This window comes from Rhizobium sp. CBN3, assembly GCF_030518245.1.
In the GTDB taxonomy this organism is placed as follows: Bacteria; Pseudomonadota; Alphaproteobacteria; order Rhizobiales; family Rhizobiaceae; genus Rhizobium; species Rhizobium aethiopicum_A.
The window spans coordinates 1-54,012 of sequence record NZ_JAULSE010000029.1 but is presented as its reverse complement, the minus strand read 5'-3'; the positions used below and the strand labels follow the sequence as shown (position 1 = coordinate 54,012).

Annotated in this window: 53 protein-coding genes and 3 pseudogenes; 22 read left to right on the top strand and 34 right to left on the bottom strand. The window is 62.1% G+C overall.

Translation table 11 applies throughout. The features are described 5' to 3' along the window. Positions 1-789 precede the first annotated feature (789 nt). Entirely contained in the window at positions 790-1,560 is a 771-nt protein-coding gene (locus QWJ46_RS27730; RefSeq protein ID WP_302755429.1) for a hypothetical protein, read from the bottom strand. Positions 1,561-2,063: 503 nt separating this feature from the next. Here QWJ46_RS27730 and QWJ46_RS27725 point away from each other — a divergent pair. The 3 genes from QWJ46_RS27725 to QWJ46_RS27715 all read left to right on the top strand — a co-directional run bounded on the left by QWJ46_RS27725 (position 2,064) and on the right by QWJ46_RS27715 (position 5,574). Continuing rightward, positions 2,064-2,429 carry a hypothetical protein gene (locus QWJ46_RS27725; protein ID WP_302755426.1) on the top strand — a complete coding sequence of 122 codons (366 nt, stop codon included), beginning with the start codon at positions 2,064-2,066 and terminating at the stop codon, positions 2,427-2,429. A 644-nt stretch (positions 2,430-3,073) separates the two neighbouring features. Beyond that, the gene (locus tag QWJ46_RS27720) at positions 3,074-4,153 is read left to right on the top strand and encodes a YihY/virulence factor BrkB family protein (RefSeq protein WP_302755424.1); all 1,080 of its coding nucleotides are present in this window, start codon (positions 3,074-3,076) and stop codon (positions 4,151-4,153) included. A 137-nt stretch (positions 4,154-4,290) separates the two neighbouring features. Next, positions 4,291-5,574: a cystathionine gamma-synthase family protein gene (locus QWJ46_RS27715; RefSeq protein WP_302755421.1), complete on the top strand. Its 1,284-nt coding sequence runs from the start codon at positions 4,291-4,293 to the stop codon at positions 5,572-5,574. A gap of 49 nt (positions 5,575-5,623) precedes the next feature. On the opposite strand, the gene QWJ46_RS27710 is transcribed toward QWJ46_RS27715, so the two are convergent. From QWJ46_RS27710 to QWJ46_RS27700, 3 genes are all read right to left on the bottom strand, one after another. Then, the gene (locus QWJ46_RS27710; protein ID WP_184459883.1) at positions 5,624-6,037 is read right to left on the bottom strand and encodes a cupin domain-containing protein; all 414 of its coding nucleotides are present in this window, start codon (positions 6,035-6,037) and stop codon (positions 5,624-5,626) included. Positions 6,038-6,087: 50 nt separating this feature from the next. Next, the gene (locus QWJ46_RS27705) at positions 6,088-6,852 is read right to left on the bottom strand and encodes an SDR family oxidoreductase (protein ID WP_302755415.1); all 765 of its coding nucleotides are present in this window, start codon (positions 6,850-6,852) and stop codon (positions 6,088-6,090) included. A gap of 383 nt (positions 6,853-7,235) precedes the next feature. Beyond that, positions 7,236-7,697 (bottom strand): cupin domain-containing protein, encoded by a 462-nt coding sequence (locus QWJ46_RS27700; RefSeq protein ID WP_302755413.1) that lies wholly within the window; start codon positions 7,695-7,697, stop codon positions 7,236-7,238. Positions 7,698-7,753: 56 nt separating this feature from the next. Here QWJ46_RS27700 and QWJ46_RS27695 point away from each other — a divergent pair, with 56 nt between their 5' ends. Then, positions 7,754-8,743 carry a LysR family transcriptional regulator gene (locus QWJ46_RS27695; protein WP_302755411.1) on the top strand — a complete coding sequence of 330 codons (990 nt, stop codon included), beginning with the start codon at positions 7,754-7,756 and terminating at the stop codon, positions 8,741-8,743. Positions 8,744-8,813: 70 nt separating this feature from the next. Here the strand turns inward: QWJ46_RS27695 and QWJ46_RS27690 are convergent, their stop codons facing one another. Genes QWJ46_RS27690 through QWJ46_RS27680 form a run of 3 tightly spaced genes read right to left on the bottom strand, consistent with a single transcriptional unit; the run spans position 8,814 to position 11,928 of the window. Beyond that, positions 8,814-10,013, bottom strand: a complete 1,200-nt coding sequence (locus tag QWJ46_RS27690; protein ID WP_302755410.1) for a thiolase family protein — start codon at positions 10,011-10,013, stop codon at positions 8,814-8,816. Continuing rightward, positions 9,991-11,508, bottom strand: a complete 1,518-nt coding sequence (locus tag QWJ46_RS27685) for a class I adenylate-forming enzyme family protein (protein WP_302755408.1) — start codon at positions 11,506-11,508, stop codon at positions 9,991-9,993. The genes QWJ46_RS27690 and QWJ46_RS27685 overlap by 23 nt, the downstream gene beginning before the upstream one ends. A gap of 3 nt (positions 11,509-11,511) precedes the next feature. Next, positions 11,512-11,928 (bottom strand): thioesterase family protein, encoded by a 417-nt coding sequence (locus QWJ46_RS27680; RefSeq protein WP_302755405.1) that lies wholly within the window; start codon positions 11,926-11,928, stop codon positions 11,512-11,514. Between the two features lie 53 nt (positions 11,929-11,981). Between QWJ46_RS27680 and QWJ46_RS27675 the strand changes: the two genes are divergently transcribed. Further along, positions 11,982-12,950, top strand: a complete 969-nt coding sequence (locus QWJ46_RS27675) for a zinc-dependent alcohol dehydrogenase family protein (RefSeq protein ID WP_302755402.1) — start codon at positions 11,982-11,984, stop codon at positions 12,948-12,950. Positions 12,951-13,288: 338 nt separating this feature from the next. On the opposite strand, the pseudogene QWJ46_RS27670 reads toward QWJ46_RS27675, so the two are convergent. Further along, a pseudogene (locus tag QWJ46_RS27670) lies at positions 13,289-13,628 on the bottom strand (winged helix-turn-helix transcriptional regulator). A 134-nt stretch (positions 13,629-13,762) separates the two neighbouring features. Between QWJ46_RS27670 and rpiB the strand changes: the two are divergent. Next, positions 13,763-14,213 (top strand): annotated as a pseudogene (rpiB, locus tag QWJ46_RS31325) (ribose 5-phosphate isomerase B). A gap of 24 nt (positions 14,214-14,237) precedes the next feature. Here the strand turns inward: rpiB and QWJ46_RS27655 are convergent. Then, a complete protein-coding gene (locus tag QWJ46_RS27655) occupies positions 14,238-15,113 on the bottom strand; it encodes a LysR substrate-binding domain-containing protein (protein WP_302755398.1) in 876 nt (291 codons plus the stop codon). Between the two features lie 106 nt (positions 15,114-15,219). Between QWJ46_RS27655 and QWJ46_RS27650 the strand changes: the two genes are divergently transcribed. From QWJ46_RS27650 to QWJ46_RS27630, 5 genes are all read left to right on the top strand, one after another. After that, positions 15,220-15,924: an SDR family oxidoreductase gene (locus tag QWJ46_RS27650; protein ID WP_302755395.1), complete on the top strand. Its 705-nt coding sequence runs from the start codon at positions 15,220-15,222 to the stop codon at positions 15,922-15,924. 10 nt (positions 15,925-15,934) lie between these two features. Next, positions 15,935-16,510: a pyridoxamine 5'-phosphate oxidase family protein gene (locus QWJ46_RS27645; protein ID WP_302755393.1), complete on the top strand. Its 576-nt coding sequence runs from the start codon at positions 15,935-15,937 to the stop codon at positions 16,508-16,510. Positions 16,511-16,943: 433 nt separating this feature from the next. Further along, positions 16,944-17,501 (top strand): DUF3299 domain-containing protein, encoded by a 558-nt coding sequence (locus QWJ46_RS27640; protein WP_302755390.1) that lies wholly within the window; start codon positions 16,944-16,946, stop codon positions 17,499-17,501. Between the two features lie 75 nt (positions 17,502-17,576). Next, on the top strand, positions 17,577-17,837 hold the full coding sequence (locus tag QWJ46_RS27635) for an antitoxin (protein WP_302755389.1): 261 nt from the start codon (positions 17,577-17,579) through the stop codon (positions 17,835-17,837). Next, positions 17,834-18,244: a type II toxin-antitoxin system VapC family toxin gene (locus tag QWJ46_RS27630; protein WP_302755386.1), complete on the top strand. Its 411-nt coding sequence runs from the start codon at positions 17,834-17,836 to the stop codon at positions 18,242-18,244. Before QWJ46_RS27635 ends, QWJ46_RS27630 begins: the two co-directional genes overlap by 4 nt. 156 nt (positions 18,245-18,400) lie before the next feature. On the opposite strand, the gene QWJ46_RS27625 is transcribed toward QWJ46_RS27630, so the two are convergent. After that, complete coding sequence (locus QWJ46_RS27625; RefSeq protein ID WP_302755384.1) at positions 18,401-19,126, bottom strand: SDR family oxidoreductase; 726 nt, start codon at positions 19,124-19,126, stop codon at positions 18,401-18,403. A gap of 352 nt (positions 19,127-19,478) precedes the next feature. Continuing rightward, on the bottom strand, positions 19,479-21,662 hold the full coding sequence (gene katG, locus QWJ46_RS27620; protein ID WP_302755380.1) for a catalase/peroxidase HPI: 2,184 nt from the start codon (positions 21,660-21,662) through the stop codon (positions 19,479-19,481). Positions 21,663-21,806: 144 nt separating this feature from the next. Here katG and QWJ46_RS27615 point away from each other — a divergent pair, with 144 nt between their 5' ends. Beyond that, entirely contained in the window at positions 21,807-22,721 is a 915-nt protein-coding gene (locus tag QWJ46_RS27615; RefSeq protein ID WP_302755377.1) for a hydrogen peroxide-inducible genes activator, read from the top strand. A 45-nt stretch (positions 22,722-22,766) separates the two neighbouring features. On the opposite strand, the gene panB is transcribed toward QWJ46_RS27615, so the two are convergent. Next, positions 22,767-23,588: a 3-methyl-2-oxobutanoate hydroxymethyltransferase gene (gene panB / locus QWJ46_RS27610; RefSeq protein WP_302755374.1), complete on the bottom strand. Its 822-nt coding sequence runs from the start codon at positions 23,586-23,588 to the stop codon at positions 22,767-22,769. After that, on the bottom strand, positions 23,585-24,502 hold the full coding sequence (gene panC, locus QWJ46_RS27605; protein ID WP_302755372.1) for a pantoate--beta-alanine ligase: 918 nt from the start codon (positions 24,500-24,502) through the stop codon (positions 23,585-23,587). The genes panB and panC overlap by 4 nt, the downstream gene beginning before the upstream one ends. Before the next feature lie 242 nt (positions 24,503-24,744). Between panC and QWJ46_RS27600 the strand changes: the two genes are divergently transcribed. Further along, positions 24,745-25,224, top strand: coding sequence for a ProQ/FINO family protein (locus tag QWJ46_RS27600; protein ID WP_302755371.1), 480 nt, complete (start codon positions 24,745-24,747; stop codon positions 25,222-25,224). Here QWJ46_RS27600 and repC read toward each other — a convergent pair. From repC to QWJ46_RS27555, 9 genes are all read right to left on the bottom strand, one after another. Continuing rightward, positions 25,217-26,518, bottom strand: coding sequence for a plasmid replication protein RepC (gene repC, locus QWJ46_RS27595; protein ID WP_302755370.1), 1,302 nt, complete (start codon positions 26,516-26,518; stop codon positions 25,217-25,219). The genes QWJ46_RS27600 and repC overlap by 8 nt on opposite strands. 213 nt (positions 26,519-26,731) lie before the next feature. Continuing rightward, the gene (repB, locus tag QWJ46_RS27590) at positions 26,732-27,703 is read right to left on the bottom strand and encodes a plasmid partitioning protein RepB (protein ID WP_302755369.1); all 972 of its coding nucleotides are present in this window, start codon (positions 27,701-27,703) and stop codon (positions 26,732-26,734) included. Positions 27,704-27,773: 70 nt separating this feature from the next. Then, positions 27,774-28,982, bottom strand: a complete 1,209-nt coding sequence (repA, locus tag QWJ46_RS27585; RefSeq protein WP_302755367.1) for a plasmid partitioning protein RepA — start codon at positions 28,980-28,982, stop codon at positions 27,774-27,776. A gap of 241 nt (positions 28,983-29,223) precedes the next feature. Continuing rightward, positions 29,224-30,285 carry an ABC transporter ATP-binding protein gene (locus QWJ46_RS27580; RefSeq protein ID WP_302755364.1) on the bottom strand — a complete coding sequence of 354 codons (1,062 nt, stop codon included), beginning with the start codon at positions 30,283-30,285 and terminating at the stop codon, positions 29,224-29,226. Positions 30,286-30,307: 22 nt separating this feature from the next. Then, entirely contained in the window at positions 30,308-31,162 is an 855-nt protein-coding gene (locus QWJ46_RS27575) for a sugar phosphate isomerase/epimerase (RefSeq protein WP_302755431.1), read from the bottom strand. 45 nt (positions 31,163-31,207) lie between these two features. Then, positions 31,208-32,446 carry an ROK family transcriptional regulator gene (locus QWJ46_RS27570; RefSeq protein WP_302755362.1) on the bottom strand — a complete coding sequence of 413 codons (1,239 nt, stop codon included), beginning with the start codon at positions 32,444-32,446 and terminating at the stop codon, positions 31,208-31,210. Positions 32,447-32,489: 43 nt separating this feature from the next. After that, positions 32,490-33,332 carry a carbohydrate ABC transporter permease gene (locus QWJ46_RS27565; protein WP_184459855.1) on the bottom strand — a complete coding sequence of 281 codons (843 nt, stop codon included), beginning with the start codon at positions 33,330-33,332 and terminating at the stop codon, positions 32,490-32,492. Continuing rightward, complete coding sequence (locus QWJ46_RS27560; RefSeq protein WP_302755360.1) at positions 33,329-34,258, bottom strand: carbohydrate ABC transporter permease; 930 nt, start codon at positions 34,256-34,258, stop codon at positions 33,329-33,331. Before QWJ46_RS27560 ends, QWJ46_RS27565 begins: the two co-directional genes overlap by 4 nt. Positions 34,259-34,481: 223 nt before the next feature. Beyond that, a complete protein-coding gene (locus QWJ46_RS27555; RefSeq protein WP_302755358.1) occupies positions 34,482-35,780 on the bottom strand; it encodes an ABC transporter substrate-binding protein in 1,299 nt (432 codons plus the stop codon). Between the two features lie 342 nt (positions 35,781-36,122). Here QWJ46_RS27555 and QWJ46_RS27550 point away from each other — a divergent pair, with 342 nt between their 5' ends. Then, on the top strand, positions 36,123-37,169 hold the full coding sequence (locus QWJ46_RS27550; RefSeq protein ID WP_302755356.1) for a Gfo/Idh/MocA family protein: 1,047 nt from the start codon (positions 36,123-36,125) through the stop codon (positions 37,167-37,169). A gap of 29 nt (positions 37,170-37,198) precedes the next feature. Here QWJ46_RS27550 and QWJ46_RS27545 read toward each other — a convergent pair whose 3' ends face one another. After that, positions 37,199-38,338: an ROK family transcriptional regulator gene (locus QWJ46_RS27545; protein WP_184459851.1), complete on the bottom strand. Its 1,140-nt coding sequence runs from the start codon at positions 38,336-38,338 to the stop codon at positions 37,199-37,201. Between the two features lie 114 nt (positions 38,339-38,452). Here QWJ46_RS27545 and QWJ46_RS27540 point away from each other — a divergent pair, with 114 nt between their 5' ends. Next, the gene (locus QWJ46_RS27540; protein ID WP_302755353.1) at positions 38,453-38,665 is read left to right on the top strand and encodes a hypothetical protein; all 213 of its coding nucleotides are present in this window, start codon (positions 38,453-38,455) and stop codon (positions 38,663-38,665) included. Between the two features lie 85 nt (positions 38,666-38,750). Here the strand turns inward: QWJ46_RS27540 and QWJ46_RS27535 are convergent, their stop codons facing one another. After that, positions 38,751-38,939: a hypothetical protein gene (locus tag QWJ46_RS27535; protein ID WP_246717895.1), complete on the bottom strand. Its 189-nt coding sequence runs from the start codon at positions 38,937-38,939 to the stop codon at positions 38,751-38,753. Positions 38,940-39,471: 532 nt separating this feature from the next. Between QWJ46_RS27535 and QWJ46_RS27530 the strand changes: the two genes are divergently transcribed. Further along, a complete protein-coding gene (locus QWJ46_RS27530) occupies positions 39,472-40,155 on the top strand; it encodes a peroxiredoxin-like family protein (RefSeq protein WP_302755350.1) in 684 nt (227 codons plus the stop codon). Between the two features lie 91 nt (positions 40,156-40,246). Here QWJ46_RS27530 and QWJ46_RS27525 read toward each other — a convergent pair whose 3' ends face one another. Together QWJ46_RS27525 and QWJ46_RS27520 are read right to left on the bottom strand one after the other, a co-directional pair. Then, the gene (locus QWJ46_RS27525; RefSeq protein ID WP_302755348.1) at positions 40,247-40,669 is read right to left on the bottom strand and encodes a hypothetical protein; all 423 of its coding nucleotides are present in this window, start codon (positions 40,667-40,669) and stop codon (positions 40,247-40,249) included. 1 nt (position 40,670) lies between these two features. Continuing rightward, the gene (locus QWJ46_RS27520; RefSeq protein WP_302755345.1) at positions 40,671-41,120 is read right to left on the bottom strand and encodes a cupin domain-containing protein; all 450 of its coding nucleotides are present in this window, start codon (positions 41,118-41,120) and stop codon (positions 40,671-40,673) included. A gap of 100 nt (positions 41,121-41,220) precedes the next feature. Between QWJ46_RS27520 and QWJ46_RS31320 the strand changes: the two genes are divergently transcribed. Then, positions 41,221-41,439: a LysR family transcriptional regulator gene (locus QWJ46_RS31320; RefSeq protein WP_368046103.1), complete on the top strand. Its 219-nt coding sequence runs from the start codon at positions 41,221-41,223 to the stop codon at positions 41,437-41,439. Then, on the top strand, positions 41,349-42,203 hold the full coding sequence (locus QWJ46_RS27515) for a LysR substrate-binding domain-containing protein (RefSeq protein WP_302755344.1): 855 nt from the start codon (positions 41,349-41,351) through the stop codon (positions 42,201-42,203). Before QWJ46_RS31320 ends, QWJ46_RS27515 begins: the two co-directional genes overlap by 91 nt. 188 nt (positions 42,204-42,391) lie before the next feature. Here the strand turns inward: QWJ46_RS27515 and QWJ46_RS27510 are convergent, their stop codons facing one another. The 7 genes from QWJ46_RS27510 to QWJ46_RS27480 all read right to left on the bottom strand — a co-directional run bounded on the left by QWJ46_RS27510 (position 42,392) and on the right by QWJ46_RS27480 (position 49,971). Then, positions 42,392-43,687, bottom strand: coding sequence for a trehalase family glycosidase (locus QWJ46_RS27510; RefSeq protein WP_302755343.1), 1,296 nt, complete (start codon positions 43,685-43,687; stop codon positions 42,392-42,394). Between the two features lie 19 nt (positions 43,688-43,706). Further along, positions 43,707-44,765: an ABC transporter ATP-binding protein gene (locus QWJ46_RS27505; protein ID WP_302755341.1), complete on the bottom strand. Its 1,059-nt coding sequence runs from the start codon at positions 44,763-44,765 to the stop codon at positions 43,707-43,709. A 13-nt stretch (positions 44,766-44,778) separates the two neighbouring features. Further along, a complete protein-coding gene (locus tag QWJ46_RS27500) occupies positions 44,779-45,636 on the bottom strand; it encodes a carbohydrate ABC transporter permease (RefSeq protein ID WP_302755340.1) in 858 nt (285 codons plus the stop codon). Next, positions 45,633-46,484: a carbohydrate ABC transporter permease gene (locus QWJ46_RS27495; RefSeq protein ID WP_302755338.1), complete on the bottom strand. Its 852-nt coding sequence runs from the start codon at positions 46,482-46,484 to the stop codon at positions 45,633-45,635. The genes QWJ46_RS27500 and QWJ46_RS27495 overlap by 4 nt, the downstream gene beginning before the upstream one ends. 72 nt (positions 46,485-46,556) lie before the next feature. Beyond that, positions 46,557-47,831, bottom strand: a complete 1,275-nt coding sequence (locus QWJ46_RS27490; protein ID WP_184459842.1) for an ABC transporter substrate-binding protein — start codon at positions 47,829-47,831, stop codon at positions 46,557-46,559. 42 nt (positions 47,832-47,873) lie between these two features. After that, positions 47,874-48,884, bottom strand: a complete 1,011-nt coding sequence (locus QWJ46_RS27485; protein WP_184459841.1) for a LacI family DNA-binding transcriptional regulator — start codon at positions 48,882-48,884, stop codon at positions 47,874-47,876. Positions 48,885-49,101: 217 nt separating this feature from the next. Beyond that, positions 49,102-49,971 carry an SDR family oxidoreductase gene (locus QWJ46_RS27480; protein ID WP_302755336.1) on the bottom strand — a complete coding sequence of 290 codons (870 nt, stop codon included), beginning with the start codon at positions 49,969-49,971 and terminating at the stop codon, positions 49,102-49,104. 105 nt (positions 49,972-50,076) lie between these two features. On the opposite strand from QWJ46_RS27480, the gene QWJ46_RS27475 reads away from it, so the two are divergent. Continuing rightward, positions 50,077-50,967, top strand: a complete 891-nt coding sequence (locus QWJ46_RS27475; protein WP_302755334.1) for a LysR family transcriptional regulator — start codon at positions 50,077-50,079, stop codon at positions 50,965-50,967. Positions 50,968-51,179: 212 nt separating this feature from the next. Here QWJ46_RS27475 and soxR read toward each other — a convergent pair whose 3' ends face one another. Further along, a complete protein-coding gene (gene soxR, locus QWJ46_RS27470) occupies positions 51,180-51,614 on the bottom strand; it encodes a redox-sensitive transcriptional activator SoxR (RefSeq protein ID WP_302755333.1) in 435 nt (144 codons plus the stop codon). Positions 51,615-51,699: 85 nt separating this feature from the next. Here soxR and QWJ46_RS27465 point away from each other — a divergent pair, with 85 nt between their 5' ends. The 3 genes and pseudogenes from QWJ46_RS27465 to QWJ46_RS27455 all read left to right on the top strand — a co-directional run. Further along, entirely contained in the window at positions 51,700-52,422 is a 723-nt protein-coding gene (locus QWJ46_RS27465; RefSeq protein ID WP_302755331.1) for an SDR family oxidoreductase, read from the top strand. After that, on the top strand, positions 52,419-53,480 hold the full coding sequence (locus QWJ46_RS27460; RefSeq protein ID WP_302755329.1) for an S-adenosylmethionine:tRNA ribosyltransferase-isomerase: 1,062 nt from the start codon (positions 52,419-52,421) through the stop codon (positions 53,478-53,480). The genes QWJ46_RS27465 and QWJ46_RS27460 overlap by 4 nt, the downstream gene beginning before the upstream one ends. A 157-nt stretch (positions 53,481-53,637) precedes the next feature. Further along, positions 53,638-53,844, top strand: a pseudogene (locus QWJ46_RS27455) (hypothetical protein); the annotation flags it as partial. Positions 53,845-54,012 lie beyond the last annotated feature (168 nt).

The following is a 54,012-nucleotide window of genomic DNA, read 5'->3' as shown; positions in this document are numbered from 1 at the left end:
CCGGCATTCCCTCGAACAGATCGTCGCCCACCATCATCCCCCACGCAAATCAACGACCCACAGAATCACAATCCAATCGCCGCCGCCACAAAACATTCACAGGCTCTGAGGTGCCCCGCAGGGGCCTCGAAGGACGAGGCGGGTGCTCCGGTGCTGATGGCTGCAAGGAGCGACGTTGCGGCCTGTCCTTCGAGGCTCCGGCCTTTGGCCTCCGCGTCAGGATGAGGGAAGTTGAAGGATGCCGCGGTCTGAGGTGCCCGTCAGGGCCTCGAAGGGCGAGGTGGGTGTGCGGCGTCAAAGTGAAAGAAGCCCGGCGCGGGAGAGGGCGCCGGGCTTCGATAGTGACCGACAGCATGGGAGGAGAAGTGCTGTCTATCGGGCCAAAGCAGCCAGGAGGGGCGGCGCTTCGGCTCGTCACGAGGTAGTGTCGCAATAGGGCGAATTCAAGCCGGGGCTGTGTCGATATCGTACAGAAGATGTAGCGGGCGCGGCGCCGCGTCGGCTTGGGGCGTGTCGTTGTCCGCGGACAACGCGCCAAGATACGCTTGTTGAGCGGTCCGTGGATGTGCCTCAACTCAATCGCGCTGGCGTGAGCAAGGCTCGCCATGCAGCCTTGATCGCGAGAAGATCAAACGAGCTTATCCGCTTCGCTCGTGAGCTGCTGATTTTAATTCGCGTCGCCCTGGTCGTTTCAAGCAATAGCAGGATCTCCCAAAAGGCATTAGGAGGAGCGGTGCTGAAATCGATACTGATGCAGACTAGATTGCAGCACTCTTTGACGTATTGCCGTTAGGAAGGGCAGCATAGATGCCTTTTTATCTTGTCATCAACATCAGTTCCCCGAGCCTCCATAACGTAATTGCGCCAGGGGCACCTGTTCGATTTTAGTGCCGTTGGGGACGGGCCAATGGTCAGATGTGACAAACGCTTCTCTCCGCTCGGCCGGAACTCATAGTCACACAGCCAGGGAAGGGCGGCGTCGACTCGTCCGTCGGTCATTGGCTCCGGCGTCACTGACAAGGTAATAGAATTCAATGAAACTCCAGGCCCAAAGAATTCTTCCAGCTCCGATGGCTTCATATCTCGGACCGTGGTCGGATCATTGATGTCGGCAAATGTGACCAGGCGAGGATATTGTTTTGGTGTCAGCTTTTTCGCCTCTGTGATCAGTTGAATTCGATCAAGGGAACGTGCGTACTCGTCTCGATGAACTGATCGAAGTGGTGGATTGGCGAAGAGCGTGACCGCCAGTTCTGTCGCGGCATCGTCAATCAGCGCAAACAGATACTTGTTCGGCGCGACCTCCAATGTCACAGCTTCCCCGGTGAGCTTGAGCGGGCCCCCGTGCCCGCCTCCCGAATCGCCAATTTTGAACCATTCAGGTGGCATATCCCAACTTGCGGCAGTCACCGAACTGGCGGTTACTATCCCATCAGGAGTTTTAACCGACAGCGTAAGCTTCTGCCGCCAACTCCAATGGCGGAAGCCGAATAGGTTTCCCTCCCAATAATAGCTGGCCATCGCGCCGAAAATGAGCACTCCAATGATGCCAAACAGCATAGATCCCCTCATCGTGCTCCTCTGCAATCCAATTCAAGTTTGGCATTAATCTACGATCGAAATCTGAATGGAACCGAAATGTAGTAGAGGATGGTATCTGCGGCGACGGCCGGTGGGCAGGTTCATAGCTCACGATGACGCGATCCAGCGCGCCTATGAGCCCGTGATCGCGATTTGCTCCGCTGCACTTTGCTATAACGAGCCACGCTTCCATGGCCCGGCACCGATCCAGCGGATCTCGAAAGCGATTGCTCCGTTGTCCGCGGACAACGGACGGCTGGGCGACTATCCCAATTCGTGAGGTGGTGGGCAGTTGGTGTCGGCAATCTGCCTTCCCAGTCGATCCATCTCTTGAGCAAGAAGCGTCCGCAGGCTAATGTTCCAGTCTGGAGCCTAACCGAACCTGCTGCCGGGTTGAAGGGCGAGTGGAGTTTCTTGACGACCATGTTCACCAAGGTCGAAGCGTAATCGGCAGACTTCGGCCAGGGACATTGGATCGTCATATGCTGAACCCATCCATCAGGTTCTCGCCTGCGAATATCGCCGCTCTGAAGAAGGCTCTGCGGAGCCAGTATCCTCACATCAAGTCGTCGCACCTCGATGAGGCGATCGCCGCATCGTTCGGGTTCAAATCCTATGCCGCCATGCGTCCGGCGCTGCATCAGCTCGTCGCCTATGCCCGGCTGGTCGTCGAGAGCGATCATCTGCTGCTTCTGCTTCGTTTGGAGGAGCTTGGGTATCGAAACATCGCCCCGGAGCCATTGCGCCGTCTTGTCTGGAATATCGAATTTCCCGATGACCGGTACGACAGCGAAACCGGATATGTTGTCCGGGCGCGCAGGAGGCCGACGGCGGCCAATGCCGGATAGCTCGCGCATCGATCACCAAGCCGCCGACCGTCGCTTGGGCATTGGCGGCGTCGTTGGCGGCCCGCCTTGCTTCCCTCATGTCGTTATCTCGGAAACGCTGCGGGCGATACGCATTGGAGGTGGCCAAGGGAGCGCCGTGGAAATTGCAGATGCTTCAATGACTGGCGTCCAAAGCAAGCACTGTGAAGCTGATCTTTTCCCGGGATAACGGTCGCGGCTATTGCTGCCAGATGCCGCTGGCGCTATTGTTTATGGGGCATATCGTGCAGCGTCTCTACGCTGCGGATTGCCGGTCGCCGCTGCCTGGCAGGCGCCGGATTTGAACGGTGGCAGGCGGAATTCAGGTCTGCGGCGTGTCAATTCGCCGTCCCCAGGGTCGCAAAATCGCTGCTCCTGGCAGGCGCGCGAGAAATCATCAGTATCGCACTAACGAAACTAAACTCGCGCTTCGCTTCCATAGTGGGGCGCGGTTCCAATAAAATCAGTGGCTTGTAGGTCGCGAAGCTGGCGCGAGATCTTCGCTCAAGCGCGCCATTGACCGCCGCGACTCCCCTCCCCCGCCCGGAATTTCCCCAGGGAAGCAACAGCTTGCATCCTTTAGCGGCACCCGGCGTTATCCCCGAAGCAAATCGGAGGATAGGGTAATGGCTGATGCACTCCGCCTCAAGGGATATCCGCTCGCTGCGGCGATGATGGCGGCTGCTGTGGGCGCGTTTGTGTTGCTGCAGGCAAGGCAGCGCGGTTCGCTTGTGCCTTCTGCCGCGGTCGCCTCGTCGGGTGACGATCATGGTCGCAGCGCGGCGACCCCCGAGGCCATTCCGATGAGCGGCCTTCGCGATGTGTTCTGGCGCGTCTTCCATGAGGTCCTCGACGACCGGGTCACCCTCATTGCCGCGGGCGTAACTTTCTATCTGCTGCTGGCGCTGTTCCCGGCCTTGGCGGCCCTGGTCTCGCTGTATGGCCTGGTCGCCGATCCGATCACGATTTCCGAACACCTTCGCGAGCTCGCCATCCTCCTGCCGCCCGGGGCCTTCGATCTTCTTGCCGATCAACTCAAGGCGCTTGTGGAGAAACGCGACAGCACGCTCGGCATCACCTTCTTCGTCGGTCTCGGCATTGCGCTGTGGAGCACCCATAGCGGCACCCTGGCGATCTTCGATGCGATGAACGTCGCCTATGAGGAAAGGGAGAAGCGCAGCCTGGTGCGGTTGAACCTGATCGGCCTCTGCTTCACCCTCTGCGCCGTGGTCTTCGCGGTGGTCGTGGTGGCACTCATGGGCGTGATGCCTGTCGTACTCTCCTATCTCTGGCTTGATCAGTTCAAGGAACATATGGCGCTTCTCTTGAGATGGCCGCTGCTTCTGCTTGTCATCGTCGTGGCCGTGACCTTGGTCTACCGCTTCGGTCCGAGCCGTGAGCCCGCGCGAGTCCGGTGGATGACCTGGGGTGCGGTTCTGACGGCGCTTGCCTGCGCCGCCATGTCGCTCGGCTTCTCCTTCTATCTCGAGCATTTCGCCAATTACGACGCGACCTACGGTACGCTCGGCGCGCTGATCGGCTTTCTCATCTGGATCTGGCTTTCCGTTGTTATTCTCATCGTCGGCGCGGAGCTCAATGCCGAGCTGGAGCATCAGACGGCGCGGGACACGACGACGGGCCATCCGCTGCCGATGGGCGCGCGCGGCGCCTATGTCGCCGATACATTGGGCGAGATCGTGAGCTGAGCGTCTGAGCACGAGACCAAAAAGTGTGAGCGGTTCTTGGTACGACATTATGCTCCACTCTTAATTGAGCAGTCTCGATGACTGCTCCTCGAATTGATGTATCCTGTCCTTCGGCAGGTTCGACAGAGGAGACGATCATGACCGCCCCGCATCCTTCCAAAACCCATATCGGCAATCATGCGCTGCATCCCGAAACGCAGATGCTGAACTACGGCTACGATCCCGAACTTTCGGAAGGGGCGGTCAAGCCGCCGGTGTTCCTGACTTCCACCTTCGTCTTCAATTCCGCCGAGGACGGCAAGGATTTCTTCGATTATGTCTCCGGCCGCCGCGAGCCGCCGGCGGGCAAGGGCGCCGGTCTCGTCTATTCGCGCTTCAATCATCCGAATAGCGAGATCGTCGAAGACAGGCTCGCCGTCTATGAGCGGACCGAAAGCGGCGCGCTCTTCTCTTCGGGCATGGCGGCGATCGCCACCACGCTCTTCGCCTTCGTCCGGCCGGGAGATGCGATCCTGCATTCGCAGCCGCTCTATGGCGGCACCGAAACCTTGCTGGCAAAGACTTTCCTCAATTTCGGGGTCGCCGCGGTCGGTTTTGCCGATGGTGTCAGTGAGGCCTCGGTGCAGAAGGCGGCGGATGAGGCGGTCGGCAAGGGCCGCGTTTCCGTGATCCTCATCGAGACGCCCGCCAATCCGACCAACGGTCTCGTCGACGTCGCGATGATCCGCCGCGTGGCCGATGCGATCGGCGCAAGGCAGGGGCACGTGCCGATCGTCGTCTGCGACAATACGCTGCTCGGGCCGGTCTTCCAGCGGCCGATCGAACATGGCGCCGATATCTCGCTTTATTCGCTGACCAAATATGTCGGCGGCCATTCCGATCTGATCGCCGGCGCTGTCCTCGGGCGCAAGGCTGTCATCAAGCAGGTCAAGGCGCTACGCGGCGCGATCGGTACGCAGCTCGATCCGCATTCCTGCTGGATGCTCGGCCGGTCGCTCGAAACGCTGCAGCTACGCATGGAGCGGGCGAACAGCAATGCGCGGGCGGTGGCCGATTTCCTGCGTGATCATCCGAAGGTCGAGAAGGTTCATTATCTTCCCTATCATGATCCGGACTCGCCCTCCGGCCGCACCTTCGCCGCCCAATGCACCGGCGCCGGCTCGACCTTCTCCTTCGATATCCGCGGCGGCCAGCCGGCCTCCTTCAAATTCCTGAACGCGCTGCAGGTCTTCAAGCTCGCCGTCAGCCTCGGCGGCACGGAGTCGCTCGCAAGCCACCCGGCCGCCATGACACATTCCGGCGTGCCGGCCGATGTCAGGGAGCGCATTGGCGTGCTGGAATCGACAATCCGACTGTCGATCGGCATCGAGCATCCGGATGATCTGATCGCCGATCTGGAGCTGGCGCTGCAGGCTGTTTGACGCGGCGCACGGAATCGATGCCCGGCGGTGCCGGGCATCGAGGACGAGGTCACTTGTCGTCGATCGTCAGTTCCGTCTCGTCGGTATTGAGCACGAACACCGCAAGCAGGCGCGCCGGCTTTGTCTTGCTGGCATTCTTACTGACGGCGTGATGATCGCCGGGAAATTCGGGAAAGCTCTCGCCGGCCTTGTAGGTCTTCTCCGGCCCGTCATTCACCTTGCTGGTGATCGCCCCTTCGAGAACGGTGGCGTAGATGAAGGCCGACTTCGGGTGCGTATGGCCGGGCGACTGGCCCCCCGGCTCATATTCCACCAGCACGGCCTTCATGCTCTTGCCGGGAACATTGGGCAGCTTCTGGTCAAAGACGACGGTCACCTTGGCTTTGCCGCCAGCGGCGCCAGCCTGAGTGCCGGCGGCAAGGACAAGCGCAAAGGCCGCCGCCGAGATGATTTTCCTGAGCATGTCTGGTCTCCTCCGATGATAGGAATAGGTCGATAGGTAACGCTTCCCCGTCAGGCGCTCTTCTTCTGGGGCGGCTGCTGGCTCAGCCAGTCGTCGAAGCGGATCTTGCCGAGCCGCGCATTGGCGCCGGTCACGAGCGAAGTGTCGTCGAGTTCGACGCCGAAATAGCGGGCGTGCGGATCGGTCGTCACCTGGCGCGGATCGTGCGTCGCCTTGAAGAGACGCGTGACGATATCGGTCAGGCGGATCTTCTCCGGCCCGCCGATCTCGATCGTGCCGTTGACGGGAGCAGCGAGCGCCACCTCGGCCATGACGTCGGCGACGTCGTCCGAGGCGATCGGCTGAAGATAGGCCGGCGACAGATGCACGGTCTGGCCGACCGTGTTCGACTGGGCGATGCCCGCCATGAATTCATGAAACTGGGTGGAGTGCACGATCGTATAGGGTATGCCCGAGCTCTTGATCAGCTCTTCCTGCGCCATCTTGGCGCGCATGTAACCGCTGCCCTGCAGCCGTTCCATGCCGACGATCGAAAGCGCGATGTGATGTTTCACGCCGGCCACAGCCCCGGCCTTGAGCAGGTTGCGGCCCGAAGTCTGAAAGAATTCGAGCACGGCCTGGTCTTCGAAGGAAGGCGAGTTGGCGAGGTCGAGCACCACCTGCGCCCCGGCAAGCGCTTCGGCCACACCTTGGCCGGTGATCGTGTCGACGCCCGAATTCGGCGAGGCCGCCAAAACGTCGTGTCCCTTCTTGCGCAACCTTTCCACCGTCTTCGAGCCGATGAGGCCGGTACCGCCGATAACGACGATCTTCATGGTAATCTCCCTGGTCCTTTGCGAGGAATGTCCTCTGTTGATTTTAAAATGGGGCCGCAAACCGCCTCTTCAGTGGGGTAGGCGGTTCGATCGGCATCAGAACAATCGCCACGTGGATTGACGGCGCCGACCATAGCCAACGGCCAAGAGAATGCGCCGGATCGGGGGCTCGAACCATTCTCTCTCGGTCGCTGTCGTCCTATGCCAAGGCAGTAGCGCAACTCTCCTGCGGTCGAGGTGTGCCGCCGGTGGAGATGGCCGGAGCTGAGGATGTGCGTGCCGCCTTCGATGCCGTCGCGATGGAGACGGAGGCGTTCAAGCGTCGGGCTACGGGTGGGAGAGGCGATCGGCGCATTTGCAATCGTTGATGCGGGGTGCCGTTGTCAGGACGTCCGGGCGGCGTCCCAATCCGGCGGCCCGCGAAATTCGATGCCATAACGTTCCGCAAGCTGGAGCAACCGTTCCATGTGCTCCGGCAGATGAGGAGCCTGCACAGCTGCCTCGATGAAGAATTCTTCCATGCCGCCCGGCGTCAGGATGGTGAGATTGCGTCCGGGAGACGCGCTTGCCACTCGAAATGTGTGCGGCACGCCACGCGGCAGGAAGATCGATCTTCCTGCGGCAACCGGGACGATCGCGCCGTTCAGCCAGAACTCATAGTCGCCTTCGATCACATGGATCACCTCGTCCTCATTGTGATGGATGTGGACGGGCGGCCCGCCGCCTGCAGGCACGGTGCCTTCAAAAACGCCGACAATTCCGCCGCTCTCAAATCGTCCCACATGTATGGTGTAGGCAGTGTCCATCCAGCTCACGGTCCGCCCGATGCCCCCAGCGATGTTCATCGCAATTTCCTTCCAAGGTTGAATGGAATAGAGTTTTATACTGCTGTCCCAAACTATTGCCGGAAGCGGCTGCACGGAAATTGAATGATCATATAAGGGATATTGAGTCCGTGAATTTCTCAGCCCTCGATCTGAATCTGCTGCGTGTATTCGACGCCATGATGGCGGAGCTCTCGACCGTGCGGGCCGGCGAGCGCGTCGGCTTGTCCCAGCCGGCCGTGAGTTCGGCTTTGGGGAGACTGCGCGCCCTCTTGGACGACGAATTGTTCGTCCGGGAAGGCAATCAGATGATGCCGACCGCCCGGGCGCTTGAGCTGCGTGAACCGATAAGGCAAGCCCTGGCCGGCATGGAAGAGGCATTGGCGACGAACGCTGCCTTCGACCCCGCTACCTCGAGCCGATCCTTCATGCTGGTCGGATCGGACTACTTCTCCTCGCTGTTGATGCCGCCGCTTGCTGCACGCCTGGCCAAAGCGGCGCCCTCCATCAGCCTGCAGATGATCGATCATGCATCATCGGAAGTCTTCGAGATGCTGCGTGACGGCCGGGCTGACATCGTTATTGATCGCTCGCTCGAACCGCCTGAATGGATTATTAGCCGCAAGCTGTTCCAATCATGGCTGGTATGCATTGCCAAGCGAGGACATTCGCTCCTTGCCAGCCATGGCGTTTCTCCAGGAGACACCATACCGGCGGAGGTCTTCTGCGCTGTTCCCCACGTCCTGCGCTCGGCCGATGGCAGCAGGACGGGGACGATCGATCCCGCCCTTGCACGCCTGGGTCTCGCCAGGCGTGTCATGGTCACGGTGCCGCATTTCCACGCGGTCGCTCTTGCTGTTGAAGCGAGCGAAATGCTGGGGAGCATTCCGGTTCATTTCGCGCGCATGTTGACCGGCCGGCTGATGCTCGACGTGTTCATGCCCCCAATGGATTCGCCGAAAATGGACGTGACCATGTATTGGCTTCGTCGTTTCGATCGCGATCCGGGGGGTGTCTGGCTTCGGGATCAGATTGCGGGCGCCCTCGCCGCACCGGAGCCGCCTTGATTTCCAATATCGATTGAGCCAGATCACAATAGGATTGAAACCGGCAGCGCACGTGCCTGTGGCGGTCTTCTCAGAAGAGGCGGACAGCCTCGAACAGCGCCGTGAGCCCGATGCCGCCGCCGATGCCGATCATGGCGAGGCCGGTTGTGCCTGGTGCCCAGCCGTCCCTGCGGATCAGCTGGCCGTAGAGCCGGGTGACCAGGATCGCGCCGGATGCGCCGAAGGGATGGCCAAGAGCGATGGCGCCGCCCTCTTTGTTGACCGTGTCGGCTGATAGATCCAGCTGATCGAGCGACGCCAGAACCTGGGCCGCGAAAGCCTCGTTGAATTCGATGGCGTCGATTGCGGAAAGCGACAGGTGAGGCTGGCGCTGCAGAAGCTTGTCCGTCGAGGCGACCGGGCCGATGCCGAGCAGGTTGGGGTCGACGCCGGCGGCGGCGCTGTCGATGAAGGCGAGGCCTTTTTCGATGCCGAGGCTCTTCGCCATGCCGCGGCTCATGACGAGCACCAGGCAGGCGCCGTCGTTCACAGGGCAAGCATTGCCTGCCGTCACCGAGCCATCCGCCAGGAAAACGGGTTTCAGCTTTGCGAGCGCCTCGAGCGAGGTCGTCGGGCGCGGACATTCGTCTCGCGTTACGGGGCCGCTGGCGGTGGCGATCTCGACGATCTCCGGCCGGAAGCGGCCTGCTTCGGCCGCTGCGACGGCGAGCCGGTGACTGCGTAGGGCGAACTCATCCTGAAGCCGGCGCGAGATGTCAAACTTGCGCGCAACATTTTCGGCGGCGATGCCCATCTCGGGATCGCCGATCGCCTCAGGTGAAAACCGCGCCCGCCCGTAAAAGCGCGGCACGGCGCCATTCGTCTTAGGTCGTTCCACGCGCCACGGCGCAGTGCTGACGCTTTCGACGCCGCCGGCAAGGAAACACGAACCGGCCTTCGCCTGGATCAGCCGAGCGGCCATGATGATCGCTTCGAGGCCGGAACCGCATTGCCGGTCGATCGCAACACCGGGAACGGCCATGGGCAGGCCGGCATGGAGGGCGGCCAGCCGGCCGATATTGCCGCCGCCGCCGGCGGCATTGCCGACCAGCACGTCGTCGAGGGCATCGGGCGCAACGCCTGTTTCTGCGACGATCCGGCGGATGATGGGGGTAAGCAGGTCTTCGGCTGCAACCGTCGACAGCGAGCAGAAGGCCCGGCCGATCGGCGTGCGGTAGGCGGCGACCACGACCGGCTGCCAATCCTCGTCAGGCTGATAGGCGTAGGACAAGACCGTCTCCAGAAATCACCGATGCCTCTACCTGCCCGCGCGCGATCTTGCCGCTGCTCGTCATCGGCCAGGCGCCGATATGGTAGAACTGCCTGGGGATCTTGAACCTTGCAAGCCTGCCTGCGCAATGCTCGGCAAGCATTTTCGCATCCATCGCCTCCCCCGAGACGACGGCAACGATGCTTTGGCCGTAATAGGGGTCCGGCCGCCCGAAGACGACGGCATCTTCGACGCCGCGGCAGGTTTTGAGCGCGCTCTCGACTTCGGCGGGATAGACGTTGTTGCCGCCCGATATCATCATGCCGCCCGCCCGGCCGATCACCCGCAGCATGCCGTTTGCATCGATTTCGCCGAGATCGCCGACAGTCGCGCCCGCCGGGGTGACCCGGAATGCCTGGCCGTCGTCGCCCCAGAGATAGCCGTCGGCAATCAGGTCGCTGTTGACGAAGATGGTGCCCGGCACATCGGTGCCGACATCGTTTTCCTCCGGGTCGCGAATGGAGATTTCGACGCCGGGATAGGCTCGCCCGACCCGGTCGATCGGAAAATCGGTCGCGCCGCCAACCAGCGTCGAAACGGTCATGAAACCGATCTCGGAGGCGCCGTAATATTCCCGGATGCGCGCCTTCGGAAAAAGTCGGCGCATGGATTGGACTTCGTTGAGGTTTAGCTTGGCGCCGGCGGTCAGCACCTCGCGTAAGGATTCCATCGGCTCGCTCCATGCCCGGGCGATGCCCGCTATATGGGTGGGCACGGCAACCAGCCGCTCTATCTTTTCTGAGGAGAGAATGCGCGCGACCGCGCCGGCATCCCATTTCCCGATCGAATGGAAGGTTGCTCCGGCATCGAGCGCTTCGACGAGTGCGTAAAGCGCGAGCCCATGCGCCAGCGCTCCCGGGCACAGGGTCGAGGGCGCGTCCTGGAGTTCGAACACGAGACGCCCCCGATCGAGGCTTCGGCGCCACTGTTCGCGCGAGCGGTAATAGGCCTTCGGTTCGGCTGTCGTGCCCGAGGTGAAGCCGATCAGGAAGATCCCCCCGGCATCGACGGGCATGTCGTCTCCCGTCGCGGCGAGGTCAAAGGGCTCCGCGCCGGCGACGATCACGGGAACACCGAGCCGGCGGCCGATCTCGGCGCTTGCGCTGGCAGCATCATCGACGACAAGCGCGTCAGGCGCCAGGCGCTCGACGATGCGCTCGATCGTTGCCTCCGGCATCATCGGATCGATGACAGAGCAGGCATTCGCCAGTGCGGTGGCGGCGATAAAATACTCTGCAAAACCGATGTGATTGCCGAGGCTGACCGCTACAAGCTTCTCGACGCCGGGAAGATCGAATGAACGGCCGTTCGAGCGCGGAAGCGCCTGGATGAACCGGTAGATCGCGCCGGCGCGGCTATAGAGTTCGCCATAGCTCAGGGAGCCACCGTCGATCACGACTGCCGGCTTGTCCGGTCTCTCTGTGGCGTGTCGAAGAAGCTCCGCGTGGATCGGCATGGGTCAGCCCTGCGACAAGGCGGCTCTCGTCGCCTCGGGGATCGGCGTCGGGCGGCTGTCGGAAAGGCCGACGCAGACCCAGACGAGGCCGGCCGAGGCGCAATGGGCGCCGTCGCGCTGGCGATAGAGCTCGATCGTAAAGGAGAGGCTTGACCGCCCGATCTTCTCGACCTTGACCTTCGCCTCGACGATATCGTCGACGTCGATCGGGTTGTGAAAGGTGATCTCCGCCTTCTTCACGTGATAGGCAACACCTGAGGTGGTGTGGCGGAAGTGGCTGAGGATCTCCCGGTGGCGCAGGAACTCGACGACCGCATCCTCGCAATAATCGAGGTAAACCGAATTGTGGACATGGCCATAAATGTCGATGTCTCGCATCGAGACCCGGAACGATGCTAAAGGCCTGTCGTCAACGCTCATTCGATCACCGAAATTTCGAAGGCGTGTTCTAACCGACTGTGTGGGGGATGCAAATGCAATATCAGGCGGTCGTGCGAAAATTCGGGCCGGCCGAGGAGGTCGTCGGCATCGAACGGGCCGAACTGGGGCCGCTATCGCGCGACCAGGTTCGCGTCCGCCTGCTGGCGCGCTCGATCAATCCCTCCGATATCATCACGATTTCAGGCGCCTATGCCGGCCGCACGACCCTGCCCTTCATCCCCGGCTTCGAAGCCTTCGGCGTGGTCGAAGCATGCGGCGAAGAGGTTCATGGGCTGGTGCCGGGGGCGCGCGTGCTGCCGGTTCGCAGTGCCGGCGGATGGCAGGAGTTCAAGGATACCGATCCGAACTGGTGCCTTCGCGTGCCCGACGCGCTTTCGGATTTCGAGGCCGCGACCAGCTATGTCAACCCGATGACCGCCTGGCTGATGCTGCATAAGAAGATCGGGCTGAGACCCGGCATGCGTATCGCCATCAATGCCGCCGCCTCTTCGATCGGGTCTGTCCTGATCGGCATGGCGAATGCCGTCGGCGTGGAGCCGATCGCAATCGTCCGCGGCGAAGAATCCCTCGCGCGCCTGCGGGGCCGGCTGGAGGCGGTTATCGTCGACAGGGCGGGCAGCGATCTCGCCGCCGGCCTCGCCGGCAGGTCCGGGCTCGATGCAGTGTTCGACTGCGTCGGCGGCGCGCGCGCCTCGGTGCTTGCCGATGCGCTGAAGCCTGGCGGTTACTTCCTGCATTACGGTCTGCTTTCGGGCGAGAGCATCCCGCCGTCATTCTGGGCCTCCCATCTCGATATTGCCTTTTCCTATTGTCACCTCAGGGAATGGGTTCATTCCGAAGCGATGGGCGATGTCCAGCGCGCGTATTCCGAGGTCGCGGCGCAGATCGCCTCCAAGGTGATCGCGACCGAGGTGCGGGAGGTGTTTCCTCTGCAAAAGATCGGCGAAGCGTTGCGCGCCGCCTTGCCCTTCCGGACGGGTGGCAAGGTGTTGCTGGCGTGATGGGCGGAGAGGTTGCGACCCTAATTATTGCCCTTCGCTTTGCGCTCAGCGCATTCGCTCCTGTCGTCGCTCACCCCCTCATCTGCCCTGACGGGCGTCTTCTCCCCACTGGGGCGAAGGGGGGAGCAAACCGCACGGTGGCCATACCTACCGCAAACGTCTCAAATGGAGCGAGGCGTTGCCACGATTCCCCTTCGCCCCAGCGGGGAGAAGATGCCGGCAGGCAGATGAGGGGGTGAGGAGCGTTAGCGACGTACGCCTTGAGCACAAGCGAAGGCAAATAACGGATCCCAAATCTCGATCAGGTGGCAAGCATTGAGTTATTGGCGGCTTAAACTCTAACCCCTTTCATTCCGCTCTCGCGCACTCATGATTTGCGAATGGTTCCACTCCCGCCCATCCGATCAGCCCGTTCAACGGGATCAGGAAGGAGCGCCCCATCTCCGTCAGTTCATATCCCACCCGCGGCGGAACCTCGGGATAGACCGTACGCCGCACGAAGCCGTCCTGTTCCAGATGCCGCAATGTGTTGGAGAGCATCTGTTTCGAAATGTCGCCGATCTCGCGCAGCAGTTCGTTGAAGCGCTTCTTCCCGTCTTCCAGCGCTTCGAAGGTCAGCAGGCTCCATTGATCGCCGATGCGATCGAGCACGCCTCTTCTCGCAATTTCGGAAGTCAGAACAGGTTCACGGCCCTGAGTTTCGAAGCAGTTGGCGCATTCGTCCGGCTATGTCCGAAGAATTGAAGAAACAACAGCATCTGAAGCAACTTGGCCAAGCCGCCAATTGCCTCCGAAAACGAGGCGACTTTTCCATGACCGCCAGCAACCGCATCGTCCTCTCGAGTGACCACGCCGCCATTCAGCTCCGGCAGGCTATCGCCGCCCACATCACGGAGCGTGGCTGGGTGGCGGTCGATATCGGTCCGACCACGCCGGAGAGTACGCATTATCCCAAGCACGGAGAAGCGGCGGCGCGGCTCGTTGCCTCCAGGGATTGCAGGTTCGGTATCATTCTGTGCGGCACCGGCCAGGGCATCATGATGGCGGCGAATAAGGTCAAAGGCATCCGTTGCGGCGTCTGCGCCGACACCTTCTCGGCCCGCAAGATCCGCGAGCACAACGATGCCAACATGCTGTCGATTTGGCGTGCGCGTTGTCGGCGAAGGGCTGGCGCTGGATATCGTGGATGCGTTCCTGGTTGCCCGTTTCGAGGGCGGCCGGCATGCGACGCGGGTTGAGATGATCGAGGCGCTGGAGGGCTAGCGCCCTCCTTTCATGCGGTGCGCTTCAGGAAAGCGACAGCTGCGTCGCACACCAGTCCCAGACCGCGTCCACGGCCTTTCGCGGCGATGACGAGCGTTTGCGCACGAGGAAGTAATCGGGTCCGATGGTTGCCGTCGCATCCGTCACCCGCACCAGCCGCCCGGCCTCGAGATCGGCGGTGACAAAAGCCCGGCAGGCGAGCACGATGCCCTGGCCGGCGAGTGCTGCGTCCAGCGCCAGTGTCGTATGGTTGAAGGCCGCGCCGGGCAGCTTCTCGCGCGTGCGCAGGAATACCGGCCAGTGATCGTGCGAGTCATGCAAGAGCGGCAGTTTGCGAAGTTCTTCGATGCTCAAGGGCAAGGTCAGGCCCTTGACCAGATGCGGGCTTGCGACCGCGACCAGCTCCTGGCGGAACAAGAGCTGCGCCTGCAGGTTCGCCGGAAAAGGCGGGCGGGTGAGGCGCACTGCGATATCCACCTGGTCGCGATCGAAATCGGCGAGCGCTTCGGTCGCGACCGTCCTCAGATCGATATCGGGAAGGGCGGCATAGAGCTCGGCGAGCCGCGGGATCAGCAGCCTGGTGGCGACCGTGGGGGTGGCGGTGATCGTTACCATTTCCGGCCGGTCAAGAAGCCGCGCGGTCGCTTCGGCGAGCGTATCGAAGGCGCGGGTCACGTCCGCCAGATAGGCCGTGCCATAGGCAGTGAGCGCAAGGCCGCGGGCAAGGCGCTGGAACAGCCTGAGGCCGAGCTGCTCTTCCAGCGCGCGAACCTGCTGCGCGACCGCCCCTTGCGTGACGCCGAGTTCTTCGGCGGCGGCGCGGAAATTCAGCCGGCGGCCCGAGGCCTCGAAGGCGCGGAGCGCATTCAGAGGCGGCAGCGTGCGGCGGGATTGGGTCATCGGCATATCCAGTAGATTTTCTACAGTCTGACAGCTTTCTTTCTCGCGCGAAAGTCCCACCGGCATCTGTCATAATGCCGCGCAAAATCAGCTATCGGAGGTCTCAATGTCTGAAGGAAAAGTCGCTCTCATCACCGCAGGCGGGTCCGGCATGGGGGCTGCGGCGGCCCGGAAGCTCGCCGGTGACGGCTATCGCGTCGCGATTCTTTCTTCCTCCGGCAAGGGAGAGGCGCTGGGGAAGGAACTCGGCGGCGTCGGCGTCACCGGCTCGAACCAGTCGATCGACGACGTCAAGCGCCTCGTCGATCTGGCGATGGCGACATGGGGGCGGATCGATGCTTTGGTCAATTCCGCCGGCCACGGCCCGCGTGCGCCGATCCTCGAAATCTCCGACGAGGACTGGCACAAGGGCATGGAGGTCTATTTCCTCAGTGCGGTGCGGCCGACCCGGCTGGTGACGCCGATCATGGAAGCCCAGGGCGGCGGCGCGATCGTCAATATCTCCACGGCATGGGCCTTCGAACCGTCTCCGATGTTCCCGACCTCGGCGGTCGCCCGGGCGGGACTGGCGAGCTTCACCAAGATCTTCGCCGACACCTATGCGGCCAAGAACATCCGCATGAACAACGTCCTGCCCGGCTGGATCGACAGCCTGCCCGCCACCGACGAGCGGCGTGACAGCGTTCCGATGGGCCGCTACGGCACGAGCGAGGAAATCGCCGCCACCATCGCCTTCCTCCTGTCGGAAGGTGCGGGTTACATCACCGGCCAGAACATCCGCGTCGACGGCGGCATCGCCCGTTCCGTCTGAGCGACTGCCGGTGGATCTCACTGACATCGATGCTTCGGCATGGGCGGAACTCGAAACGGCTGCGGCAGGTCCGCAGTCGGGTTTCCGCTATGTGAACCTCTGCTCGGTCGATGCCGAGGCCAGGCCGCAGGCGCGCATGGTGGTGCTGCGGGCGGCCGACGGAGCGACGCGTAGCCTTGAATTCCACACCGATACGCGCAGCCCAAAATGGCTGGAGCTTTCGGCAAATCCTCAGGTCACCGTCCTCGGCTTCTGCCCACAGGCCCGGCTGCAGCTTCGGCTTCAAGGCACGGTCGAATGCCATGGCCCCGGAAGCGAACGTGCCGAAACCGCCTGGGAGAGACTCCCCGGCCGGACGCGGATGACTTACATCGGCGGACCGCCGGGAGATGAATGCGCCTTCGAAACCATGGGCGAATTGCCGGAGCCTCGCGACGAAGCGGAGGGGAAGGCGCGCTTTGGCGTCCTGAGTTTTCGCGCCCGGACACTGGACTGGTTTCAATTGCGCCAGCAGGACAACCGAAGAGCCCTGTTCAGCTATGACGAAACCGGCGCCCTCACCCATTCGCGATGGATCAATCCGTGAGCCTGAAATTGACGGTGCGAATCCTTGTTAAGTGCATGACATGAATAGGATGGCAGCCTATTCTCGGCGGCGAGAGGCTGTCAAAGCCGCTCGCGACCGTCGTTCAGCTCTTCAACCCCGATGTGATCGTCGTCGTCGGCTTGTTCTGCGCGAAATATTGCAGCGGCAGTGCGCGCGGGTCGATCTCAGCGCCCTCGACGTGGCCGGCCGGCGGCCGTTGACCAGGCCGACACTCGCCGTGACCCCTCTCTCGGGTCCCGCCGGGCTTGCGGAGGCCGCCTCGCTCTGCTGCTGATCGCCGCCGAGCTGCTTGGTCAGCATTCGCCGACGGCCAACACGCACAGGGAGCTCGGCGGATGGACGGGCGAGCGGGATCGGGAGTAGCATCCGTGCGGCAGTGGCAGGCGGTCCGCGACCGGCCCGGGGAGATGCGATGATGAAGCTGAGACCTTTTTTCCTGACGTTCGCGATGCTGGCATTCGGCTTCGCATGGCTGGTTTCCGACACCTTGGCTGCAGCGCAGCCCATTTTCTGGAGCGCTTTGCGGCCCGCCGATCAGGCCAAGGCGAGGGTGCCGCTGTCGGGCAAGGCGGTCAGCGGTCCGCAGGGCGAAACGCTTGCCTGGCATGATGAGGGGCATCCGGTCGACTTGACGGGCTTCGTCTTGCCGATCGACCGGGACGGCGACCTTGTCTACGAATTCATGCTGGTGCCCTGGGCCGGAGCCTGCAGCCACATGCCTTCCCCGCCGCCCAACCAGCTGGTGCGTGTCGTTCCGCAAGAGCCTCTGCATCTCGAAAGAATGTATGAGACCGTCACCGTGACGGGCACGCTGCGGCCCGGCATGGACCAGGCGCAGTTCTTCATGATCGACGGTGTGCGCGTCCTTGCCTACGGCTACAGCATGAGCCATGCCCAGGTGGCGAAGGCGATGGCGACTGATGATCCCGATCTGCTGACGCTCTCGCCTTTCGGCATTTTGCCTCGGTAGTGGAAAGGCTCCTTGCAGAAACGTCGTGCGTCGCGTATATACATAAGTATATATACAAGCTGCGGAGAATGCTCTATGCCGCAATATGCGCGGGTGTTTCAATCCGGCAATTCGCAGGCCGTGCGGCTGCCGAAGGAGTTCCGTTTCGACGTGGAACAGGTGGAAGTGACGCGGGAAGGCGATGCCGTCATTCTCCGGCCGCGGGTCGATAGCCGCGTGCGGTGGGCGTCGTTGCGAAACGCTCTCGAACGCGGGCTCAGCGACGATTTCATGGCACAAGGGCGAGAACAGCCCGAGGATCAGGAGAGGCCTGGTCTTCAGGACCTGTTCAAGTGATTACGCATCTGATCGACACCAATGCCGTGATTGCCTTGATCGGTCGCAAGGCCGACATGCTGCTCTCCCGCGTGATGGAGAGCGACGAGGGATCGATCGGCCTCTCCACCGTCGTCATGCACGAACTCTATTACGGCGCCTACAAGTGCGCTAAAGTTTCCTACAATCTCGAAACCCTGCGCCTGTTCATGGCGGATTTCCCAGCTATCGGTGTCGAGCGCGAGGATGCGCTGGCAGCCGGGGAGATCCGCGCCGCATTGGCGGCCAAGGGAAAGCCGATCGGTCCCTACGATGTGCTGATTGCCGCGCAAGCCAGGAGCCGCGATCTGGTTCTCGTCACCAACAATGTCGGGGAATTCCAGCGCGTCGAAGGCTTGCGCGTCGAGGATTGGACGGTCGGGCGGTAGTCCAAGAGAGCTTCAGCGGCGTTTAGGCGTGTTCTTCGAGACACTGCCTTCCGCCTGTTCAGGATAAGGTGGATGAGCGTGCCACTCGGCACGCTTTGTCCACATTCTCCCGCAGTTCAGCTTATGCAGAAGGATCCGCTCTGCCTTCCGCTCAAGTCAAATGTCGAAGGAGCTCGGCAGGATCACCATGTCGCGGATCGTCACGTTGCGCGGCCGGGTCAGCATGAAGAGCACGGCTTCGGCGACGTCTCGCGGTTCGATCAGGGCGCCAGCCTCCCTTGCTTTGCGCAGGTTCTCCTCCGGCCAGTCCTTCAGCAAGGCGCTGACGACCGGGCCCGGCGAGACGGACCCGACGCGGATGCCGTTCTTGAAGAGTTGCCGCCGCATGGTCTGGACGAAGCAGTGCATCGCCCACTTCGAAGGGGAGTAGACCGGCTCCCATGGAACGGGGGCGTGGCCCGCGACCGAACTGGTCACGATGATATCTCCCGTCCCTCTTTCGATCATGTGGGGTATGACCGTGCGGACGTTCTTTATGACGACGTTCACATTGAGATTGAGCATGCGGTCGATCGCATCCAGGCCGGCGTCCGCCAGATCTCCGCCGATATAGGTGCCCGCATTCGCATGGAAGATGTCCAACTGGCCGGCCTTCGATAGAATACGGTCAAGCAGGCCCGCGCACTCCTCGGGGTCAAGAAGGTCGAGCCGCAACGCGATCGCCTTCGATCCAAGCCTGCCGCAGGCCTCGTTCAGCGCCGCTTCGTCCCGATCGATCATCACGACCGAACCGCCCGCCGCGATGATCGCTTCGGTCGATGCCAGTCCAATTCCCGAGGCAGCTCCGGTGATGGCGGCGACCTTACCCTGCAAAGCGTTCATATCAACTCCTCCCGTGTGTCGATCATCTATCGCATGGGAGGTCCGCCATGGCTAGGAGCGGGTAGTCCAGGAGAGCCTCATCAAAGGGCGAGGCGGGTGCCCTGACGGTTGATGAATGCAAGACGCGCCGTTGCGGCGTGTCCTTCGAGGCTTCGGCCTTTGGCCTGCGCGCCTCAAGGATGAGGGGCGTTGGAGTATGCCGCGCCAGCTATCTCACTGCCGAGGATGCGCTCAGGAGAGATCCGTACTGTACTGGCGGCAAAGGGAACCGGGCACGCTTCCCATCCGAAGGCACTCAAAAGAAAGCCCGGGCGCGGCCGAAACCGCGCCCGGGCCGAAATGGCTGCCTTTATCAGACGAGGTCGAAGCGGTCGGCGTTCATGACCTTGTTCCAGGCGGCGACGAAGTCCTTGACGAACTTCTGCTTGGCGTCGGCCTGGCCGTAGACTTCGGCGAAGGCGCGCAGTTGCGAGTGCGAGCCGAAGATCAGGTCGACGCGGGTGCCGGTCCACTTGGCGGCACCCGTCTTGCGGTCGCGCCCTTCATAAATGCCTTCCTCGCCGGCGGGAACCCACTGGGTCGCCATGTCGAGCAGGTTGACGAAGAAGTCGTTCGTCAGCGTTTCCGGGCGCGACGTGAGGACGCCATGCTCGGGGTTGCCGGCCTTCAGCACGCGCAGCCCGCCGACGAGGACGGTCATTTCAGGCCCGGTCAGCGTCAAGAGCTGGGCGCGATCGACGAGCGCTTCTTCCGGCTTCATGAACTGCAGGCGCTTGCTGTTCACATAGTTGCGGAAGCCATCGATGCGCGGCTCGAGCGCCGCGAAGGAATGCGCATCCGTCTGGGCTTCGGAAGCATCCATGCGGCCGGGCTTGAAGGGCACACTGACGGCGTTGCCGCCCGCTGCCGCCGCCTTCTCGACACCGGCGGCGCCGGCAAGCACGATCAGATCGGCGAGAGAGATCTTCTTGCCGCCGGTCTGGGCGGCGTTGAAGTCCTTCTGGATGCCTTCGAGAACACCGAGCACCTTGGCGAGCTGGGCCGGCTGGTTGGCTTCCCAGTCCTTTTGCGGAGCTAGGCGGATGCGCGCGCCATTGGCGCCGCCGCGCTTGTCGGAGCCGCGGAAGGTCGAGGCCGAGGCCCAGGCGGTCGAGACCAGTTCCTGTACGGTGAGGCCGGTGGCGAGAACCTTTGCCTTGAGTTCGGCAATGTCCTTGTCGTCGACAAGGGGATGGTCGACGGCCGGGATCACGTCCTGCCAGATCAAGTCTTCGGCCGGAACCTCCGGGCCGAGGTAGCGCACCTTCGGTCCCATGTCGCGGTGGGTCAGCTTGAACCAGGCGCGGGCGAAAGCGTCGGCGAACTCACCAGGATTTTCGAGGAACCGGCGTGAGATCTTCTCATAGATCGGGTCGAAACGCAGCGAGAGATCGGTGGTCAGCATGGTCGGAACATGCTTCTTCCCCGGCTCATAAGCATCCGGAATGGAGGCTTCGGCGTTCTTGGCCCGCCACTGATGGGCGCCGGCCGGGCTCTTCGTCAGCTCCCACTCGTGGGCGAAGAGGTTTTCGAAGAAATAGTTGCTCCACCTGGTCGGCGTCTGCGACCAGGTGACTTCGAGGCCAGCGGTGATCGCGTCCTTGCCGACGCCGGTGCCGAACGAGCTCTTCCAGCCGAGGCCCTGGTCCTCGATCGCGCCGCCTTCCGGCTCGGCGCCGATGAAGGACGGGTCGCCCGCGCCATGGGTCTTGCCGAAGGTGTGGCCGCCGGCGATCAACGCCACGGTTTCTTCGTCGTTCATTGCCATGCGGGCGAAGGTTTCACGGATGTCCCGGGCCGCAGCGACCGGGTCGGGATTGCCGTTCGGGCCTTCCGGGTTGACGTAGATCAGACCCATCTGCACGGCGCCGAGCGGTTCTGCCAGCTGGCGTTCGCCGCTGTAGCGCTCGTCGCCGAGCCAGGTGCCCTCAGGACCCCAGTAGAGCTCTTCCGGCTCCCAGACGTCGGCGCGGCCGCCGGCGAAGCCGAAGGTCTTGAACCCCATCGATTCGAGCGCGACGTTGCCGGTGAGGATCAGGAGGTCGGCCCAGGAGATGCGGTTGCCGTATTTCTGCTTGATCGGCCACAGCAGGCGGCGAGCCTTGTCGAGGTTGGCATTGTCAGGCCAGGAGTTCAGCGGTGCGAAACGCTGCTGGCCCTGGCCGGCGCCGCCGCGGCCGTCGGTGATGCGGTAGGTGCCGGCGCTGTGCCAGGCCATGCGGATGAAGAGGCCGCCGTAATGGCCGAAGTCGGCAGGCCACCAGTCCTGCGAATCCGTCATCAGCGCGTGAAGATCCTTCTTCAGCGCGTCGAGATCGAGCTTCTTGAACTCCTCGGCGTAGTCGAACTGCTTGCCCATAGGGTCGGCGCGGCCGGAATTGTGATGAAGAATCTGCACGTTCAGCTGGTTCGGCCACCAGTCACGGTTGGCTCGGCCGCGCGGCGTATTGCCATGGGCCACAGGACATTTGCCTGTGCTGTCAGTGGGGTTGTCCATGATCGTCTCCTTCATTGCTTGATCTGTCTGGGGTTCAAAAAGATGAGCCGAGCTGACGCCCCACTCTCTCCCTTGCAATCTTCATATCGGAAGCGTTCAATAATTTTAAGTTGGATTTACTGATTGCCGCGATAAGCTGAGGTTATGAAGAACCTTACCCTGAAACAGCTGCGTTATTTTGAAGCCTTGGCGCGGGATGGCCGCTTCCGCCGCGCCGCCGACGCCTGCGCCATCTCCCAGCCGGCGCTCTCCATGCAGATCAAAGAACTTGAGCAGGAATTAGGCAGCGAACTCTTCGAGCGCAGCGCGCGCGAGGTGAAGCTCACTCCCTTCGGCCAGAGCTTCGCGCTCAGGGTCCGCGACATTCTGCGCGCCGTCGACGAGCTGGGGGAATTTGCCCGCGCCTCGCGCGATTCCTTCCTCACGCGCCTGCGCATCGGCATCATCCCGACGATCGCGCCTTATCTGCTGCCGGCAATTATAAACGATCTCAACAAAAGCTTCGCGGGGATTCAGATCGAGGTGCGCGAGACGCAGACGGGCAGGCTGGTTCATGAACTGGCGCAGGGCCAGCTCGATATGGCGATCGTCGCGCTGCCGGTGTCGGAACCCTCGCTCACCGAACTCGAGCTTTTCAGGGAGGAATTCGTGCTGGTCAGGCGACAGGAGGATGGAGACAAGCCGGTGCCAGAGCGCGAGGCGCTGCGCGAAATGCGGCTGCTGCTGCTCGAAGAGGGCCACTGCTTCCGCGATCAGGCCCTGTCCTTCTGCAAGGTCGGCCCGGCCCGCCCACGGGAGATCATGGAAGGCAGCTCGCTCTCCACTCTCGTCCAGATGGTCGGCGCCGGCATTGGCGTGACACTGATCCCGGAGATGGCCGTTCCGGTCGAAACAGGCTCGGCCCATGTCTCGATTTCCCGCTTCCCCTCGCCGCAGCCGTCGCGAACGATCGGCATGGTCTGGCGTAATTCGACACCGATGGCCAAGCAGTTGCTGGAGGTCGCCGAGGCGGTGCGCCGCTCAGCCGAGACGATGCGGGAGCATCATGCGGCCGGGTGACGGACGGTGGCTGTCAGCTGAGTGCCAACGACCCCTGCCCTCGCCTCAGCTGCGGCGCTTGAACGTATGTTCGGCTGCCGGAAATTTGCGCGCCCGCACCTCCTCGGCATAGGTGGCGGCGGCGTCCGCGACCCTCTTGCCGAGTTCGTCGTAGCGCTTGACGAAACGCGGCTTGAAATCATTGAAGAGGCCGAGAATGTCGTCTGAGACGAGGATCTGGCCGTCGCAGGAGGAAGAGGCGCCGATGCCGATCGTCGGGATGTGCACGGCTGCCGTCACCTCGCGGGCTAGCGGCTCCACCGTGCCCTCGACCACGACGGCAAAAGCGCCTGAACCGCCGATCGCATGCGCGTCGCGGCGGATCTTCGAGGTCTCGTGTTCGGAATGACCGACGGAGCGATAGCCGCCGGCGGTGTGGACGAGCTGCGGCATCAGGCCGATATGGCCGAGCACGGGAATGCCCCGCTTCGTCAGGAAGGCGATGGTTTCGGCCATCTCCTCGCCGCCTTCGAGCTTGACGGCGTCGCAGCCGGTTTCCTGCATGATGCGCACGGCGTTGCGAAACGCGATCTCCTTCGATTCCTGATAGCTGCCGAAGGGCATGTCGACGACGACGCAGGCATTGGTGACGCCGCGCATCACGGCCTTGCCATGGGCGATCATCATGTCGAGCGTCACGCCGATCGTGGTCTCCATGCCGTAGAGCACCATGCCGAGCGAGTCCCCGACCAAAAGCAGCTCGCAATGTTCGTCGAGGAGGCGCGTCATCGGCGTCGTATAAGCGGTGAGGCAGACGATCGGCTTCCCGCCCTTCATGGCTGCGATTCGCGTCGGCGTCAGGCGCTTCTGAGATCCGGTGGCACTCATTTCGTCACTCCCTTTCCCGGCTGGCCGCTTATTCGGCTGTCCCGGGTCATTCTGCTGTTCGGGCTGCTGTTGCCTCCCACAACTCTGTTGTCGAGAAGCCGCGTCGTGCCGATCCGCACGAACAGCGCCACGACGACGGGGTCTTCCAGCGAAGCGATCGGCGCCAGCGTTTCCGCATCCCTGACGGCGACGACCTCGGGCTTTGCCAGAGGCTCGCGGCCGATGAAGGCGGTGAGTTTCGCCTCAAGTTCTTGCGCATCCGTGATGCCTCCGGCGATGAGCCGCTCGGCCTCGTCGAGCGCCTGCGGGACGATCACCGCCGCGCGCCGCTCATCGGGGCTGAGATAGACATTGCGCGACGACAAGGCGAGGCCGTCGCTGTCGCGCACGGTCGGCACAGAGATCACCCGCACCGGCACGGCGAGATCTTCCACCATGCGCTTGATGATGACGACCTGCTGGTAGTCCTTCTCCCCGAAATAGGCAGTCTGTGGCTGGACGATGTTGAAAAGCTTGGTGACGACGGTGGTGACTCCGGCAAAATGGCCGGGCCTGACCGCGCCTTCGAGTTCGCGGCCGAGATCGGGAACGTCGACCACCGTCTTCATCGGGCGGGGATACATATCCTCGACGCCCGGCGCGAAGAGGAAATTCACGCCGGCCTGCTTGAGCATGTCGCCATCGCGCTCGAGATCGCGCGGATATTTGCCGAGGTCTTCGGCCGGGCCGAACTGCAGCGGATTGACGAAGATCGAGACGACGACGATGTCGTTCTCGGCCCGGGCGCGCGTGACGAGCTTGAGATGCCCGGCGTGGAGATAGCCCATGGTCGGAACGAGGGCGACGGTGCGCCCCTGCCGCTTCAGCGCATCGAGCGTGTGGCGCAGCTCTTCAATATTCGAGAAAACCCGCATACATCCTCCCCGCGGCCGGTTACTCACCTTGGGCGCGGATAAGAAGTGTAATCGAAGCGGGAGGTCAATGCACTTCCGTGACAAAAAACGATTAGATGCATGGCAGGGCGATAAACCTACTAATATCCGCCCGGAAATCGTGTCTCGCATCCGGCTTGCCGCAGGGCTAGCAATGTGCGACCTGCGCCTCTATCTACCCTCTCCGTCAAGATACCATCACAGTCGGCCGTTATGGAGAATGCATGGACAAACCCTGGAAGATCAGCCGTGGCCCGATTGCGGCGACCGAGCTCGACGTGGAGAAGGCAAACGCGATCAACACGCTGTTGATCCGGCCGGTCGGCGTGCTTCCGGCCAAGGCCGGAGATCCGGTCCTTCCCTTCGCCGTCGGCCTGTTCAACGAGCTGCGCCCGCTCCTGAAGCCCGATGCCGGCGTGACGACGCTTCGGCGCGCGACCGCTGCTTATGTCCATTGCCGGCGCTATTATTTCGCCAGCGCCCAGCCCGATTCCATGCGCCATAACATCGACGGCGGACCGGTCGAGCCGCTGTCGGAGGAAGACCGATTGGTCGCGCAGAAGCGTTTCCTGAGCCTCAAGCAGAGCGCCGCTAAGGCCGAGGAACGCGAGCTGGCACCTGTCGCGGTTCCCGCCCCTGTGCTCAGCAAGAACGAACAGATCCGCGCCGCCCTTCTTCGCGGCAGGAAGAACGCCGTCAGCTGAGCTTAGCGACAGGTGGATCTTTTGCGCGCAGGAGCGCCATCAGCATCGGGCCGAGGGCAAATTCGCCCTTTTCGGCGCGCCGCGTGAGATCCCTGAGATAGCCGCCGGCGGAAGTGATGCACCCTCCCCTTTGCAGGATGCAGGCCATCACGATAGCGGTGTTTTCCGATCCCATCACCGAGCACGCCTGCTCATAGGCCGACGGGCTGACGCCCAGCATCGATCGCACGACGACCGCCGCCGTCATCAGATCCCGCCAGCTGCGCACGGTGCCGCTCGGGCCGTAATCGGCAATGTCGGGGCAGGCCTGGAGGACCATGCCGAGCGGGAAGCTTTTCACTTCCCCTGCCCTCGTGCTCTTAACGAAGCGCGGTTCCTCTAGACCATTTTCTTGCGCTCCGCGTCCATCATCGTCGAGCTTGATTCCCGGTCGGTCGGTCCGTTCGGTCAGTCTCTCCGCCGTCGTCCCCTGCCCGGTTCCCAGCCCCGGTTCAAATTCAAGTATGGATTCAGGGTTCGAATTCTGTATGTGGCGCTCAATTTGGGATTCACTGGCGCTCGGCATCTGCATTTTCTCATGCAGTTCCAATAGGTTGACGATTTTTTCGCGGGTTATCTCGAGTTCTTTGAGGATGGGCGGGAGGTTTTCCAGATTTGCAGCCTTCGGAATGCGCTGCAGGATCGCCTGGAACGTCGACGACAAGCACGCCCAATCGCCGGGAACGGCTTCCTCGACGGCTGCGGAAATCAGCTTGACGATGTCGCGCCGGCAGATCGTCAGCCGCTCCTTCAGGCCACGCAGCATCTGCCGGTCGGCGGCGATGCGCGCCGCCATCGTCTCGATGTCGCCGGCGCGGGCGAGAAGCGGGGCGAGGCTGAAGCCATAGGCCTCGTCGATCCCGCCTTCCCGGCTGCGGCGCACATAACGCTTGCCGTTCGGGCTGTCCTTGCGGGAGATGAGGCCGGCTCCGACCAGCGCGGCAAGATGCCGGCGCAAAGTTGCGGCGGCCATGCCGCGGGCTCGGAGCGAAAGCTGCGCGTTGGAGGGAAAGACCACCAGCGGCTTTTCGCTGGAGAGTTCGTCCTCAGGATAAAATGTCAGCAACGCATCGAGCACCGTCAGCGCCCGGTCGGTGACATCCAGCCCTGCCCGCGCCTCGCAGACCGATCGGAACAGTTTCCATTTGTTGCGCGTCGTTCCGGCCGCGATCGCCTCGCCTCGCCGCTGTTTCAGCAGCATGGCAAGCGACATCGGCCGCCGCCCGAAGGGCGTCGTCACATAGTCACTCTCCATTTCCTTCACCTCTCATCAGGCAAAAGAAATCCGCTCACCGAAACGATGCGAGGAGGAAAAGTGCCGCAGCGTCATTTGCGCGTCTGAAAAGACGCCGAGGCCCTGCAGGACTCTTGACTGGGATTCGTGAAAATGCGATTCTCTGTCTTGCTTAAGGATGTGAGAAGGGCTTCCACGACTCGTTCGTTTGGGGGCCTTTTTCTTTTTGCGGTTTCAGTCTCCTTGTTTGCCCTCCTCGGCGAGGAATTGCTCATAGAGCGCATCCAGCCTGCCGGAGAGAAATTCTCCGAAGCGGCCGGCATTTCTGGCCTTCATCGAGAGCGAGAACGCCTTGCCGTCATTCTTCATTTCCGCCTGGACCGCCTTGTCCCGCGGCTGCCATTTGACCTTCGCAGCGACGGTTTTCTTGACCGGTCGCGCGCTTTTGTTCAGTGCCGTGTAGAGCGCTTCAAAACGCTTGTCCGAAGATAGCTGATGAAAGTTGTCGTCCTGCAGGACATTGGCGACACTTGCCGCATTGGCGGATTTGCCGGCGAGCAGCGACAGCTCCACCCAGCGCTCGCGGCCGACGCCGGGTGCCGGTCCGATTGCCTGGACGACCTCCGGCGAGATGCGATCCATCACCGACATCATCTTCGAGACCGAAGCCGCATTGGCGGCAAGGGCTGTCGAGACGACCTCCCTGTCGTAGCCGAGCTCCTCCAGCCGCCGGGCGTAGAGCGCTCGTTCGATGAAGGTGAGGTCGGCGCGTGCCGAATTCTCTTGCCCCTGGGCGATGACATGGGTGCGGTCATCCATCGACTTGACGACGGCGCGGACATTGCGGCCGAGTTCGCGGGCCGCGCGCAGCCGCCGGTGGCCGAAGACGACCTGATAGCGCCCGTCGATCCTGCCATGGGGACGCACCAGGATCGGCGTGTCCTGCCCGCGCGCCCGGATCGCTTCCACCAGCGCGTGAAAATCCTGGTCATCCTCGGACAGCCGGTCCTTGACGAAGGAGGCTTCGACGAGTTCGGGGTCCAGATCGACCACCGCCTCGCCTTCCAGAAATTTTTCCGCCTGCTTGGCAAGCTCATCCAGCGAGCGGACGAGCGACCGGCCTGCCCCGCGCATCGGATAGTTCGGCGCGCCTGCGTTTTCATCAGGCATATCGGCCAGTCCTTCCAGCAGGTTCTTTCGTGCCATCAGCTTCCTCCGATTGCGGTCATTGCATTGATTTGGCTCATGGAAACGGCGAATTTGTCAGCCGACAAATCTACCGCCCCCATGCCTGGTGAATGAGGCCGGCGATCTCCGCGTTGACGGCGTCCATCGCCTCAAGCGCGCGATCATAGGTTCCCCGGTTCATCGAGGCGCGCTCGACCTCGTAAAGCGTTTGCTTGGTGATCCCGGCATCCGAGATCGCGGTGGATTTGACCATCTGGTTCTTCAGCATGAACTCGTGGAACATCGTCGACATGAAGCCGACCATTTGCGCCTGCGGCACATCGGTCGGCTCGTAGCGCGTGATGAGATAGCGATACCAGGAGAGGTTCACTTCGGCGCCGGCGGCGCGGATCGGCTTCAGGATGCCGCCGAGCATCAGAAGGAACTGACCCATCGACATGACGTCGAGCATTTGCGGATGGATGGTGATCAAAACGCTGGTCGCGGCCGTCAGCGCCGTCAGCGTGAGATAACCGAGCTGCGGCGGGCAATCGATGACGACGACGTCGTAACGATCGTCGACCTCGGCAAGCGCGCGAGAGATACGGGTGAAGAAGGTCTTGCCGTCATTGGTCGATTTGTCGGCCATGGCAAGCGGCGTATCGTATTCATATTCCTGCAGGTCGAGATTGGCTGGCACGATGTCGAGACCGGGAAAATTCGTCTTGTGGATGATCTCGGAGAGTGGCTTCTTCTCGCCGTCATAGCGGATCGCTTCATAGAGCGAGGCGGCCTGGTCGAACTCCGGCTGGAAGCCGTGCAGGGAGGAGAGCGATGCCTGCGGATCGAGATCGACGGCGAGCACGCGGTGGCCGGTCAGCGCCAGATGCTGGGCAAGATGGGCTGATGTCGTCGTCTTGCCCGAGCCGCCCTTGAAATTGACGACGGCGACGACCTGTAGCTTCTCATGAGCGCGGCGATGGGGCACATACATGCGGCTTTCGGAGCGGCCATGCGCATCGAGATAGCGCCTCAGCTCCAGCATCTGCTCGGCGCTGTAGGAGCGCCGCCCAGAAGGCGAGGTCTGCGGGCAGGGGCCTTTGCCCTCGAGATGCAGTTTCTTCAGCGTGCTCTGCGACGCGCCGACATAATTGGCGACCTCGGCAAGAGAAAAGCTGCGCAGGGTCTTCTTCGCGTTCGGCGGAAAGCGCTGCACGCTCAGGAGATGCAGCTTCTTCGAAATCACGTCGCCGTGCTCGAGAATCTGATCCTCGAAATAGAGCGGCGCGGCCTTCACGGCATTCGAATTAGCGTTCATCGGCAGCAATCTTTCGGATAACGGTTTTCGGGATCAAAAGCCCCTGTAACCGTTATTATCCGCGATTCTCCGATACCGGCCAAGAAATTTAAGGTTAACGCATATTAACCTTTTCGGTGCTCGTTCAAGCACTTGCCGGATCTCTGCGTGATATCCGGACGACCGGGGATTTTGGGCCGGGGGCGCTGATAACGCGCCCCCGGCGGCGCCCGGCCGAAGGGGAGGGGGCATTCGGCGGGCTCTAACTCAGTGGCGCTTCGCCTGTGGTGATGCGCTGCTCGTCGGCGCCGAACAGGTGAACGGTGTCGTGACCAGGGGCGATCCTCAGCACGTCGCCGGGAGCGGCCCTGATCCGCTCGCGGAAGACGCAGGTCAGCGTCTGCCCTCCGAGCCGAACGAGGACGAGTGTTTCCGAGCCCGTGGGTTCGACGACGACGGTCGTCACTTCGATACCGTTGGGGTCGAGCATGATATGTTCGGGGCGAATGCCGTAGGTCACCGCATCGACCGGCCGGCGTTCGCTCGGCAGCAGCAGGCCGTCCACGGTCCTGAACCCGTCTTCGCTCATGCTGCCCTTGATGAAATTCATCGCCGGGGAGCCGATGAAACCGGCGACGAACAGATTGTTAGGGCGGTCATAGAGTTCGAGCGGCGAGCCGGACTGTTCGATCAGCCCGTCCTTCATGACGACGATCTTGTCGGCCATGGTCATGGCCTCGATCTGGTCGTGGGTGACGTAGATCGTCGTCGTCTGCAGCCGCTGGTGCAGTTCCTTGATTTCCGAGCGCATCTGCACCCGCAGCTTGGCGTCGAGGTTCGACAAAGGCTCGTCGAACAGGAAGACGGCCGGATCGCGCACGATCGCCCGGCCCATGGCGACACGCTGCCGCTGACCGCCGGAAAGCTGCTTCGGATAACGCTCCAAGAGGTTTTCCAGCCCGAGGATTTTCGCCGCATTGCCGACCCGCTTGTCGATCTCCGATCTCGGCATGCGCTTCATCCGCAGCGAGAAGCCCATGTTCTTGGCCACTGTCATGTGCGGATAGAGCGCGTAGTTCTGGAACACCATGGCGATGTCGCGATCCTTGGGCGCAAGCTCGTTGACGATGTGCCTGCCGATCTGGATCTTGCCCGAAGTGATGCCCTCCAGGCCGGCGATCATTCTGAGAAGCGTCGATTTCCCGCAGCCGGACGGACCGACGAGGACGACGAATTCGCCGTCGCCGATGTCGACGGATACGCCTTTGATGGCTTTGAACGCGCCGTAATCCTTGCGCGCATTGCTGACCGAAACATGGGCCATGAAACTCCTCCCGAATTCGCCGTCAAAGTCCGTTCAAGACACTCTTGAGATAATCGAGGCCAACGCGCTCGCCCTCCTTGCGCGCGGCCAAGTCCTTGCCCGGCCAACCGTAGGCGGCATCCTCGTGTTCGATCGACAGCGTGCCGTCAAAACCATGGCGGCGGGCCTGCCTGAGGAAACGCGGCCAGTCGAGCAGGCCGAGCCCCGGCAGCTTGTATTGCCACCAGCCCTTGCCGTGATAGCCGATCGCCTGCAGGGCCTCGGCGTCGATCGCCGTATCCTTAGCATGCAGAATGGCGATGCGGTCACTGACCGCCTCCAGCGCCCGATAGGGATCGACGCCGATGCGGATGAGGTGCGAGGGGTCGAATTCGAGGCCGAAGCGGCGGTCCTCGATCCGCCGAAAAAGCTCCTGCCATCCCTTTGGCGTCGTGCCGATGAAATTGTCTTTCGGCCCCGGCCAGTTCTCGATGGCGAAGGTGAGGCCGCTGTCTCTCGTCTCTGCGATCAACCCGTTCGCGAAATCGGCGAAGTCATCGTAATTGGCTTCGTCGCTTGCGGTATCGTCTCGGCCGGGAAAGATCACGAAGATCGGAACGCCGGCGCCGCCGATCGCCTTGGCAAATTCCGCAGTTCTCGCCCGAAGCTCCCGTCGCTTGTCGCGGTCGGCATCGAGCTGATTGCCGAAAAAAGTGATCGAGGAAACGAAGAGGCCGCGGCTTCGTGCCAGCGAGACGGCGTCGGCCACCCGGTCGGGCGTCTTGATGTGGCCGCCGACATCGATCTCGATCGCATCGAACCCCGCCGATGCGGCGAAGTCCACCACTTCCTCCAGCGGGCGGTCATTGAAAGTCGAGGTATAGAAGCCGATCCTCACCATATCCTCCGATCATCATCAAAATCCGGGGGCCCTGCGGCCGTTTCAACTGTTCAGCCGATCCATGAATTTCAGCGGCGAGCGCGTGCGCTGCGCCACATCTGCCGATGCGAGCATCAGGGCAGCCGCCATCGGCATTGCCGCCGCGCCCATGGCCGAGGCGTCCTCGCCGATCGAGGCGCGATGCAGCGACGGCAGGTTCGTGTCCTCGGGGTCGAGATGTTCGTGCACATAACGCAGCAATTCATCGACGATGCGGATCGGCAGCCGGCCGCCGACGAGCACGGCGTCGGGATCGACGATCATGGCGATATGTTTGACCGCGACAGCGAGATGCGCGCTCATCTCCTTCAGCCATTGCGAAACGAGGCGCTTGCCGCGGGCATCGAGCATCAGCAGATCCTGCGGCACGCTCACCTTGATACCGTGCCCGGCGAGGAAATCATAAAGGAAGAACAGTGAGAAGATCTCACCGAGAAGCTGAACCTTCTGCGCCTCGCCGTCACGGTCGTCGGCAATCGGAAGCCAGCCGATCTCGCCGCTGAGGCCCATGGCGCCGCGATGGCCGTTACCATCGAGAACGAGGCCGCCGCCCGGGCAGGCATTGACGGCAATATAGAAGAAGCTGCTGCTTTCGGCGCCGAGGCCGTAGTTGAGCTCGGCAAGGGCGGCGGCATTGGCTTCGTTTTCGGTGAAGACGGGATGCGGCGTCAGGCTCTCCAGGGCGGCGCGCACGTCGAAATCAGTCCATTCCTGGTAGGCGTCGGGCTTGCCGAGCAGCGAGATTTCGCCGAGCCAATCCGGCATGGCAAGGCCGATGCCGGCAAGGCGCGCATCGTCGATCAGCCGGCTGCGCTGGAAATGCGAGATCGCATCTGATGTCAGCTGCATGAATTCCGCCGGCAGGATGAACCGCTTCTCGTGATGTACCCGGGCGCGCACATTGCCGACGGCATCGACGGCGAGAATCGTCAGGTGGTCGCGGTCGATATTGATGCCGATCGCGTAATAAGCATCCGGATTGATCTCGAGCTCTATCGCCGGCTGGCCCCTCAGCCCATGCCGACGGCGGGCTTCCATGATTAGGCCCTCGTCGAGCAGGCGGTCGACGATGCGGGCGATCGCTGGTTTGGTAAAGCCGGTTTGCCTGGCGATCTCGGCCCGCGAAATCGGCGCCTGACGGTGGATGCAGCGGAGCACGACGGCCCGATTGTGCTCGCCCGCATCTTCGACATTGGCGCCCGTCAGATCGGGAGAGTGCCTGGCGCCGAGTGTCTCGTTCATGCGTTCAATCCTTCCGCACGCGTGAAGAGTGAAGCAGACCTCTTCATCCCTTCACCGCGCCGCTGGTCATCGCACCGAGGATCAGCCTCTGGAGCGACAGGAAAGCCACGATCGCCGGAACGACCGCAATCAGACAGGCGGCGGCAAGCAGCTGGATGGACGAGTCGGTCTGCATGCCGCGGAAGTTAAAGATTCCGACGCCGATCGGCATCAGGTCATTTTTGGTGAGCAGCAGGAAAGGCACCAGGAATTGCGACCAGCCGGCAATCACGGTGATGATGAAAACCGAGGCGATGCCCGGCGCGGACAGGGGCAGGATGATGCGCCAAAACACCGAGAACCGATTGCAGCCGTCGATCATCGCCGCCTCATCGAGGCTGCGCGGAATGCCGTCGACGGTGCTCTTCAACAGCCAGGTCGCCAAGGGAACGCCGAGCGCGATATAGACCATGACGACGGCAAAATGTGTGTCCAGCAGGCCGAGGCGGTTCATGTAGCGGTAGAGCGGCACCATGATGACCAGCGGCGAAATCATCTGGAAGAGTAAGAGCCCCATCATCGAGAGGCCCTTGCCGCGGAACTGGAAGCGGGAGAAAGCGTAAGCGGCGGGCAAGGCAACGATCAGCACGCCGAGCCCGCTCAAGGCCGCAAGCTTGAGGCCGTTCCAGAGATAGATCGGAAAATAGCTGTTGTTGAGAACGGTGATGAAGTTCTGGATGGTGGGGTTGTCGGGAATGTAGCGCGCCGCGCCGCGATAGACCTCGCGCTTGTCACGCAGCGCCATCGACAGCAGATAGGTAAGGGGGCCGGCGAAGAAGACGAACATCACCAGCATGAAGAGATAGCTGATGGCATCGCCGAGCCGGGTTCCGGTGCGTCCGCTCATTGCTCTTCCTCCTTCGGCAGGAACGATGCGTAGACGAAGGCAAGCCCGAGGCTGATGATGAGCATCAGCACCGAGAGCACGCTGCCGCCGGAGAGATCGTAGTTTCGGAAGACGATATTGAAAACGTAGAGCGAGATCACCTCGGTCGCGCGCCCGGGCCCGCCGCCGGTCAGCGTGATGATTGCATCGAAGGTGTTCACCGTCTGAATGGTGATCAGGATCATGTTGACGAGGATGGCGGCGCGCAGCTGCGGCAGCGTGACGAAAAAGAACTGCTGAGAGGCGCTGGCGCCGTCGACCTCGGCTGCCTCGTAGAGCGAGGGATCGATCGATTTCAGCGCTGCATACATGACCACCATCGAAAAGGCGGTGCCGCGCCAGATGTTCGAGATTAGCGTCGACCAGGGCGCCATTGCCGGGTCCGAAAGCCAGGCAACGGTCGGCATGTGCATCAGCCTCAATATGCTGTTCAGCGCGCCGTAAGGCGCTTCGGAAAACAGCATCTGCCAGATGATGCCGCCGGCAATGCCCGGCACGACCCAAGCGACGAGCGCCGTGGTCCTCAGGATCGTGGTGCCGAACAGGCCGCGCTTTTCGCCGCGAATGACGGTGACGGCGACTGCAAGACCGAGGATCTGCTGGCCGATGACACTGCCGCCGACGAAGATCAGCGTCGCCCAGAGAATGTCGGGCAGTTGCGGCGAGCTCAGCGCATTGCCGATCGAGCCCAGCGTATAATCCTGGGTGTCGCCGATCAGCGTCGCATTGGTGAAGGACAGCCGGAAAACATCGATGACGGGATAGAGGTAGAATATGCCGATGACGATGATCACGGGCATGATCCAGGGCAGCGGCGCACCGGCGAACCGGCGCATGAACGTTCTGCTTTGAGGCGGGCTGTCAGCCTCGATGGCAATAGGGCTCATTGGCTTCTCTGTCCGGGTTTGGCACTGTCGACGGCGCCTGCTGACAGGCGCTGTCGCGCTCAGAAGCTGCCCCTCACCCTAGCCCTCTCCCCGTAAACGGGGAGAGGGGACGTGCCCTGCGAGGCGCTAGTGAGGGACGGAGAGGTCGCGGCTTGTCCCTTCGCCCCGTTTACGGTGAGAAGGTGGCGGCAGCCGGATGAGGGGCTGGCCGCGGCTAGCAACATCACAGACGCTTGTAAGCCTCCATCGCCGCGCTGAATGCGGCGTCCAGGGCTTCTTCGGGTTTCTTCGTTCCCGAGAGCACGTCGCCCATCATGATCTGGATCTGGTTCGAGATCTCCGGATAGATCGGCACGCCTGGGCGTGCCTGGCCGTCGACCAGCGCATTGGCGAAGGTCTTGTTGGCTTCCGTCGAGAAGACCTCGTACTTATCAAACAGCGACTTGCGGGTCGGCAGCTGCTGCTGCAGCGCGTTCGCCGGTCCCATATACACCTCGCGCGCCAGATTGGCGCACATTTCGATCTTCTCCTTGTCCTTGCTGAAGGAAGCGATCGTCCAGCCGCCGGTGCCGGTCGAGCGTTCATTGGCCGAGGGGCCGGGGATCGGCGAGAAGGTCCAGTTCTTGAAATCGTCCTCGTCGAGCGTCGACTTCAGCTGCGCATATTGCCAGTTGCCGCCGATGAAGAGCGCCGTCGTTGCCGCTGCGGCCGCGGCGTTCATGTCGTCATAATTGGCGATGGTGGTGACGCGCTTGGGGGCCGCGCCGGAATCGACGAGATCCTTGAAGTAGTTCAGCGCCTTCAGGAATTTCTCCTTGTTCTCGCCTTCGCCGAAGATCGGCTTGCCCGAATCGTCGACGAGCTTGCCGCCGAGCGCCCAATAATTCGCGAGCCAGTCGAAGGTGGTGCCTTCCCAGCGCCCGCCGTTGAAGAGCACGCCTTCCATACCTTCCTTGGTGGAGGCAAGGGCAGCCTTCTTCAGGTCGTCCCAGGTCGCAGGCGCATCTGCGACGACAGACTTGTTGCGGTAGAGCACGCGAAGGTCGGTATCCCACCACCAGGCGCGGATCGTCTGGTCCTTGTCGGTGATGCCGCTGCGTATGAAGGGGAAGAGGTCGTCTACTTCTTCCTTGGAGAAGTAGGGCGTGAAATCGGCCAGCACGTGGTTGACCATGAACTGTGACAGCACGAAGGAGTCGACGGCGGCGCAGTCCGGCGCATTGCCGGCCTTGGCCTGTTCCAGCATCTTGGCCTGTTCGGTGCCGATGTCGGAGGACATAAACTGCATCTGCAGCTTCCAGTCCGGGTGCTTCTTGATGAAGTCGACGAAGAGCTTCTGGTAGCCCTCGGCGATGGCGGGATCGGAATTGTTCGGGCTATCGTTCGTCAGGCGGACGACGAGGGTCTTCGGCGCATCGGCAGTGCCGATCCGGTCTTTGGTGGCAAGTTCCTGGGCAAAAATCGTCGATGCTGAAAATAAAACAGTGCTCAGCGCCAATGCGCCGACGGTTGCGCTCTTCATGATGGGTCTCCTCCCCATTTTGAACGAATACAGCCTGGCGGTCGGTTGACCTCTCCTCATTTCCGTGCTGCATTAATTAGATTAAGTTACTTTGATTTGATGTCAAGCCAGAGCTTGGGAGGATGAGATGCTGGCGGCATTCAACAGCAGCTAGTGCGGGCCCCGGTTTTCGGAAGGGATGCGCATCAAATTAAGTTATCGAGAGCGCCGTAGGGGCGCCGGCGCATCCAACCCGCAATTTTCCTGAAGAAAAGCCCGGTCGATCTCGGCTGGCCGCGATGGTGTCGGTTCGTTTTGGCTGGCCGCAGCGGCAGCCGCAAACTGAAGTCCATGGAGGAGAAGATGCGTTTACTCATTGTCGGAACCGGGGGCATGGCCAATCAGCACGCGACCCACTTCAAGGCGATCGAAGGCGTCAGCGTCGTCGGCGGCGTCGATGTCGTTCCCGAGCGGCTTGCGGCATTCTGCACCGAACACGGCATCGCCAACCATTTCACCACGCTCGAGGAGGCGCTCGCCTGTGGCGAGTTTGATGCGGTGGCGAACGTCACCCCTGACCGCATCCATCATCCGACGACGCTGCAGGCGGTCGCCGCGGGCAAACACGTCTTCTGCGAAAAGCCGCTCGCCACCGATGCCGTCAAGGCCATGGAAATGACCGAGGCGATCGAGCGGGCCGGCAAGGTCGGCATGGTCAACCTCACCTATCGCAATTCGCCGGCGCTGCAGAAGGGCCGGCAGATGGTGCTCGCCGGCGAGATCGGCGCGGTGCGCCACGTCGAGGCGTCGCATCTGCAAAGCTGGCTGGTCGGCCGCCATTGGGGCGATTGGAAGAGCGAAAGCAAATGGCTCTGGCGGCTGAGCAAGAAGCACGGCTCGAACGGCGCGCTCGGGGATATCGGCATCCACATCGTCGATTTCGCCTCTTATGGCTCCGGCCTCGACATCGCCCATGTCTTCGCGCGGCTGAAGACCTTCGACAAGGCGCCGGATCATAGGATCGGCGAATATGATCTCGACGCCAATGACAGCTTCACGATGAATGTCGATTTCACCAATGGCGCGATCGGCACGATCCAGGCGACGCGTACGGCCGCCGGCCAGATGGATCAGCTTCGTCTCCGGGTCTATGGCGAAACCGGCTCGGTCGAGATGATCTACGATACCGGCAAATCGAGCTTGCGCGCCTGCCTCGGCGAAGACGTGCACACGGCGACCTGGCGCGACATCCCCTTCGATCCCGTCGAGACGAACTACCAGCGTTTCGTCCAGGCCGTGCGGGCGGGCAAGACCCAGGAACCCTCCTTCCGGCGCGCCGCCAATATCCAGAAGGTGCTCGACAAGGCGCTCGCCTCCGATCTCAGCCACGCCGACGAGGCGCTTGCGTAAGCCGGTCAAAGCGCGCAGCGCCTTTGGTCTTACGCCGACGCCGGCGGCAGCAGCAGGGTGTTGAGGAAGGGCAGGAGGGCAGCACCCAGCGCCACGCCTCCGCCGCTGAAGCTTGCCGGCCGCATCGGCGAAATCCAGGGCGTCAGCAGCGGCCTGGTCGAGGTGTCGCGCCGCTCGACGGAAAGCTGATGGATCAGCGCCCCGATCACGCCCTGCGGCAGGTCGCCGCCGATCATGACGACGCTCGGGGCGATGAAGCCGGCCATGGCGATGATCGGGTCGAGCAGATGGCCGGCGGCCTCGCGTATCCATTGCGACAGCGACGGCGAGGAGAATTCCTCGCCCTTGAGCAGGCGCGCGAAGTCCTCGTCGCCGATGCGTGAGCGCAGAGAATCGAAACCGACGACCGTGTTGAGCTGGACATTGTCAGGCCCGGTCAGCATTTCGCCGATGCTGCCCGCCCGCCCATGCACGCCGGAATAGGGAATGCCCCGGATGAGGAAGCCCGCCTGAACGTCATCGTCGATGATGATCATCGCAAGCCCCCCTTCCGGCATGGCGCTGCCGATCGTGCGCTCGGCAAGCAGGCTCGCCGTGCATTCGTTTTCGACATAGGGACGCGCAATCGTCGACATCGCGGAGAGCTGCTCGCTGCGCGCATCGCTCCAATCGTTGGCGGCGATCCCGAGCCCGACGATCGGCAATGTCGCACGCCGATCGACCATGTCCCTGACCGCCGCATGCACCGCGCCGACGCCGTCCTCCGGCTCCACGTCGAAATACACCCGGTCATGCACCTGGCCGCTGAGATCGATCAGGACGATCTCACCGCGCGTCCGGCGAAGCTTGACGCCGATCGAAAACGCGCCCTCCGAGCGCAGCGAGAATTCCGTGGCTGTTGCCCCACCGCCGAGCCCGTTGCGCCGGTTCGAGGTCACGAGCTTCTCATCGGCGAGCCGCCGCAGGATGTTGGTGATGCCGGGGCCGGTCAGTCCGCTATGGCGGCCAAGCTCGGTGCGCGTCAGCGGCCCATGCCGGCGGATGGCTTCCAGGATGACACGAATATTCCGGTCGGCGATCTCCCCCGACCTCAGACCCACCGTTTTGGCGCGCGCGGCGCCCATCTCCTGAGCGTGAAGCCGACGCGGCCCTGACCGAAGATACCGCATGACGGTCTTTCCTAGAGCAACATTTCGGTTGTGTAACACGCTTGCCCGTGTTCGTAACGATTTTCCAATAGACACGGGGCTAACTCATTCCGTTGCCTGCTTCAGGAGGTCAGGATGGCGTTTACACCGACGACGGCCGAGTTGATGTCAACCATCGTTCGCTTAGAGCAGAAGTATCGTCGATACGACAAGGCGACTGCTCTTTTCGCTGTCTACGAAAAGCTCTGCGAGCGTTTCGAAGAAGATTTGGCGCAGGAGCGCGATGTTCTGCTCAGCAAGGCAGCCGCATTGATGGTGATAAAATATTGGGTCGAGCAGGCGGCATGAAAAGGTTCTCGACTGACGAGACCCTTTTCCTAAAGATAAGTTGGGCATTCTCCGCCGCCGACGGCGAATCAAGCAGCCATTCCTTCTAATAGCTGCAAGGGCGATCGTTGCCGAAACCGTCGCGGCAAGCCGGCCTGAGTGCGAAGTCAGCGCTGGAGTATCCAATCGAACCGGTCTGCGCCGGGTCGGGAGAGCTCGTCGTGCAAGACGACGTCGACATGGCAACGGCGATGAGCATTGCCATCGCTGCGGCCAATTTCCGAATCCGTAGCATCCCTCAACCCTCCCTTCGCTCGCTCACAGCCAGCGTCTTCAGTGTGATTGCCAAGCAGATAGGTCGATGCTGCGACCGGTAAACTGTCGCAGCGATCAAGATTGCATTATTCCTTCCGGCTGGTCGCCTACTTAGAAGGCAGGGAAGGGAATTTCCGACGGACTCGGAGGCTGGAGAGAGCTCCGGCCGGCCGGTCACGCAGAAACGACATGGCACAGGCCGTTGAGAAAATCACGCTCAGTGTTGGACGTGACATCACTTTTGATAAACTTATCTGGGCGATCAAAACGTGCGTCGGATGAAGGCAGGCGGCTCGATCCAAAATCTCTCAGAGGACATAGCGCGCCGCGGATCGCTGACCAGCCGGAATGTTCGCCGGCAGATGGTTTTCCATGCTATCATGGGCCTGCAAGGCTCGAGTTCGACGTCTGCAATATGGCAGAGGCCGAACGCTACTTTGCCCCGGCGTAGGGAGTTTGCGCCAGCACGGGCTCGACCCCGCCTTTTTTGATTGATCGGGAGGAGGTTGTTCATGTCCACGAATAGTGTCGACCGCCCGCTGCAGCCGGGCGACCGGGCACCGAATGTTGTCCTCGATGCGATCTCGCGCGAAGGCAAGATCGCGCTCGATGATTTTCGAGGCCGCAGCCCGTTACTGATCGGTTTATTTCGAGGCCTGCACTGTCCGTTCTGTCGGCGTCATGTTTCGGCGATGGCGCAGCTCAACCCTGCCCTGAAGGAGAAAGGCATCGAATGTCTCGCCGTCGTCAAGACGCCCGTCGAACGGGCGCGGCTCTACTTCCGTTACCATCCACTACCCAACCTTATTAGCGCATCCGACCCGGAGGGGGCTTCGCATCGCGCCTTCGGTTTACCCATCCTCGAGCTCACGGAGAATGAAACCGAATGGCCGCACAAGCTCGGAATGGACGCGGTCATGACAATGCGGATCGATTTGCCGCGGGAGTTGCCCGTGCCGATGAACCCGGCTGCGGCGGGCGACTTTCTTGAGAAAAAGGACCCGTATGAAATGACGGCGGCCGACCAGCAGATTATCATCGCCGGTCACATGCCGCTTATCGGCGAGTTCCTGCTCGATCGGGAAGGCACTGTGCGCTGGAGTTTCACAGAAGCCGAAGATGGAGGCCAAAATCTATGCCGGGCGCCGAGTCCCGAAGAATTGATGTCCGCAGCTTCCCAAGTCGCACTTCAATAAGCTGCTGAAAAACTCGTTCGATGACCACTGTCCTCAGACGGTTGGCTCTTATAATTGGCGAACTCGCAGAGCTTCCCGTTGTTGACGATGATCAGCAGGTCTGGCGCCACCAGCAGACCGCGGGCCTGCGAAGCCCGCGGTCGGTCGTTACGCCGCTGCACCAAGTCCGTGGCGGGCAACGGTCACCAGAAACAGTAGCATCGAGGCCAAAGTCAGCATCGCGCCAGCGCTCGCGATCCTCCCTCGAGGAACATGGCAATGCCTGGGACCATGAAAGCGACACCGAGGATGGCAAGTCCGGCGTGAACGCGGGAAGGATCCCCTGTGCTGCTGTTGGGGTCAGTCGGTAATACAGGCCAAACAACGCCAGCGTCGTCCATCCCACCAAGTTGAGATGCGCATGGGCCGGTGCCAGCATGTGGTCCTCGCTGATTGCCATCTGGATCCCCCATCCCATGCCACAGGTGACACACGCGACGGCCGCGAGGAAGAAGATAAAGGCGATGTCACGCATATCAGCCCCTCTGCGCCAGCCCGGGGCCAGTAAACTGCGAGCCATAGCGTGCCGCACATTCGGCAACAGCGGCGATGTCACGCGGAATTTGAAAACCGGCTGCGGCGACTTCTTTGAAAAAGCCTTCAAAGCCACCCGGCGTCAGCACAGCGATGCAAACAGCGCCGTCGGGTCCGGTGCGGAAGCTATGACGCTTGCCGCGTGGGATATGCGCAGTCTCCATTGGACCGCGCCGAAACACGGTGCCCTCAAGTTCGAAATCAACGACGCCTTCCAGCACAAGGAAGGTTTCGTCCTCGGCCTCGTGGACGTGCGAAGGCGGGCCTTCAAGCGGGCCGGAAACGCCGTGCACGATGGACATGGCGCCTTGAGTGTCGGCGGAGGACAACAGGATGCGATAGGTGGTGCCGTTCCAGCTATGGGCCTGCTGTGGCTGGGTGTATATGTTCATGATGCAGGGACCTTTGTGGTTGGTTGATAGGAGCGTCCCCGATATGGCGCGCCGACCGGCTTGTGTTAAATTGAATGATTATATCGACTGAATTGGTCCCATGAATTTATCCGCGTTCGACCTCAACCTACTGAAAGTGTTGGATGCCTTGTTGCGCGAACGGTCTACAGTGCGCGCTGGGGAGCGGGTTGGCCTATCGCAGCCGGCTGTGTCGGCGCCCTTGGGCGGTTGCGCGCCGCCTTCGGTGATCCACTGCTGGTGCGTGATGGCCAGCAAATGCGCCCCACCGAATTTGCACTTGGTTTGGTCTTGCCGTTGACGCAATTGCTTGAGGATTCAGGCCGCCTCCTGAACCCGGCAAGCTTTGACCCAGTGAGCGCGGTGCAGACTTTCCGCATTGCAGCCTCGGATTTTTTCACCGAGATGATGCTTCCCGGTCTACTGGCTAACTTGGAACAGCGGGCGCCGGGCATTTCGTTGCGCTATACTGACTCGCTCAGTCTTCAGACCATGGATGACCTACGAGAAGCCAGGCTGGATCTGATCTTGTTGCCTGCGGGCAATTTTTCGCCCTGGGTCGATTGGCGACCGATTTTTCATGCCAGTTATGTTGTTGTTGCGCGACAGGATCATCCGGTTCTACGCCAGCACGGTGTTACGCCAGCGGCGGCAATGCCCGTCGAACTGTATTGCGGTCTGCGCCACGCCGTCTTCCGCGTCATCGAAATGGCACCTGATCGAGAAACTGCCGCACTTGCTGCACTGGGCCTGCGACGCGAAATGGTCCTGTCGGTACCCACTTTTACGGCCGTTTTACGGTCTGTGGCCGCGACAAACCTCGTCGGAATTGTACCGCGCCGGATGGCAATGAAAGTGGCCAGCGCAGAGGGGCTTGCCATTCACCCGCTGCCCTTTGCTTTGCCGCCGACGCTATTGGCAATGGCTTGGCACCGGCGCAATTCCGCCTCCCGTGCACACGCCTGGCTGCGCCATCAAGTCTCCGAAATACTCACGCCGCTCGATGATCTTGAACAGGCCAGCGGCGGTTGCGCGTTATTGGGAAGCGCTGGCAATGTCGATTGATTCCAAGCCCCGTTCGCGTCCCATGTCCGGCTTGATGTAACGGCTGCTCAGGATATTGGAAGCCGAAAGCCGACCGTCAGTTCGCCAGACGTCGAATGAAGGGGCCTTGGTTCCCATCAAGGCGTGACAGTCATAAGATTTAGGGTCGAGTTCATCGTTCACTGGATCGGCTCCGAGATCATCGCGCTTTATTTATGTTCGGACATCTGATTCTTGTGGGCAGGAACGACGCGTCGCTCGAGCCACAGATACGCGGCGGCCGTCCAGGAAAACCCTTGGCCGCCGCAGCCTTCGCCGGTGACGGGGTCGAAATATTCGGCAAAACCTTCCGCTTCGATCGCCGCAATCGTCGACTTCCGCAGCTCTTCGGCGCTATCCGCGTGGCCATTGCGCTTCAGTCCGTCGATCAGCAGCCAGTTGATGACCGCCCAGGCGGGGCCGCGCCAGTAGCGCTTCGGCTCCCAGCTCCGGATGCCCGGCTTGGTGGTCGGGAAGGCGACCTTGAGGTTCTTGGACCAAGCCTTCATCTCATCGACCAATGCATCCGCGACCGGTTTTTCGAGGTCGACCGAGAGGAGCGGGATGAAGCCGGCTTGCGTTGCTGCCTCGATATCCTGGCCAGAAAGAAGATCGCGCGAGACAAAGCGTGACAGGGCAGGGCGCCACTGGGCGAGAATCCCCTTCCGGGTCAACACATTGAACGCTGCGATCTCGGCCACGTCGTCTACTCGGCCAAACGCGCGGGCAAGGGCTTCCAAGTCTTCGCCGGCCTTGAGGAGGATCGCGGTCGTTTGGATCTCGGCGACCTTGAATGGCGCCTTTTCCCATTGCTTCGCCGGATCCCAGCCGCAGGCGGCATAGGTATCGACGAGATGGATGAAACGGCGGTAATCCTCGTCGCGCGGGCGCATGTCGGCATCCACGTGGCCGGTATCCTTGCGCTCGACAGGCGTATCGGTGGTGGTCGGTACGCGGGCGAGTGCGATGTCCCAGGCGGGAGAATTGTCGCTGCCGCTTTCCCACGGATGCAGCAGCGCGACGAGACCGGTGCCATCGGGATCGCGGGCGGAATACCACCAGCGATGCCATTTCAGCGCTGCTTCGTAGAGGCGCAGGGTGCGCTCCTCGGCATCACTGCCTGCGGCTTCATGCAGCCTGCGCAGTGCGATCGCGAAGACCGGCGGCTGGGTTATGCCGGAGGTCGGGATACGGTGCTTCGTGCGCCAGACATTCGGCCCCGGGAAATATGTATCGCTTGGCGCGTGGAAGACGATATGCGGAATCATCCCGTCGGCCCACTGGCCCTCGACCAGCCGCTCCAACTCGCGATAGGCGCGGTCTATATCGTAGAGCGCAAAGCCCATGGCGACGAAGGCCGAATCCCAGTTCCACTGGAAGGGGTAAAGCCGGTCGGTCGGCACGGTATAGCCGCCACGATCGTTGGCGGCGAGAATGCGCTTCGCCTGGTCGATATGCACGTTCATTTCGGATACTCCGGTCTTCTTAGGCCAAAACGGCCGGAAAGGACTTACCGCTTTCGGGAGAAAGCCAGGTGATGCGCTTCTGGTCGAGCTTCAGACCGATCGTGTCGCCGCTCCTCACGGTTTCCGAGGCCGGCAGGATGACGCGCACCGGCTGATCGTGAATCGAGCCGGTCAAAAGCAGGTGCGATCCCATCGGCTCGGCAACACGCACCCTCATTTCGAGGCCCTGTGGCAGCGGCGCGAGTTCGACGGCCTCGCCGCGCAGGCCAAGGATGATTTGATCGCCGGATTCCTGTGGCGCGGCAAGCTGTTCGGCGCCCGCCGCCACCTGACCATTCAAAACCGGGACCTGGATGAAGTTCATCGGCGGGTTGCCGATGAAGCCGCCGACGAACCGTGTTGCCGGGTGGTTGTAGATCTCGACCGGGTGGCCGACCTGCTCGACCACGCCGCCATGCATGACGGCGATGCGGTCCGAAAGGCCCATGGCTTCCGTCTGGTCGTGGGTCACATAGATCGTCGTCGTCCCTGCCGCTTGCAGTACGGTCTTGAGCTCGGTGCGCATTTCGAGGCGGAGCAGCGCGTCGAGGTTCGAAAGTGGCTCGTCCATCAAGAGAACTTTTGGTTCGACGGCAAGGGCACGGGCGACCGCGACGCGCTGGCGCTGGCCACCGGAAAGCTTGTTCGGGTAGCGGCCGAGATATTGCTCGATATGCAACAGGCCCGCGGCCTTCTCGACTTGCGCCTTCACGCGTTCGTCGTCGGCCTTCTGCATCCGCAGCCCGAAGGCGACATTCTCATAGACCGTCATATGCGGAAAGACCGCATAGTTCTGGAAGACCATCGCAAGGCCACGATCCATGGGAGGCAAGCCGATCACCGACTTGTCGCCAATACGGACATCTCCCGATGTTGCTGTCTCGAGGCCGGCGATGATGCGCAGCAGCGTGGTCTTGCCGCAGCCGGACGGACCGAGCAGCGAGACGAATTCGCCGTCGTTGATCGTCAGCGAGACCTCTTTCAGCGCCTGGAAGGCTCCGAAGCTCTTGCGGATGCGGTCGATGACAATATTGGCCATAGCTCTGGTCCCGTTATTTGGAGGAAATGCCCCAGATCGCGAAGAGGTAACGTCTGACTGCGAAGATGAAGACAACCGAGGGAAGGATGAGCATCAGGCCCCCGGCAAAGCGATAGTGCATCGGGCTTTCCGACAGCACCGTCAGCAGGTAGGCGGTCAGCGTGCGGTTGCGCACTGTCAGCACCGAGGCGGCAAAGACCTCATTCCACGAGATGACAAAGGCAAAGACCGCGGTTGCGACGATGCCGGGAAGCGCCAAGGGTGCCACCACCTTGAAGAAGGCCTGGATGCGGGTGCAGCCGAACACCCAGGCGGCTTCCTCCAACTCCTTAGGCACGCCGAGGAAAATGCCCTGCGTGACGAGTGCCGCGAAAGGCAGCGCCAGGACCGTATGGATGAGGCCGACGCCGAGGATCGTATCGTAGAGGCCGAGCCGAATGAAGGAGACTGTCAGCGGCAATGCCAGGATCGCCAGCGGGAAGGCGCGGGTCAGCAGCACCAGAAGCCTGTAGCTGTCCTTGCCGCGAAACTCGTAGCGGGCGAGCGCATAACCGGCAGGCGCGCCGAGCAGGATGGACAAGGCGACTGTGATACCTGCTGCACCCAGCGAATTGAGAAAGGACTGGACGACGCCTTCGGTCTTCAAGAAGAGAAGGAAGGGCTCGAGCGAAATGCCCGTGGGAAGGCCGGTCTTCGGCCAGACATAGACGCCCTGGCGACCGCCGAGCGCGCCGAGCGCGACCAGATAGATCGGCACCAGCACCCAGGCGCAGAGCGCGACGATGCCACTCCACAACAGCCAGCGGCTTGAGGAGACGAAGCCGGCAGAGTTGGGGATGTCCTTGGTCGTGCTGATGGTATCCGTGGTCATGGCAGGCGCTCCGGATCGACCTTCAAGGCCTTCAGATAGATGAGCGTGGCGGCAAGCGAGATGATCATGATCAGCACCGCGTAGGCCGCGGCGACGCTGTAGTTCTGGTTCTGGTTCTGCCAGTTGTAGGCCTCGCCGACGAGAACCGGGAAATTGCGGCCGCCGAGCGCATAGACGACCGCGAAGACCTCAAAGGCGAGCACGGTGCGCAGGATCAGCGCCGATTGCAGAGCCGGGCGGATCAGTGGCAGGGTGATCCGCCAGAAGCGTGTCCACGGACCTGCACCGAAGATTTCGGCGGCTTCTTTGAATTCCTTCGGGACTTGGTTGAGGCCGGCGACGATGATGACCATGACGATGGCCGTGCCACGCCAGATTTCGGCAACCGCAATCGCGATGAAGAGCGCGACCGGCGTCTGGTAGGAAAGCCAGCTTGCCTGCCTGCTGATGATACCGAGGCCGAAGAGCAACGAGTTCAGATAGCCGCTATTCTGCAGAATCGATAGCCAGACGAGACCGGCGGCGAGATCGGAGATGCCGAGCGGGATTGTCCAGATCCACAGGATCGTCTCGCGCCCGCGGCCGACCTTGGCGACCATTGTGCCCATGGCAAGCGCAATGGCGATCTGCACCGGCACGACCGCGATCGTCAGCAGGAAGGTGTTCTTCACCGAGCGAGTGAAATTGATGTCGGTTACCATGCGCTCGGCATTCGCTAGCGACGGCGCGCCATTGTCCGAAACCGCCAGCCAGATCGTCTGCACCAGCGGCACCACAAACAGCAGCGCGAGAAAGGCGACGGATGGCAGGATCAGCAGATAGGGAATCCAGGGTCGGCTATTAGTCATCGGCTTCCGCCTCGACGAGCAGAGGGTTGAAAGAGCGCCCGGGCATTTCGCCCGGACGCGTCTCGGGCGGATTTATTCGACCGGGCAGGGGCCGTCGCTCTTGGCATCAGGCGCCCAGCAGGCAGCTTTCGTGTCGGTCATCAGCTTGGCCATCGTGGCGCCCTGGGTCTTCAGCACGTCTGCAACGGGCTCGTTCTGCAGCACGATGCGCTGGAAACTGTCCATGTAGACCTTGTTAAACTCACCGCCCTTGTCGCCGAGACCGACTGGAAGCAGCGAGATGATAGCGTCTTTGGACGCCTGGGTGGCGGTGACCGCACCAGCGAGAAGGGCGACGCCGGCGTCGAGATCCGGCGGCAGCTTGACGTTCAGGGTCGGAAAGAAGCCGACCTTGGAGGCGGTCAGGAGCTGCGTGTCCGGCATGGAAAGGTGCTCGATGATCTTTTCTGCACCGGCTTTGTCGGGCGCGCCCTTCGGAATGGCGAGACCGGCAACGACTGGCATGTAGCCGCGACCCTTGGGACCGGCGGGAGCGGGGAAGACCACATAATCATCCGGTGCGGCGGAAATGGCATTCTTCAGCCGGGCGATGTGGTCCCAGGCGACCATGACTTCACCGGCAGCGAGCGGCTCCTGCATGAAATCGTAGCTGGTGGAGTTCGGTGTCACATAGGCCCACAGCGTCTTCAGCTTCTCCCAGCCGGCGGCCGCATCGGCGCTCTGGAAGGTCCGCACGACACCGCCCGTGAAGGACGGATAGAAATAGCCCTGGAAATAACGCGCCATCAGCCCCTTCGGGCCGGCCGGGAAACCGATCTGCGGCTGGCCCGTCGCCTCCTGCATATTCTTGCCCCATTCGATCAGCTGATCGTAGTTCAGAGCGTTCACGTCGGCGCCAGCCGGCAGGTATTGCAGCGCTTCCTTCTTGGCAGCCATCACATAGGTCGCCTGCATCCACGGGATGTACTGCTGGGTCGGCTTGCCGAGCTTGCCAAGGTCGAGCAACGACTGCGGCATGCCGCTTGCTGCCAGCTTCTTGGCGAGATCGTCGAGTGGCTCGAGCGTGTCCTTATCGGCAAGTGGCGAGAGCTCCCCATGCAGCGCACCGACGAGACTGACGGTGCGCTTACCGGCTTGACGTTCGGCCTCCATGCGGACAGCAAACTGCGGCGGCTCCTCGACCACGTAATCAACCGAGCCGACATCCTTCAACAGCTCCTCGCGGACGACGGTCGCCTCTTCGATCGGACGGAGCTGGGTAGACACGAAAACCGTCTGGGCAAGCACAGGCGAGGCGAAGGCCAGCACGGTGGAAGCCAGAATTCCAAATGACATGATATGTTTCATCTTCTCCTCCTTCATTGTTCTTTGTTTGAGATGCACTTCTGTTTATGCCGCCTTGGCGGGACGGCGATGGCTGTCGCGATCGACGAACTCGATCGCGTGAAGCTCCTGGAGTTCTGCGGCGGGCTCCCCGGCAATGGCGCGGAGCAGCAACGAGGCGAAGCTCGCGCCGAGGTTTTCGCCGGTCATGCGCATGGTCGAGAGCGGCGGGCTTGTGAAGGCGCCCATCGGCAGGTCATCATGGCCGACAATGCTGATCTGGTTGCCGCCATCGACCTCGCGTAGCGCCCGCAGCGCCCCGATCGCCATTTCGTCCGTGGTACAGACGAGTGCGGTTGGACGCGATGGTTGGCGAAGAAGTTCCAACGCCGCGAGATAACCGCCCTGTTCCAACGGCGCGCCTTCGGCACAGAGGTCGGTCGCTAGGCCGCATTCCTCCATCGCCGCCCGCCAGCCACGGCAGCGGTCATGTGCGAAGTAATATTCCTGCGGCCCGGCGATATGGCCGATACGGCGGTGGCCGGCGGCATGGAAGCGCAGCGTCGCTGCCCGAAAGCCAGCAAAGCCGTCGCCGTCGATATAGGGATGGGGCGCCAGGCTTTCCGTGCGGCCGTTGGTGACGAAGGGAATGCCGCGCGCCTGCAGAAACTCGACGCGCTCGTCCTTCCGCTTGGTGCGGACGAGAAGCATGGCGTCGACGCGGCGGCCATCGACGAAGCGGCGGCAGATGTCGAGTTCGCTCTCGCCACGCGGCACCGGCGCAATCACCAGGTTGAGGCCGGCAGCAGCAAGGTGTTCGGCACAACCGGACAAAATATCGAGGAAATGCGGAGGGCCGATATGGCCAGGATCACTCGGCAGGGTGACCGCAACGAGCTCGGCGCGTTGCCTGCGCAGGCGCCGGGCCGACGCATTCGGCCGGTAGCCGACCTTATCGGCAGCCTCACGAACCCGTTCGCGCGTGGAGGCCGACACATCGGCATAGCCGTCGAGCGCACGCGACACCGTGGTGATGGACAGTCCCAAGGATTGCGCGAGCTGTTTGAGATTGGCCAAGATCTTCCTCCTCAAGCCAGAAAAAGAATTCTCCAAAACGTTTTGGGTGTCAAGCCAAAACGTTTTGGAATGCGTCTATATTGCGCGGCCCGAACTGAAGCGCATCGGCCATGCTCATTCTGATCCTATCGAGAGCTCAGTTATCAAGGGTAGCCGGCACGGTGGCGGTCGAATAGATCATGATGGTTTCCCAGGGATAGGGTGGACTGCCGGGCCCTCAGGCCGCGGCAGCAATCTCAGTGGCAAAGGCGCGATAGGAGTGAAGCGGACGGCCGAGGATCTTGGTCAGGCGCTCGACGTCGTCGGCGTCGGGGATCATGCCGTCGCTGACATAGCGCTCGGCCATCAGGCGCATTTCATAGGCCGTCCACTTCGGCATGAAGCTCGCCATGTTCTGCTCGAACCCGCTGGGGTCATCGCCGCCATATACGATCGGACGGCCCAGGAGGTCCGACCAGATCTTCGCCACGCCCGGGCCGGTCAGCGTATCGGGGCCGACGAGATTGATGGTCTCGATCGGCAGCTTACCAGGTGCGGAATCGCGACGGATCAGCTCGATCGCGGCGACCTCGGCGATGTCGCGGGCATCCACCATGGCGACGCCCTTGCTGCCGATCGGCATCGGATAGACGCCGTGGCCCAGGATCACGTCCTTGATCATCAGTTCATTGTCGATGAAGTAGCTCGGGCGCAGGATGGTGGCGCTGAAGCCCATCTGCACGAGCATGCGCTCGGCGCCGAATTTCACGGCGAAATGCGGCACGTTCACCGCACGATGGGCTTCGAACACCGATAGATAGACGACCCGCTCGACGCCCGCCTCGCGGGCCATGTTGAGCGTGATGATCGCCTGGGTGAATTCGTCGCCGGTGACCGCGTTGAGCAGGAAGAGCGTGTTCACGCCATTGAAGGCGCTCCGCAAGGTATCGATGTCGAGCAGGTCGCCCTGAGCGATTTCGACGCCGGGCGGGACATTGGCCTTCGAGGGATCGCGGGTCAGCACGCGGACCTTTGCACCGCGGTTGACGAGTTGGTCGACGACATGGCGGCCGACACGGCCGGTAGCGCCAGTAACGAGAATGGTCATGGTGGTTACTCCGGGTTGGGGTTCAGTTGACACCCTCCAAATTAGTGATCCACATTGATCCCGATAGACGCTAAATTTGGACACGTCGTCTCGCTGGTGAAACACATGGACCTGCTCGCCCTCGCCGATTTCAATTTGGTCGCTCGCCATGGCGGGTTCGGTAAGGCCGCGCGAGCGGCCGGCCGGCCGAAGGCGACGCTCTCCCGGCGCGTGGCCGAACTGGAGGCAAATCTCGACCTGCGCCTGTTCGAGCGAGGCGCGCGCACGCTGAAGCTCACGGAGGAGGGACGCGCGCTATTCGAGCGAACGGGCGCACTGCTGACAGAGCTTGACGAAACAGCGAAGGCGATTGCATCGGGCGGGCACATCCCCCGTGGCCGATTGCGGATCAGTGCGCCGCTGCTGTTTTCACAGACAGCACTGGGTAAGCTTGCGGCAGGATTCGTGCTGAAATACCCCGAGGTTCAGCTTGAGATCACGACGGAAGACCGAGCCGTCGACATGATCGAAGAAGCCTACGATCTGGTCATTCGCGCAAACCCGGAGCCGGATGAAACTCTCGTCGGCCGCGTTTTCCTGCATGATCGCCTGGTCGTCGTGGCAAGCCCTGACTTGTCGCGTCCGGTCGGCCGCGAGCCCGTTCCTGCCGTTACCCGTGGATCGATGGCGCGGGCCGAATCCTGGGAGGTCGCGACGCCCGGGGGAAAATTACGCCTTGCGGCAAAGCCGGTATTAAGCCTTTCGTCGTTCATGATGGTTCGCGACGCCGTTCGCGCCGGTGCGGGTGCGGCGCGTCTGCCCTTGTCGCTCGCCAGCTCCGACCTGGCCGCCGGCACGTTGGTCAGCTGGGGCGAAGTGGAAGGGTTTCGGACCGCACTATGGGTACTCTATCCGACACGGCGACTCCTGAGCGCGCGCGTATCGGCGTTTCTGGACTATCTGAAGGCAGCATTTCCGCAGGGAACGCCCGAGGAACTTGCCGCTCATATCGAATAGCAAAAGCACCAAACCTGACGCGACTTGCCATCGTGCGCCCCTTAATCCAGTGCGTTTAAAGAGCGGTTCATCGCGACGACATGCTTGATTATCCCGCAAAGAAGATGTCAGCCGCTGACTCCAGAAGCCTATCGTCATACACGGGTTGAGCGACATGGAATAAGGGACTGGCGGACGATCGTAAGATCGTTCGGCGTGCCGTTGGAGGCTCATCACCCCAGCCAATACCTCGCCCCCGGCCCTTTGCGGCCTGCCACGTCGGCAGGGTTCGCCAAGCGACATCGGTCGATCGAAAGGCAGCCGCAACCGATGCATTCGCCAAGACCGGACCGCAGGCGCTGTAACTCCGCTATGCGCTGGTCGATACGCCTTGCCCACGCGCTCGACAGCCGCGACCAATCCCGACGTGACGGTACGCGATCGGCCGGCAGCTTAGCGAGCTCGGCGCCGATCTCCTCAAGCGTCAGCCCGATCCGCTGTGCAAAGACGATGAAGGCGATCCGCCGCAATGCAGACCGGTGGTAGCGTCGATGTCCCGAGCCGGCGCGCTCGGATGCGATCAACCCACGCTCTTCATAGAAGCGCAGAGCTGATGAGGCAACGCCGCTGCGTCGCGACACGTCGGTGATGGTCAGCATCGGATCCATGCATAAATAAAAGCACGAAGCTCTCTTGACTTCAAGTTAACTTGAACTTGTAGCAATTACCCGTACCCATTGAAGGAGCATCGCAATGCAAGCGAATATCGATCTTCAAGAACTTCGGGTAGGGATCACCGGCGGCACTTCCGGCCTTGGACTGGCGCTTGTGCGGCAGCTTGCCGGGAAGGGGGCGAGCATCGCTTTCGTCGCCCGTACCGCCGCCAATGTCGAGCGCGTCGCAGCCGAGACGGGCGCGTTTGGCATTGTCGCGGACATCGGCAAGAAGGAAGACATCTACCCTATCGCGATGCAGGTCACTGCCAATCTTGGTGGCGTCGACGTCCTGATCAACAATGCATCGAGCCTCGGTCCTGTGCCTCTGGTGCTTCTTGCCGATACGGAGTGCGAGGAGCTGGAAGCGGCCCTCGTAGTCAACCTTCTCGGCATCTTCCGGCTGACGAAAGCCCTGTTCGGTGCGCTTGCCGCATCGGCGCGCGAGGGCCGCGGCGCGCTGGTGATCAACATCTCCAGCGACGCGGCGGTCAACGCCTATCCCGGCTGGGGCGCATACGGCGCGAGCAAGGCAGCACTTGCCCATCTGACGGCGATTTGGGACGCGGAGTCGAAAGCCGATGGAATACGGTTTCTTGCCCTCGACCCCGGCGATATGAACACCCCGCTGCACGCGCTGGCGCTCCCGGACGCCGATCCGTCGACCTTGAAGGATCCGGAGCTGGCCGCTGCCGAGATCATCGAAAAGATGCTCGACGTGTTGCCGGGTCACGATGCGCTTACCGCCGGAGCGGACGCGTGATCGCCGCTGATCGCCTCGATCGGCAATCGGCCAGGCTGCTCGTCGTTGAGCCGGATGGCACGATGCGCGACCTGCCGCGGGCTCACCTCGGGCCGCTTTTCGATCCTGGCGATCTGGTTGTCGCCAACGACGCCGCAACCTTGCCTGCCAGCCTGTACGGCACGCATCTCCGATGCGGAAAGGCGATCGAGATCCGCTTGGCCGGCTGGCTGTCACCCTCCGCTCCGGTCCGCTTCGTGGCGATTGCCTTCGGCTCGGGCGATCACCGCACCCGCACGGAAGATCGGCTGCCGCCACCTGCGCTGTCATCAGGCGATCGCCTCCAGCTCGGCCCACTTGAAGCCAGGGTCGAGCGCGTTCTCGACCATCCTCGCCTTGTCGAGCTTAGCTTCGAAGGCACCCGAGCAGCCATGTTTGCAGGACTGGCGCAGCACGGCAGGCCGATCCAATACGCGCATGTTCCCGAGCCATTGGCACTATGGGATGTTTGGACGAGAATTGCCGCCCGGCCGGTCGCGTTCGAGGCGCCATCGGCTTCCTTCGCGCTCGACTGGCGCACACTGCAAGCTTGGCGTCGGCGCGAGATCGGTTTTGCAACACTCACGCATGCCGCGGGCATTTCTTCCACCGGCGATCCCGCGCTCGACTCGCGCCTGCCCTTCGATGAGCCGTACCGCGTCCCTGAATGTACCGTGGCGCAGGTGGCGCGGGCGCAGCTGAGAGGCAGCCGCATCATTGCGATCGGCACGAGCGTCGTGCGCGCACTTGAAGCAGCCGCCAATCCCGATGGCAGCGTTCGTGCCGGAGATGGTATTGCGACAGGGAGCATCGCACGTGGGACTCCGCTCCGCGTCGTCGATGCGGTTCTCACTGGCGTGCACCAGCCCGGCGAAAGCCATTTCGAGTTGTTGCGCGCCTTTGCCGACGACGGCCTGCTCGCCAGCGCCTCCGCAGCTCTCACTGCATGCCGCTACCGTGCGCATGAGTTCGGCGATTCCATGCTGCTCAACCGTCAACCGTTGCTTTATCGGCGCGAACCTTCCCTTCGGGCCACATGATCGTCGATCATACGCTGCAGATGGCCCTTGGGGTTTATAGCGACAACCGTTAATGACTTCTGGAGAGTTATTCGATGGATAGAGCAGTTTGCATCGCCGTGCCTTGGCTGGCCCGCCGGCGCTGAAGCGTCGCGTCAGGTCGGTTGGAACATCGGCTCGCTCATGCAGGGTGGTGCTCGGCGCCATCATGATCAATGGCGGGATCCATCAGGAAGCCGACGTGGAACACCTCGTCGCTCAGTAGCTCTTCGATCTCGCGGCCGGAATTCACTGTCGTGCCTGCCGGCGCGACAATGAATTCCGGCCGCGGACCGGCCGCGGCGGCGACGAGTTCGCTCACGGCTCTCCGGGCAGCCCGGATTCTATGGCCTGGAATCCTCCGGCCTCAGCCGCAAGGAAGCCGCGAGAAGGCGGAGGAGGGGCTAGAGCATGCTGTTTTCATACGGAAGCATAGCCTGAGTTTGTGAGATAGTTGGCGCATTCGGCCGGCGAGAATGCGTCGAGCAATTCACCGGCCTTGCGCCATGTTGCT

What these genes read in the sequence shown, in the direction of transcription:
- QWJ46_RS27730 (WP_302755429.1), bottom strand. Translation starts at nt 1,560, where the DNA reads ATGCTGTTTGGCATCATTGGAGTGCTCATTTTCGGCGCGATGGCCAGC.
- QWJ46_RS27725 (WP_302755426.1), top strand. Translation starts at nt 2,064, where the DNA reads ATGCTGAACCCATCCATCAGGTTCTCGCCTGCGAATATCGCCGCTCTG.
- QWJ46_RS27720 (WP_302755424.1), top strand. Translation starts at nt 3,074, where the DNA reads ATGGCTGATGCACTCCGCCTCAAGGGATATCCGCTCGCTGCGGCGATG.
- QWJ46_RS27715 (WP_302755421.1), top strand. Translation starts at nt 4,291, where the DNA reads ATGACCGCCCCGCATCCTTCCAAAACCCATATCGGCAATCATGCGCTG.
- QWJ46_RS27710 (WP_184459883.1), bottom strand. Translation starts at nt 6,037, where the DNA reads ATGCTCAGGAAAATCATCTCGGCGGCGGCCTTTGCGCTTGTCCTTGCC.
- QWJ46_RS27705 (WP_302755415.1), bottom strand. Translation starts at nt 6,852, where the DNA reads ATGAAGATCGTCGTTATCGGCGGTACCGGCCTCATCGGCTCGAAGACG.
- QWJ46_RS27700 (WP_302755413.1), bottom strand. Translation starts at nt 7,697, where the DNA reads ATGAACATCGCTGGGGGCATCGGGCGGACCGTGAGCTGGATGGACACT.
- QWJ46_RS27685 (WP_302755408.1), bottom strand. Translation starts at nt 11,508, where the DNA reads ATGCCGATCCACGCGGAGCTTCTTCGACACGCCACAGAGAGACCGGAC.
- QWJ46_RS27680 (WP_302755405.1), bottom strand. Translation starts at nt 11,928, where the DNA reads ATGAGCGTTGACGACAGGCCTTTAGCATCGTTCCGGGTCTCGATGCGA.
- QWJ46_RS27675 (WP_302755402.1), top strand. Translation starts at nt 11,982, where the DNA reads ATGCAATATCAGGCGGTCGTGCGAAAATTCGGGCCGGCCGAGGAGGTC.
- QWJ46_RS27655 (WP_302755398.1), bottom strand. Translation starts at nt 15,113, where the DNA reads ATGACCCAATCCCGCCGCACGCTGCCGCCTCTGAATGCGCTCCGCGCC.
- QWJ46_RS27650 (WP_302755395.1), top strand. Translation starts at nt 15,220, where the DNA reads ATGTCTGAAGGAAAAGTCGCTCTCATCACCGCAGGCGGGTCCGGCATG.
- QWJ46_RS27640 (WP_302755390.1), top strand. Translation starts at nt 16,944, where the DNA reads ATGATGAAGCTGAGACCTTTTTTCCTGACGTTCGCGATGCTGGCATTC.
- QWJ46_RS27635 (WP_302755389.1), top strand. Translation starts at nt 17,577, where the DNA reads ATGCCGCAATATGCGCGGGTGTTTCAATCCGGCAATTCGCAGGCCGTG.
- QWJ46_RS27625 (WP_302755384.1), bottom strand. Translation starts at nt 19,126, where the DNA reads ATGAACGCTTTGCAGGGTAAGGTCGCCGCCATCACCGGAGCTGCCTCG.
- katG (WP_302755380.1), bottom strand. Translation starts at nt 21,662, where the DNA reads ATGGACAACCCCACTGACAGCACAGGCAAATGTCCTGTGGCCCATGGC.
- QWJ46_RS27615 (WP_302755377.1), top strand. Translation starts at nt 21,807, where the DNA reads ATGAAGAACCTTACCCTGAAACAGCTGCGTTATTTTGAAGCCTTGGCG.
- panB (WP_302755374.1), bottom strand. Translation starts at nt 23,588, where the DNA reads ATGAGTGCCACCGGATCTCAGAAGCGCCTGACGCCGACGCGAATCGCA.
- panC (WP_302755372.1), bottom strand. Translation starts at nt 24,502, where the DNA reads ATGCGGGTTTTCTCGAATATTGAAGAGCTGCGCCACACGCTCGATGCG.
- QWJ46_RS27600 (WP_302755371.1), top strand. Translation starts at nt 24,745, where the DNA reads ATGGACAAACCCTGGAAGATCAGCCGTGGCCCGATTGCGGCGACCGAG.
- repC (WP_302755370.1), bottom strand. Translation starts at nt 26,518, where the DNA reads ATGGAGAGTGACTATGTGACGACGCCCTTCGGGCGGCGGCCGATGTCG.
- repB (WP_302755369.1), bottom strand. Translation starts at nt 27,703, where the DNA reads ATGGCACGAAAGAACCTGCTGGAAGGACTGGCCGATATGCCTGATGAA.
- repA (WP_302755367.1), bottom strand. Translation starts at nt 28,982, where the DNA reads ATGAACGCTAATTCGAATGCCGTGAAGGCCGCGCCGCTCTATTTCGAG.
- QWJ46_RS27580 (WP_302755364.1), bottom strand. Translation starts at nt 30,285, where the DNA reads ATGGCCCATGTTTCGGTCAGCAATGCGCGCAAGGATTACGGCGCGTTC.
- QWJ46_RS27570 (WP_302755362.1), bottom strand. Translation starts at nt 32,446, where the DNA reads ATGAACGAGACACTCGGCGCCAGGCACTCTCCCGATCTGACGGGCGCC.
- QWJ46_RS27565 (WP_184459855.1), bottom strand. Translation starts at nt 33,332, where the DNA reads ATGAGCGGACGCACCGGAACCCGGCTCGGCGATGCCATCAGCTATCTC.
- QWJ46_RS27560 (WP_302755360.1), bottom strand. Translation starts at nt 34,258, where the DNA reads ATGAGCCCTATTGCCATCGAGGCTGACAGCCCGCCTCAAAGCAGAACG.
- QWJ46_RS27555 (WP_302755358.1), bottom strand. Translation starts at nt 35,780, where the DNA reads ATGAAGAGCGCAACCGTCGGCGCATTGGCGCTGAGCACTGTTTTATTT.
- QWJ46_RS27550 (WP_302755356.1), top strand. Translation starts at nt 36,123, where the DNA reads ATGCGTTTACTCATTGTCGGAACCGGGGGCATGGCCAATCAGCACGCG.
- QWJ46_RS27545 (WP_184459851.1), bottom strand. Translation starts at nt 38,338, where the DNA reads ATGCGGTATCTTCGGTCAGGGCCGCGTCGGCTTCACGCTCAGGAGATG.
- QWJ46_RS27540 (WP_302755353.1), top strand. Translation starts at nt 38,453, where the DNA reads ATGGCGTTTACACCGACGACGGCCGAGTTGATGTCAACCATCGTTCGC.
- QWJ46_RS27535 (WP_246717895.1), bottom strand. Translation starts at nt 38,939, where the DNA reads ATGCTACGGATTCGGAAATTGGCCGCAGCGATGGCAATGCTCATCGCC.
- QWJ46_RS27530 (WP_302755350.1), top strand. Translation starts at nt 39,472, where the DNA reads ATGTCCACGAATAGTGTCGACCGCCCGCTGCAGCCGGGCGACCGGGCA.
- QWJ46_RS27525 (WP_302755348.1), bottom strand. Translation starts at nt 40,669, where the DNA reads ATGCGTGACATCGCCTTTATCTTCTTCCTCGCGGCCGTCGCGTGTGTC.
- QWJ46_RS27520 (WP_302755345.1), bottom strand. Translation starts at nt 41,120, where the DNA reads ATGAACATATACACCCAGCCACAGCAGGCCCATAGCTGGAACGGCACC.
- QWJ46_RS31320 (WP_368046103.1), top strand. Translation starts at nt 41,221, where the DNA reads ATGAATTTATCCGCGTTCGACCTCAACCTACTGAAAGTGTTGGATGCC.
- QWJ46_RS27510 (WP_302755343.1), bottom strand. Translation starts at nt 43,687, where the DNA reads ATGAACGTGCATATCGACCAGGCGAAGCGCATTCTCGCCGCCAACGAT.
- QWJ46_RS27505 (WP_302755341.1), bottom strand. Translation starts at nt 44,765, where the DNA reads ATGGCCAATATTGTCATCGACCGCATCCGCAAGAGCTTCGGAGCCTTC.
- QWJ46_RS27500 (WP_302755340.1), bottom strand. Translation starts at nt 45,636, where the DNA reads ATGACCACGGATACCATCAGCACGACCAAGGACATCCCCAACTCTGCC.
- QWJ46_RS27495 (WP_302755338.1), bottom strand. Translation starts at nt 46,484, where the DNA reads ATGACTAATAGCCGACCCTGGATTCCCTATCTGCTGATCCTGCCATCC.
- QWJ46_RS27490 (WP_184459842.1), bottom strand. Translation starts at nt 47,831, where the DNA reads ATGAAACATATCATGTCATTTGGAATTCTGGCTTCCACCGTGCTGGCC.
- QWJ46_RS27480 (WP_302755336.1), bottom strand. Translation starts at nt 49,971, where the DNA reads ATGACCATTCTCGTTACTGGCGCTACCGGCCGTGTCGGCCGCCATGTC.
- QWJ46_RS27475 (WP_302755334.1), top strand. Translation starts at nt 50,077, where the DNA reads ATGGACCTGCTCGCCCTCGCCGATTTCAATTTGGTCGCTCGCCATGGC.
- soxR (WP_302755333.1), bottom strand. Translation starts at nt 51,614, where the DNA reads ATGGATCCGATGCTGACCATCACCGACGTGTCGCGACGCAGCGGCGTT.
- QWJ46_RS27465 (WP_302755331.1), top strand. Translation starts at nt 51,700, where the DNA reads ATGCAAGCGAATATCGATCTTCAAGAACTTCGGGTAGGGATCACCGGC.